This is a genomic window from Bradyrhizobium sp. CCBAU 53421 (assembly GCF_015291625.1).
In the GTDB taxonomy this organism is placed as follows: domain Bacteria; phylum Pseudomonadota; class Alphaproteobacteria; order Rhizobiales; family Xanthobacteraceae; genus Bradyrhizobium.
On record NZ_CP030047.1, the window covers coordinates 6345602 to 6402527 of the forward strand.

At 63.8% G+C, this 56926-nt stretch carries 54 protein-coding genes (2 of these 54 cut by a window edge); 17 read left to right on the forward strand and 37 right to left on the reverse strand.

The features are described 5' to 3' along the window. Window positions 1-335, forward strand: partial view of a hypothetical protein gene (locus XH92_RS30055; RefSeq protein ID WP_246787736.1) — the 3' portion only. 232 nt of this gene lie to the left of the window's left edge; 335 of the gene's 567 nt are visible here — the last part of the coding sequence; its start codon lies off the left edge, out of view; its stop codon occupies window positions 333-335. Between the two features lie 103 nt (window positions 336-438). Here the strand turns inward: XH92_RS30055 and XH92_RS30060 are convergent, their stop codons facing one another. Next, window positions 439-1668 carry a glycosyltransferase family 92 protein gene (locus tag XH92_RS30060; RefSeq protein WP_246787738.1) on the reverse strand — a complete coding sequence of 410 codons (1230 nt, stop codon included), beginning with the start codon at window positions 1666-1668 and terminating at the stop codon, window positions 439-441. A 123-nt stretch (window positions 1669-1791) separates the two neighbouring features. Here XH92_RS30060 and XH92_RS30065 point away from each other — a divergent pair, with 123 nt between their 5' ends. Next, window positions 1792-3105: a hypothetical protein gene (locus tag XH92_RS30065; protein WP_246787739.1), complete on the forward strand. Its 1314-nt coding sequence runs from the start codon at window positions 1792-1794 to the stop codon at window positions 3103-3105. 105 nt (window positions 3106-3210) lie between these two features. Here the strand turns inward: XH92_RS30065 and XH92_RS30070 are convergent, their stop codons facing one another. From XH92_RS30070 to XH92_RS30125, 13 genes are all read right to left on the reverse strand, one after another. After that, window positions 3211-4134, reverse strand: coding sequence for a glycosyltransferase family 2 protein (locus XH92_RS30070; RefSeq protein WP_194455350.1), 924 nt, complete (start codon window positions 4132-4134; stop codon window positions 3211-3213). A gap of 11 nt (window positions 4135-4145) precedes the next feature. Then, window positions 4146-6353 carry a glycoside hydrolase family 99-like domain-containing protein gene (locus tag XH92_RS30075; protein WP_194455351.1) on the reverse strand — a complete coding sequence of 736 codons (2208 nt, stop codon included), beginning with the start codon at window positions 6351-6353 and terminating at the stop codon, window positions 4146-4148. Then, window positions 6350-6481 (reverse strand): hypothetical protein, encoded by a 132-nt coding sequence (locus tag XH92_RS43680; RefSeq protein WP_256437486.1) that lies wholly within the window; start codon window positions 6479-6481, stop codon window positions 6350-6352. Before XH92_RS43680 ends, XH92_RS30075 begins: the two co-directional genes overlap by 4 nt. Window positions 6482-6686: 205 nt before the next feature. Next, window positions 6687-8723, reverse strand: a complete 2037-nt coding sequence (locus XH92_RS30080) for an SEL1-like repeat protein (RefSeq protein ID WP_194455352.1) — start codon at window positions 8721-8723, stop codon at window positions 6687-6689. Next, window positions 8720-10066, reverse strand: a complete 1347-nt coding sequence (locus tag XH92_RS30085; RefSeq protein WP_194455353.1) for an HlyD family type I secretion periplasmic adaptor subunit — start codon at window positions 10064-10066, stop codon at window positions 8720-8722. The genes XH92_RS30080 and XH92_RS30085 overlap by 4 nt, the downstream gene beginning before the upstream one ends. Continuing rightward, window positions 10056-12290 carry a peptidase domain-containing ABC transporter gene (locus tag XH92_RS30090; RefSeq protein WP_194455354.1) on the reverse strand — a complete coding sequence of 745 codons (2235 nt, stop codon included), beginning with the start codon at window positions 12288-12290 and terminating at the stop codon, window positions 10056-10058. The genes XH92_RS30085 and XH92_RS30090 overlap by 11 nt, the downstream gene beginning before the upstream one ends. Before the next feature lie 194 nt (window positions 12291-12484). Then, on the reverse strand, window positions 12485-13099 hold the full coding sequence (locus XH92_RS30095; RefSeq protein WP_194461494.1) for a methyltransferase domain-containing protein: 615 nt from the start codon (window positions 13097-13099) through the stop codon (window positions 12485-12487). Between the two features lie 342 nt (window positions 13100-13441). After that, complete coding sequence (locus tag XH92_RS43760) at window positions 13442-15328, reverse strand: calcium-binding protein (RefSeq protein WP_194455355.1); 1887 nt, start codon at window positions 15326-15328, stop codon at window positions 13442-13444. A 206-nt stretch (window positions 15329-15534) separates the two neighbouring features. After that, entirely contained in the window at window positions 15535-16806 is a 1272-nt protein-coding gene (locus XH92_RS30105) for a calcium-binding protein (protein ID WP_194455356.1), read from the reverse strand. A gap of 684 nt (window positions 16807-17490) precedes the next feature. Further along, window positions 17491-18645 (reverse strand): glycosyltransferase, encoded by a 1155-nt coding sequence (locus tag XH92_RS30110; protein ID WP_194455357.1) that lies wholly within the window; start codon window positions 18643-18645, stop codon window positions 17491-17493. Next, window positions 18642-20633, reverse strand: a complete 1992-nt coding sequence (locus XH92_RS30115; protein ID WP_194455358.1) for an alginate lyase family protein — start codon at window positions 20631-20633, stop codon at window positions 18642-18644. Before XH92_RS30115 ends, XH92_RS30110 begins: the two co-directional genes overlap by 4 nt. Beyond that, on the reverse strand, window positions 20630-22816 hold the full coding sequence (locus XH92_RS30120; protein ID WP_194455359.1) for a bi-domain-containing oxidoreductase: 2187 nt from the start codon (window positions 22814-22816) through the stop codon (window positions 20630-20632). The genes XH92_RS30115 and XH92_RS30120 overlap by 4 nt, the downstream gene beginning before the upstream one ends. 101 nt (window positions 22817-22917) lie before the next feature. After that, a complete protein-coding gene (locus XH92_RS30125) occupies window positions 22918-24156 on the reverse strand; it encodes a glycosyl hydrolase (protein ID WP_194455360.1) in 1239 nt (412 codons plus the stop codon). Between the two features lie 117 nt (window positions 24157-24273). Here XH92_RS30125 and XH92_RS30130 point away from each other — a divergent pair, with 117 nt between their 5' ends. From XH92_RS30130 to XH92_RS30140, 3 genes are all read left to right on the forward strand, one after another. Continuing rightward, window positions 24274-25587: a glycosyltransferase family 4 protein gene (locus XH92_RS30130; protein WP_194455361.1), complete on the forward strand. Its 1314-nt coding sequence runs from the start codon at window positions 24274-24276 to the stop codon at window positions 25585-25587. 73 nt (window positions 25588-25660) lie between these two features. Next, entirely contained in the window at window positions 25661-26971 is a 1311-nt protein-coding gene (locus XH92_RS30135; RefSeq protein ID WP_194455362.1) for a nucleotide sugar dehydrogenase, read from the forward strand. A 17-nt stretch (window positions 26972-26988) separates the two neighbouring features. After that, window positions 26989-27693, forward strand: coding sequence for a class I SAM-dependent methyltransferase (locus XH92_RS30140; protein ID WP_246787741.1), 705 nt, complete (start codon window positions 26989-26991; stop codon window positions 27691-27693). Window positions 27694-27696: 3 nt separating this feature from the next. On the opposite strand, the gene XH92_RS30145 is transcribed toward XH92_RS30140, so the two are convergent. The 11 genes from XH92_RS30145 to XH92_RS30195 form a co-directional block, all read right to left on the reverse strand. Continuing rightward, window positions 27697-28368: a class I SAM-dependent methyltransferase gene (locus tag XH92_RS30145; protein WP_194455364.1), complete on the reverse strand. Its 672-nt coding sequence runs from the start codon at window positions 28366-28368 to the stop codon at window positions 27697-27699. Window positions 28369-28381: 13 nt separating this feature from the next. After that, on the reverse strand, window positions 28382-29008 hold the full coding sequence (locus XH92_RS30150) for a methyltransferase domain-containing protein (RefSeq protein ID WP_194455365.1): 627 nt from the start codon (window positions 29006-29008) through the stop codon (window positions 28382-28384). Continuing rightward, a complete protein-coding gene (locus tag XH92_RS30155; protein ID WP_194455366.1) occupies window positions 29005-30324 on the reverse strand; it encodes a polysaccharide transporter in 1320 nt (439 codons plus the stop codon). The genes XH92_RS30150 and XH92_RS30155 overlap by 4 nt, the downstream gene beginning before the upstream one ends. After that, window positions 30321-31613, reverse strand: a complete 1293-nt coding sequence (locus XH92_RS30160; protein ID WP_194455367.1) for an O-antigen ligase — start codon at window positions 31611-31613, stop codon at window positions 30321-30323. Before XH92_RS30160 ends, XH92_RS30155 begins: the two co-directional genes overlap by 4 nt. After that, on the reverse strand, window positions 31610-32725 hold the full coding sequence (locus tag XH92_RS30165; RefSeq protein ID WP_194455368.1) for a glycosyltransferase family 4 protein: 1116 nt from the start codon (window positions 32723-32725) through the stop codon (window positions 31610-31612). Before XH92_RS30165 ends, XH92_RS30160 begins: the two co-directional genes overlap by 4 nt. Before the next feature lie 3 nt (window positions 32726-32728). Then, window positions 32729-33481: a bifunctional 2-polyprenyl-6-hydroxyphenol methylase/3-demethylubiquinol 3-O-methyltransferase UbiG gene (locus XH92_RS30170; protein ID WP_194455369.1), complete on the reverse strand. Its 753-nt coding sequence runs from the start codon at window positions 33479-33481 to the stop codon at window positions 32729-32731. Continuing rightward, the gene (locus XH92_RS30175) at window positions 33478-34290 is read right to left on the reverse strand and encodes a hypothetical protein (RefSeq protein ID WP_194455370.1); all 813 of its coding nucleotides are present in this window, start codon (window positions 34288-34290) and stop codon (window positions 33478-33480) included. The genes XH92_RS30170 and XH92_RS30175 overlap by 4 nt, the downstream gene beginning before the upstream one ends. A gap of 13 nt (window positions 34291-34303) precedes the next feature. Beyond that, a complete protein-coding gene (locus XH92_RS30180; RefSeq protein ID WP_194455371.1) occupies window positions 34304-36577 on the reverse strand; it encodes a polysaccharide biosynthesis tyrosine autokinase in 2274 nt (757 codons plus the stop codon). A gap of 129 nt (window positions 36578-36706) precedes the next feature. Further along, window positions 36707-37372, reverse strand: coding sequence for a hypothetical protein (locus tag XH92_RS30185; RefSeq protein WP_246787744.1), 666 nt, complete (start codon window positions 37370-37372; stop codon window positions 36707-36709). Window positions 37373-37479: 107 nt separating this feature from the next. Further along, window positions 37480-38892, reverse strand: a complete 1413-nt coding sequence (locus XH92_RS30190; RefSeq protein ID WP_194455372.1) for an O-antigen ligase — start codon at window positions 38890-38892, stop codon at window positions 37480-37482. Window positions 38893-38968: 76 nt separating this feature from the next. Then, complete coding sequence (locus XH92_RS30195) at window positions 38969-40153, reverse strand: polysaccharide biosynthesis/export family protein (RefSeq protein WP_194455373.1); 1185 nt, start codon at window positions 40151-40153, stop codon at window positions 38969-38971. Between the two features lie 225 nt (window positions 40154-40378). Here XH92_RS30195 and XH92_RS30200 point away from each other — a divergent pair, with 225 nt between their 5' ends. From XH92_RS30200 to XH92_RS30220, 5 genes are all read left to right on the forward strand, one after another. Continuing rightward, complete coding sequence (locus XH92_RS30200; RefSeq protein ID WP_194455374.1) at window positions 40379-40675, forward strand: hypothetical protein; 297 nt, start codon at window positions 40379-40381, stop codon at window positions 40673-40675. Window positions 40676-40795: 120 nt separating this feature from the next. Then, window positions 40796-41050 carry a hypothetical protein gene (locus tag XH92_RS30205; RefSeq protein WP_194455375.1) on the forward strand — a complete coding sequence of 85 codons (255 nt, stop codon included), beginning with the start codon at window positions 40796-40798 and terminating at the stop codon, window positions 41048-41050. Window positions 41051-41160: 110 nt separating this feature from the next. Continuing rightward, complete coding sequence (locus XH92_RS30210) at window positions 41161-42441, forward strand: hypothetical protein (protein ID WP_194455376.1); 1281 nt, start codon at window positions 41161-41163, stop codon at window positions 42439-42441. Window positions 42442-42448: 7 nt separating this feature from the next. Continuing rightward, on the forward strand, window positions 42449-43228 hold the full coding sequence (locus tag XH92_RS30215) for a metallophosphoesterase family protein (RefSeq protein WP_246787745.1): 780 nt from the start codon (window positions 42449-42451) through the stop codon (window positions 43226-43228). Then, entirely contained in the window at window positions 43221-43817 is a 597-nt protein-coding gene (locus XH92_RS30220) for a hypothetical protein (protein ID WP_194455377.1), read from the forward strand. The genes XH92_RS30215 and XH92_RS30220 overlap by 8 nt, the downstream gene beginning before the upstream one ends. A gap of 6 nt (window positions 43818-43823) precedes the next feature. Here the strand turns inward: XH92_RS30220 and XH92_RS30225 are convergent, their stop codons facing one another. After that, on the reverse strand, window positions 43824-45266 hold the full coding sequence (locus XH92_RS30225; protein ID WP_246787747.1) for an undecaprenyl-phosphate glucose phosphotransferase: 1443 nt from the start codon (window positions 45264-45266) through the stop codon (window positions 43824-43826). Window positions 45267-45367: 101 nt separating this feature from the next. Here XH92_RS30225 and XH92_RS30230 point away from each other — a divergent pair, with 101 nt between their 5' ends. Next, the gene (locus tag XH92_RS30230) at window positions 45368-45673 is read left to right on the forward strand and encodes a hypothetical protein (protein WP_194455378.1); all 306 of its coding nucleotides are present in this window, start codon (window positions 45368-45370) and stop codon (window positions 45671-45673) included. 14 nt (window positions 45674-45687) lie between these two features. Here XH92_RS30230 and XH92_RS30235 read toward each other — a convergent pair whose 3' ends face one another. Further along, window positions 45688-46062, reverse strand: a complete 375-nt coding sequence (locus XH92_RS30235) for a helix-turn-helix domain-containing protein (RefSeq protein WP_194455379.1) — start codon at window positions 46060-46062, stop codon at window positions 45688-45690. Window positions 46063-46731: 669 nt separating this feature from the next. On the opposite strand from XH92_RS30235, the gene XH92_RS30240 reads away from it, so the two are divergent. Beyond that, the gene (locus XH92_RS30240; RefSeq protein WP_194455380.1) at window positions 46732-46920 is read left to right on the forward strand and encodes a hypothetical protein; all 189 of its coding nucleotides are present in this window, start codon (window positions 46732-46734) and stop codon (window positions 46918-46920) included. 198 nt (window positions 46921-47118) lie between these two features. On the opposite strand, the gene XH92_RS30245 is transcribed toward XH92_RS30240, so the two are convergent. After that, window positions 47119-47328, reverse strand: coding sequence for a hypothetical protein (locus XH92_RS30245; protein ID WP_194455381.1), 210 nt, complete (start codon window positions 47326-47328; stop codon window positions 47119-47121). 284 nt (window positions 47329-47612) lie between these two features. On the opposite strand from XH92_RS30245, the gene XH92_RS30250 reads away from it, so the two are divergent. Continuing rightward, complete coding sequence (locus XH92_RS30250) at window positions 47613-47813, forward strand: hypothetical protein (RefSeq protein ID WP_210345485.1); 201 nt, start codon at window positions 47613-47615, stop codon at window positions 47811-47813. 279 nt (window positions 47814-48092) lie between these two features. Here XH92_RS30250 and XH92_RS30255 read toward each other — a convergent pair whose 3' ends face one another. From XH92_RS30255 to XH92_RS30285, 7 genes are all read right to left on the reverse strand, one after another. After that, window positions 48093-48350: a hypothetical protein gene (locus XH92_RS30255; protein ID WP_246787749.1), complete on the reverse strand. Its 258-nt coding sequence runs from the start codon at window positions 48348-48350 to the stop codon at window positions 48093-48095. Between the two features lie 61 nt (window positions 48351-48411). Further along, window positions 48412-49482, reverse strand: coding sequence for an NAD-dependent epimerase (locus tag XH92_RS30260; RefSeq protein WP_194455383.1), 1071 nt, complete (start codon window positions 49480-49482; stop codon window positions 48412-48414). A gap of 55 nt (window positions 49483-49537) precedes the next feature. Further along, entirely contained in the window at window positions 49538-49954 is a 417-nt protein-coding gene (locus XH92_RS30265; protein WP_194455384.1) for a hypothetical protein, read from the reverse strand. Between the two features lie 56 nt (window positions 49955-50010). Continuing rightward, entirely contained in the window at window positions 50011-50286 is a 276-nt protein-coding gene (locus tag XH92_RS30270; protein ID WP_194455385.1) for a hypothetical protein, read from the reverse strand. A gap of 175 nt (window positions 50287-50461) precedes the next feature. Beyond that, window positions 50462-50659, reverse strand: a complete 198-nt coding sequence (locus tag XH92_RS30275; protein WP_194455386.1) for a hypothetical protein — start codon at window positions 50657-50659, stop codon at window positions 50462-50464. A gap of 162 nt (window positions 50660-50821) precedes the next feature. Further along, complete coding sequence (locus XH92_RS30280) at window positions 50822-50980, reverse strand: hypothetical protein (protein WP_194455387.1); 159 nt, start codon at window positions 50978-50980, stop codon at window positions 50822-50824. 442 nt (window positions 50981-51422) lie between these two features. Next, a complete protein-coding gene (locus XH92_RS30285; protein ID WP_194455388.1) occupies window positions 51423-51575 on the reverse strand; it encodes a hypothetical protein in 153 nt (50 codons plus the stop codon). Window positions 51576-51818: 243 nt separating this feature from the next. On the opposite strand from XH92_RS30285, the gene XH92_RS30290 reads away from it, so the two are divergent. Then, on the forward strand, window positions 51819-52796 hold the full coding sequence (locus XH92_RS30290; protein ID WP_194455389.1) for a Ku protein: 978 nt from the start codon (window positions 51819-51821) through the stop codon (window positions 52794-52796). A gap of 49 nt (window positions 52797-52845) precedes the next feature. Continuing rightward, window positions 52846-53082 carry a hypothetical protein gene (locus XH92_RS30295; RefSeq protein ID WP_194455390.1) on the forward strand — a complete coding sequence of 79 codons (237 nt, stop codon included), beginning with the start codon at window positions 52846-52848 and terminating at the stop codon, window positions 53080-53082. A gap of 31 nt (window positions 53083-53113) precedes the next feature. On the opposite strand, the gene XH92_RS30300 is transcribed toward XH92_RS30295, so the two are convergent. Beyond that, on the reverse strand, window positions 53114-53278 hold the full coding sequence (locus tag XH92_RS30300; RefSeq protein WP_194455391.1) for a Flp family type IVb pilin: 165 nt from the start codon (window positions 53276-53278) through the stop codon (window positions 53114-53116). Between the two features lie 323 nt (window positions 53279-53601). Between XH92_RS30300 and XH92_RS30305 the strand changes: the two genes are divergently transcribed. Further along, window positions 53602-55236 (forward strand): thiamine pyrophosphate-requiring protein, encoded by a 1635-nt coding sequence (locus XH92_RS30305; protein ID WP_194455392.1) that lies wholly within the window; start codon window positions 53602-53604, stop codon window positions 55234-55236. Between the two features lie 82 nt (window positions 55237-55318). Beyond that, window positions 55319-56533: an NAD(P)/FAD-dependent oxidoreductase gene (locus XH92_RS30310; RefSeq protein ID WP_194455393.1), complete on the forward strand. Its 1215-nt coding sequence runs from the start codon at window positions 55319-55321 to the stop codon at window positions 56531-56533. A gap of 133 nt (window positions 56534-56666) precedes the next feature. Here the strand turns inward: XH92_RS30310 and XH92_RS30315 are convergent, their stop codons facing one another. Then, on the reverse strand, window positions 56667-56926 hold the final stretch of the coding sequence (locus XH92_RS30315) for an ABC transporter substrate-binding protein (protein ID WP_194455394.1). Its footprint extends 985 nt past the window's final position; 260 of the gene's 1245 nt are visible here — the last part of the coding sequence; the start codon falls outside the window, past its right edge — the gene reads right to left on this strand; the stop codon is at window positions 56667-56669.

The window sequence follows — 56926 nt, forward strand, 5'->3', positions numbered from 1 at the left end:
GCGAATGGGGCTATCCGATCGAGAAGGAGAAGGAGAGCACCTGGCCCGACTATCACGAACGTGTCTGGGAGCGTCCGGAAAGCAAGACCGCCGACCTGTATTTCGTTGACGGCCGGTTTCGCGTGGCGTGCTTCGTGCAGTGCGTGCTGCACGGCGCACCGGGCGCGTTCATCGCAATCCACGACTTCGAGAACCGTCCCCACTACCATTCGGTGCGGACGGTCGCGCGCGAGATCGCGCGGGCCAACAACATGTCGGTGTTCCAAAGGCCGGCAAGGATCGACGTCGATGCCGCGCAAGCCCTGCTGGCGAAATACCGGCTGGAGCCGCTGTAGCTGACCAGAGCCTCTGTAGCCGGTCGCTACGATCAACGATCACGTCAATGCACGAAATAAGAAGGGCGCGCCGATCGGCGCGCCCTTCTTGTGTTTCCCGGATTCAACCCTGGACCAGTTTCTTCAGCTCCGGAAGAAACCGCTGGATCGTCGCGTCTTCCAGATCGTTGCGATCGCGCAGCGTGAAGAACTCCATCGCGCGGATCTTCTCGGGATCTCCATCGGCGAGCGGCCTGCCGCGCTCACGCTTCTTCAGCAATTGCTGCCGCGACTTGGTGTAGTAGTGATTGATGACGAGCTTGTCCCGCTTGGGAGCGGTACAGCGGCCGCCGATCGGGAAAATCGGCGTGCCGTCTTCCGCGACGTAGCAGCCCAGCACCAGCGATTGATGGGGATGCAGGTAGGACACGATGGTATCCGGCCGCACGATCGACTTCATGATGAAGTGGTCCGGGAAGTCGTCCGGAGCGCGACGGGTGAAGGACTCGATGCACAGGCCGGCCGGCTTCGCGTCGTGACCGTTCGACCCGAAGTTCAACCAGTGCACCGCCACCGCCGGCGCCGATCCGACCTCGGCCAGGACGTCCTTGATGTTGCCGGCCCGCGTCGGAAACAGGTACTCATCGGCATCGATGAAAGCGCACCATTCCGAGCAATTGCGATAGCTGTCGATCGCATGAGAGAACGCGCGCATCTGGCCGAATTCGCCCTCCACGAAATGATAGGTGATCATTTCGGGCCACGGGAACGACTCGATGACGGCGCGCGTATTGTCGGTGCTGCCGTTGTCGTAGAGGTAGAAGTGATCGACCCCGACCAGCCTGTGAAAGTGCAGCCATTCCAAGAGGTCGTCGCCCTCGTTCTTGATGGCGCACACGACCGACAGGCCGTGCTTCTTGCGGTCGACCCCGACATAGAGCTTCTTCGCCTCCATCACGCGCAGGAGGCCGGCAAACTCTCGTCGCAGGTTTTCGCTTTTCGGGGCCGCAGCGAGCGCGGACAGATAGACGTCCTGCGCTTCGTGCGCCGATCCCATGTTGAGATCCGCGATCGCAAGGCGATGCAACACCCGCGAGTCGGATGGCATCTGCTTGACGAGGTCGAGAAGGATGGCGCGCGCTCCGGCGAAATCACATGCCTGCACAAGCGCTGCCGCCTTTGCAAACTGGAATTCCTTGTAGTGGCCGTATTGCTGCTCCAACTGCTCGACCGACTGGATGAGCTCGTCGGGCTTCGGATTTGCGATCCGCCCGGAAAAGAAATCTCGAAGCCTTGTCTCGATCTCACTTGCTGGAAGCGTATCGAGATTCACGCCTGAGCTGAAACTAGACAATGCAGGAATTTCCATGTCCAACCTGAGCCGCTCCCCACGAGATCAACAAGCAATTACCATTGGTTCGCACCACGAATTCCCTATTAGCGCACTTATCCTACAAGAATAAGGCTATAACACGCAGTGCTCACATTTAACTGTTGTAAGGTTATTTCGAGGAAAATCAATACAATAGAGCAGAGGGCACGCTGTCACTTGCACGAAACCGTCACACGCGACGGGAACGATCGGAGATCGCCAATGGACAATGGGAACGAAGCACTCCGTAAGCCGTTCGCGCTTACAAGACGCATGTTTTTGGCATCGTTATCCGCAAGCCTGCTGCCCGGCTCGCTCAGCGTCCTCGGTTCCGGCCATCCTGCTGCGGCCGCGGCGACTTCCCGGCCCCTCGTCGGAGCCATCCGATGGGACGCATGGTACGCGCCGGGCTCGCAGCCGACGGAAGCCATGAAGCAATCGCTCGGTCCGCAGAAATATCGTTGGCGGGCGCCGTTCTTCGGAACACAAATGAACCGCGATCCCAACGCGCTGGATTTTTCGGCCTCGATCCAGACCGAGATGGACAAGGAGATCGACCAGGCCATCTTTGCCGGACTGGACTATTGGGCATTTGCCGGATACGGCGCAAACCACCCGATGTCGAAAGCCCTGTACGTGTTCAGGACCCGTCCGAAGGCAGCCGAACTCAAATACTGCATGTTCACCGAGCTCGGCCGATGGGGATCGGCAGCCAAGCTGTCCCCGCTCCCGCAGGAGCACATCGGTCTGATGGCGGACAAGAACTATCTGAGGGTCGAGGGCGATCGGCCGCTCTACTTCCTGGGCTTCATCAAGGGGGCGGACGTGCAGCGAAGCTGGGGCGGTGTGCAGGGCCTGCGCGCCCAACTCAGCAAGTTCAGATCCGATGCCAACGCAGCCGGGCTCGCGGAGCCCTATATCGTGCTGGCAGGAGACACGAAATTCCTGAGCCAGGAGGCCGCCAATCTGAGCGCCGACGCGGTCGGGTCATATGCGATCACAACCGGCAACGGCCGCGGCAGCTTTGCCGACCTCGCGCAATATGCCGAAAAGGGCTGGAATGCGCTGGCCGCCAGCCAGGTCCCTGTTGTGCCCACGGTGATGACAGGATGGGACAGACGTCCGCGCATCGAACATCCCGTGCCCTGGGAAAAGTCGCAGCGTCCCGGCGATGGCATCACCAATTTCTATACGGCTCCGACGAAGCAGGAGTTGGCCAACCATCTGGCGCAATCGATCAGCTGGGTGAACAGCCGTGCCCCCGATCGCCGGTCCCCCGTGGTGCTGATCTATGCCTGGAACGAGAACGACGAAGGCGGCTGGCTGGTCCCGACCCTGCCCTGTCAAACCGATCGCCTGGAAGCGCTGCGCGAGGTTCTCAAGGCGACCGCGCGGGCGGCGTCGAAGAACCTCTGCTAGGCCGCTTTCGCGTGAAGCGTGTCGCGGCTTGCGTGAAGCCGCGACACAACCTCGATGAGGGCTCCGTTCCGATTGCATCGGAACGGATCATGCCGGCTCCCCCGATCAGCGCCAGCGCAGCGGCCTGGTCCGATCGTTCGACTCCACCGTCCGATGCTCCAGATGATAGGGCGCGTAAATCTGCTTGACCCAGTAGTTGAAGTTCGGGTGCAGCTTCACGAAGTCATAGAACGAATCGCCGAAATTGGACGGGCTGAGACAGGTCTTGTTTTGCGGCCGCGACGAGATTGCATTGAGGCAATACGACTCCATGCATGCCTTGGTCTCGCTCTCCGCCACCTTGCTCAGGCTTCGGAAGCTGTTGGTTGAGTGCAGCCGATACAGATAGCGGTCGGTCTCGAGATAGGTCGGCTCGACCTTGGTGACGGCGCGCAGGGCGAAGTCCCAGTCGTGACAGTATTTGAGGTCGGCGAGCCAGCCCACCTGCCGCAGCAGTTCACGGCTGAAGACGAAGTTTCCGGTCGATGCGGCAATCTGGGAATCCAGAAACGTCCATGACAGCGGTGCGCCGGCAATCTGGGCCCGATCGATGGCATAGCGCAGGCGTGTCGGAAACTGGTAGTTGCTGATCGACTTGCCGTTTTCGTCGATCGGCTCGACGGCCGAGAAGCCGAAGAACAGCCGCTCATTGGCAAATTGATCGGCGAACAGCCGCACGCGCTCCTTCGAAAAGGCGTCGTCCGAGTTCAAGAGGAAGATCATGTCGCCGCTGGTCAGCGACAACGCTCTGTTCCAGGTGTAATGGGCGCCGAGGTTTTGAGGGTTCTTCAGCAGCTTGCAGGAAACGAAGCGCTTGCCGAACGACCGCTTCTTGATGACCTTCTGCGCGACCTCGAAACTCCTGTCCGGCGAATTGTCGTCGACGATGACGAGCTCGATATCGGCAAAAGTCTGCTGGTAGACAGTCTCGAGGCATTCCTCGAGATACTGCTCGTGCTTGTAGCACGCGATGACGACACTTGCGAGCATCGGCGGTGACCTCAACGTCTCACGATGATCGAATGGCGTGACCTCACGAGGGCGCTGGCGCCGTCGCCGACCTCCAGCACCGCGAGCTGATACTCGCCATCCGGCAAATCCCGAATCGAGAACGACAGCTGGAAGCCGAAATAGCAGTCCTTGCTTTCGGCCTTCATGTATTCCTTCACGTCGACGCGCTCGTGCCAGTCGACGATCAGACCGTAGCCGCTGTTGACCGCGCTATCCGGTCCGAGCGCGGACAGCATCAGGAATCCGGTTCTTTGCCGGCTCGCCTCGAACGCATTGCCTGCGCAGATCCATCCCCGCACCAGGATCTCGAAGCGCGGATCGACGATCACCCGCTCGCCGGTTTGCGAGTTGATGTTCTCGATGACCAGCAACGAACCTGCCGGATTGTCGGACGCGCCTTCCGCCTCGACCGGCGTGCCGCTTCTGACGCGCTGCACGCCCGAATGAGTGAGACCCGACCGGTGCAGGCTTGCGAGCACCTCGACGTGGGTCGACGCCTCTTTCACCGCCCACTCGAGCTCCTGCCTGCTCAGGCAATCCAGCAGATCCGGGCTGTTGCGGATCTGGGCCGAGATCGGCTCGGCCGAGGCCACCCGTCGCACGACCTCGAGGAATGCGCGTCCGTGGCGCGAATCCGGCTCGAGATGCGCGCCCTCCGCCCACTCGTTCCAGGAATTGATGAACACCAGCGACTCCGAGAAGCTGTTGCCCTTGGCCCGCAGCGTCGCGTCGCGAAGCCAGACCTCAAACGCCTCCGGACTGGACCTGGTGAAGACGTGACCGCGCGCGCCCTTGCGCGGCGTATTGTCCCAGCGCGGCATCACCGCCGGAAAGAACGGGAAATCGTAGGTCTTGCCGATCGACGATCGCATGGCATCGACATAATCGTACACCTTCCCGGCGAAGGTCGGCGGCGCATCGACTTCGGCCGGCGGCACCTCCCGCGTCGAGACCGTGTGCGGCGGAAACTCGATCGCCGCATCGCAATTGACGTCACGCGGATCGAACTCTCCGAACGTCATCGCATTGCAGATCAGCAGCTCGCCGATACCGAGCTCCCTGGCCCGCTCGCGCCAAATCTCGAACAGGCGCTGCTTGTCCGGCAGCAATGACGGCCGGTAGATGACGATGACCTTCCGACCGTCGACGGTGATGTAGCGCTCATCGAGCAGCAGGTCGGCCATGTCGTCGATGAAGCGGACATCGTCGTCCAGCGAGTGGTTCTGTCCCAGCAGGAGCTCGGCATCCGAGCCGTCCCAGCGGCGGGACCAGTTCTCGTTCGCCCAGCAGATGCAGAACGGCAGGTTCGGCTCGCCGTCCTCGAGCAGCAGCTGAAGCGGCTTTTCCAGCAGCCGTCGGCCCTGAAACCAGTAGACGTAGTAGCAAAATCCATCGATGCCGTACTTGCGCGCGAGGTCGCCTTGCTGACGGCGCGTTTCCGGCAACCGCACATCGTAGAATCCAAGATCGGCCGGCAACCACGGAGATTCGTGCGCCGGAAATTGCGCACGCATGCGCGCGACGTTGGTCCACTCGGTGAATCCCGGTCCCCACCACCTGTCATTCTCTTCAAATGAATGGAATTGCGGCAGGTAGAAGCAGATGTAGCGCACCTCCTTGGTGGCGGCGTCCGCCAGTCCGGCAACTGTCCTGTTGTCGTTGTTCGGAAACAGCAGATCGTCGTAGTCGTCGATCGAGAATCCGAGCGCAACGACCACCTCGCTCGGCGTGAAGTTCTCGAACAGCGGTATCTCGTAGTATTCGCCGTCGCTCAGGCTGATGCGCAGATAGATTTGCGCGTGCTTGGGCTCCACCAGCGAGTTTCGCAGGGCACGCGCCAGCCGGCGCCGCACGCCCGGCGTGGACAGATCGATACGGAATCCGGGACGGCCGATCACGCTCCGCGGACCGATGCGGGCCGGCATGGATCGGCCGGTGCGTCCCTCCTCGACACAGTGCGAAGCGACGAAGAGCGCTATCGAAACGGTCGAAGCAGGCGACTGGGCATCGACGATCCAGCCCGAGATTCCTCGCCCCGAATATTCGAGGATCGCGCCACGCAACCGCGATCCCGACTGGAGATCGCTGATATCGGGATCCAGGAACAGGCTCTGCGGATGGTCGTCCTGCTGAACCGGACTGGCAACGGGCAACATATCCTTCGTATCCCTGACGCTCCGTTCGACCATCTTGTTCATTGCCACTCGATCTCCTGCCAACGCTTAACGCCGGCTCCAGTTTCTTTCCCGGTCACGCGGACGTTCGATCCCGAGATCACGTTGCCTGATACGCTCCAGATCGCGACCTCTTGGTTCTTATCGATCATCTTCACACAACCAGAGGTGCAATGAGCATTTATTCCGCGAACCCACATTAACGCAATCTCTCTATCGTCGATATGAAAGCCATTGTTAGTTCTGCCTAGATTGTCACGCGGACATGCACGCTTCCGTGCCTTCGCGCCCAAAAACAAAGCCGTTCGCGGTCTCTGCCATTGCCTGCGCGCGACGTGATGTCCGCATCCAACGATCTCAGCCGACGCTCTCGCCCATCGCCTGCAGACGACGCAGCGCACCTTCGTTGTTCTGCTGCGCCGCCTGTCGATACCAGCGCAGCGCCTGATCGCGATCCAGCGCGACGCCGTTGCCGGCACGCAGTGCATCGCCGATCGCGAGCTGGGCTTCGGCCATGCCCTGCTCCGCGGCTGCCGCAAACCACTCGGCCGCCTTCGCCGGATCGGCGTCGCGGCCCTGTCCTCGCCCGAGCATCACCGCAAGGTTGTATTGCGCGGTCGTATGGCCCTGCCGCGCCGCGGCCTCGTACCATTTCACGCCCTGGGCGAGATCCTGCTCGACGCCCTGCCCGGTGCAATACATAACGGCCAGCTTGAATTGCGCTGCGGCGCTGCCGCCATCGGCAGCCTTGACGATCCAGCTGGCGGCCGCCTGCGGATCCTTGAGGCCGCTCTTGGGATCGGAGTACAGCAACGCCAACGTGTGCTGGGCCTCGACATGGCCGGCACTCGCCGCACGCTTGAACCATTGCGCGGCGGCCGGAAGATCGACGGTGCCGCCGGACCTTCCCATGTGAAGCCCGCCCAACTGGAATGCCGCGGCGGAATGACCGACCTCGGCGGCATCGGTGAGCAGCGTGCGTGCCTGCGCAAGACGCGTTTCGGATGGCTCCTGCTGGATGAGAAATACGGCATAGGCCGTCTTTGCATCGGCATCGCCGCCCTTGGCCGCCTTGCTCAGCCATTCGGCAGCGCGCACCTGATCGCGCGGCACGCCGTTGCCCGCCGAGTAGAGCCGGCCGAGCTGCACGCCTGCGGCGCTGATGCCGCCCTCCGACGCGCGCTCGAACCACTTGATCGCGGTCGCGACATCACGCGTCACGCCGTTGCCGTTGAGATAGAACACCGCGATGTTGTGGGCCGCCGTGGCATGGCCGCTTTCGGCCGCGCGCTCGAACCATTTCGCCGCCTGGCGGATGCTGGGCGGAACGCCGGTGCCGGTGGCGTAGAAGCGCCCGGTGAAGAACTGCGCCTGCGCGTCGCCGCGCTCGGCCGCCTTCTCGTACCAGTACGCCGCCTCGCGCAGGTCCGGCTCGGCGGCGGTGCCGAGCGCATAGAACTCGGCCAGCGCTTGGACCGCCGGCAGGTAATCCTTCCGCGCCGCCTTGCGCAACGCAGTCTCGGCCTTGTCGAGGTCCTTGGCCACGCCTTTGCCGCTCAGCCGCAACAGCGCGATGTTGTAGAGCGCGATGGTATCGTCATGAGCGGCGGCGCTCTGGAATAGCCGCGCGGCCTCTTCGACATTCTCGGGAAGCCCGGTGCCCTTGAGGCACATGAAGGCGAGCGCCACCTGGGCGCGGACATGCCCCTGCTCCGCGGCCTTGTGATACCAGATCGCGGCCTGCGCGAAATCGACGGGAACGCCGCGCCCCTGATAATGCACGTCGCCGAGCGCGAATTCCCCGGCCGGCGCCTTCTGCTCGGCTGCGGCCTCGTACCAGCGCAGGGCAACGGCGTGATCCTTGGTGCAGCCTTGCCCGTTGGCGTACATGTCGCCCAGCAGCGCTTGCGCGTCCGCCTTGCCGGCCTCCGCCGCCACCGACATCCACAGGAAGGCGGCGTCGAGATCCCTCGGCACGCCGATCCCGTTCGGGAACACCAGATCGTGGAGGTTGGTCGCCTTGTCGCCCAGTCGCGCCGCAGTGGACTGCCGCCACATCTCGGGCCGGTTCGGTCCGAGCGTGGCCTGAAATCCGTGGAAGTAGATCAAGCCGAGCTGGAATTGCGCATCGACATGGCCGTGCAGGGCGGCGCGTTCGTACCACGCGACCGCGTCCGGAATGTTGCCGATAACGCCCTCGTTCCGCGCATAGAGCAGCCCGATCCGGTAATCCGCCTCCGGGTTGCCGGCTCGCGACGCGAGCCGCCACAGGCGCAGCGCCTCGAGATATTGCCGGTTCTCGTAAGCCTCCAGCCCCCGTTCAAACTGCGTTGAGTCTGAACGGGACGAACCGGGGCGAAGCAGGTCGAGCAGGGATCGCGTCGATACCGTCATGGCTCGCGCATTGCTTCTTTTGCGCTGCGCAGCATGCCGCCGAGCAGATACATCGCCACCGAACGGGTGCCGACATTGACATCACCCTGCAGCGTCATGCCGGGGATGAGGCGGAAATTCTTCGGCACATCCTTGAAGTTGGTCTCGTCGACCGAGCATCGCGCCTTGTAGTAGGCGTCGACCGCCTTTCCGTCGTCATCGGTCGTGAACGCGCCTTCGCTGATCCAGCGGATCTTGCCCTGCGCCGTACCGTGCTCCGCCGCATTGAAGGCATCGACCTTCATCGTGCAGGGGTCGTTCGGCCGGACGAAGCCGACGTCGCGCGACAGGATCTGGATCTCGGCCTCGAGCCGGGTCTTGAGCGGCATCAGCGTGATGAAGGGATCGCCCGGCTTCAGCACCGATCCGACCGAGAGCTTGGCGAGGGTCAGGACCACCGAGGGCTCGGCAGCCGTCCACCGGACGAGATCCTGATGCTTGATGGCCTTGTCATAGTTCGAACGGGCGGTATCCAGGCTGTTGCGCGTCGTGACCAGGTCCTGGCTGAGCTGCGCATTCCATTGCTCGGTGAAGGCCTTGCGATCGGCCTTCAACGATTCCAGCTGGTGTTGCGCTTCCAGCAGCGTGTTGTGCGTGTTGTCGATCTGGCGCAACAACTCCAGGCGATTGTCCTGAGACAGATACAGGTTCAGCTTGGAGCCGCTGCCGCTTTCGGCAAGCGTCGAGCGCATGTCCTCGATCTTGCCGGCGATGTCGGCGCGTTGGCTGTACCGCTCGTCGTCCTTCTTCGACTTCTGGATCGTCGCTTCGGTCTGGCTGATCTTGGAGTCGTAGCTGTTGACCTGCGCGCTGTACTGGGCAACGCGCTGGTCGTAGAGCGCCTTTTGCAAGGCGTTGTATCGGGTGACTTCCGGATCGTTGGACTGGCCGAAAGCCAACGGCTTTCCGGACAATTCGGCCTCGTCGCGGGCAACCTGCGCATCAAGGCTCGCGATCTGCAGCTTGTACTGGGTGACATCGGCCGCGGTGAAGGTCGAATCGAGGGTCGCGAGCAGCTGCCCCGTCTCGACCTGCTCACCTTCCCGAACATCGATCGTCTTGATGATCGATGCGTCCAGGGCCTGCAGCACGTTGATCTGGTCGACGGGAACGATCCGGCCGCCGACGCTGGTGATGACCCGATCGACGCGCGTGAAGCACATGATCGCGACGACGGCTACCATGAACGCCGACAGCACGAACAGCGTCGCGCGGGCCAGCAACGGCTCGGCCGCCTCGCGGATGGCGTCGGTTTCGGACTGGAACTGGCGAACGGTGGCGAGCGAAGCTTGATTAGGAGACAAGGGTCGGACTCCTGAAGTTCTTCTCGTTGCGGCCGGTCGGCACCAGATGCGTATTCTGCTGGTACCAGAGCGAGCTGTAGATGTCGTTTCGTTCCAGAAGCTCGTCGTGGCGGCCGATATCGTTGACCACGCCGCGATTGAGCACGAGGATCGCATCGGCCTTCGTCAGCGACGACAGCCGGTGCGAGATGATGATCAGCGTGCGGCCGTGCGCGATCCGCGAGATGTTCGCGTTCACGATCGTCTCGCTTTCGGCGTCGAGCGCGCTGGTCGCCTCGTCCAGGATCAGGATCGGCGGATTGACGATCAGCGCACGCGCGATCGCGAGGCGCTGACGCTGCCCGCCGGAGAGATTGGTGGATCCCTCGTAGATATAGGTCTCGTAGCCGCGCGGCAGCTTGTCGATGAACTCCTCGGCCCCCGCCAATCGCGCCGCCCTGACGATGTCGTCGAAGGTCGCATCGGGCTTGGCGGCCGAAATGTTCTCGCGGATCGTGCCGCTGAACAGGAAGTTCTCCTGCAGCACGACGCCGACATTGCGCCGGAGATGGTCGACGTCGTATTCGCGCACATCGATACCGTCGACCTTGATCAGCCCGCCGTAATCGGAGTGCAGGCGCTGCAACAGCCGCGTGATCGTGGTCTTGCCCGAGCCGCTCTTGCCCATCACGCCGAGCGTGGTGCCGAGCGGAATCTCGAAGGAGATGTTGTTCAGCGCCGGCGACACCGCGCCCTTGTACTTGAACGTGACGCCGGAGAATTCGATGTGCCCCTTCAGCGGGACCCGCACGCCGTGACCGGAACGCCCCTCCTCGGGCGGCTGGTTGACCAGCCTGCCGACGATGGTGACGGCCGTGCGCGCCTCGTCATACTGGTTGATCAGCTGAGCCATCTGCATCAGCGGGCCGGCGACGCGCTGTGACAGCATCAGGAAGGCAAACAGCGCGCCGACATAGACCGGATCGCCGCTCGACACCGCGAGGTAGACGCCGAGCGCATAAGGTGCGCTCACCGCCAACCGTTCCAACGGACGGACCGCCGTCTGGATCGCGGTTCCAGTCAAGCCTTCGGCGAGGCGCGCCTTGGCGACGCGCGCCACGAGCACGTCCCACATGTGCCGTTGCCGGGTATCGAGCGCCAGCGATTTGATGGTCCGCATGCCGTTCAGGCTCTGGATCAGGAACGCGCCCTGCGCGCCTTCGGCCGCCAGGGTTGCCGAGGACTTCTTCCGATAGGCCGGCAGCATCAGGATCAGCCAGGTCACGATAACGCCGGCAAAGCCGAGAACCATCAGCGTCATGATCGGGCTGAAGAAGAACATGACGGGCAGGAAGAAGAACAGCGTCGTCGAATCGAGAATGGTTCCGAACAACTGCCCGGTCAGGAAGCCGCGAATGCGAAACACCTCGCGGATGTCCCGGGAAATCAGGCCGACCGGGTTCTGCTCGAAGTAGTCGATCGGCAGGTTGAGCACCTTCTCGAACACGTAGGTCGACAGCTTGACGTCAAGGCGGGCTGTCAGACGCTGCACCAGGTACTGCCGCAGGAACGTGAATGCCGCCTCGAACATGATGACCACGAACATGGCGATACACAGCACGTAGAACGTGTTGTAGGCCTTGTAGAAAATGACCTTGTCCGAGAGCAGCCGCCAGAACATGATCGGCGCCAGGCCCATGAAGCCGAGGATCAGCGCCGCGATCGCGACGTCGCGCAGGATCCGCCGCTCGCGGAACAGCAATGCGGTGACAAAGCCGAAGCTGAACGGCTGGGTCTCGTCGGAGATCTCGTAATCGCGCTTGGCCATGACGACGTCGCCCGACCAGATGTCCTCAAAGCGCGGTTGATCGATCACGAGCAGCGCATCCTCGCTCGCGTTCGGATCCTGCAAGACCACCCGGGTGCTGTTTTCATCGCCTTCGAGGCGCAGCAGCACCATGTGGCTGCCGTCGCGCAGGCGGACGATGGCCGGCAGCGCCCGCTTGAGATGGCTCAATCCCTGCCAGTCCAGCGTGACGGCCTTTGCCGTCATGCCCGAGGAATTCGCGCACTTCAGAAGCTCGGCAAGCGTAACTTCCTGGTCGCCCAGCAGATTGTCATGGATGAGCTGGGACGGGGTCAGATGCAAACCATGCTGCCTTGCCACGATGACGAGACAGGCGAGACCCGAGGGTGGCAGCGCCTCCACCGAAGGTGCACCGACGAGCGAGAGGTGTTTGGTCATGGAGGCCTCGAGGTTTCGACTGCGCCGGATCCGGTCTCTAGCGAGATATAACTTTATCACTGTTAGTTCGCTAACGCAGCATTTTCAGCGCATGGTTCCGAAAAGATATGTGTCGGACGGGCAAAGAAGCCAATTCCGGCATTGCTACCGTTGGTTTAACCACGGAACCTTATAACATTATTTAACATCGACAATCACGGGACGGCGTTCACCGTCTCCCGGAAGTCGAAGCCGCAGGCCTCGAGCTGCGGCCGGATCCGCCTTTCCTCGGCCTGCGGCATGAGCGCCAGCGCGCAGACCTCGAAATTCCCGCTGCGAACGGAGACGGTGGGAAACCCGGCGCTGAGCAGCAGGTTTCCCATCCGGTCGCACGAAAACCCGGTCTTGTGCGCCATGTGGTGGCGCCCCTGCTCGATCGCGCCGGAATGCCCGTAGATCATGTCCAGCGGCCGTATCGGACCGGCCGGCGAGACATAGGCAACCGCGCCGAGACCCTGGGTCAGCATGTGCTGAGCCACCGCCTCGAGGTCGGGCGACATGATGAGCGCGAATCCGTCGGGCCTCAGAACCTCGCGGAACTGGACGAATGTCGGATGTATCTCATGGGCGTAGAGATGCTCCATCAGATGAGAGCACCAGATCGCGTCGAATGTGGCCGGCCGGCACAATTTGGCGAGATCGGTAACCGAGCCGACGATGTCCGGATTCACGCTGCCGTCGACGTCGAGCCGAATCTCCTCCCACTCATGTGATGTCAGCAGCGGCTGAATCCGCTTGGCAACCGTCGATCCAGCGCCGGCATTCAGCATTTTCTTCTTGGCCAATTCGAGAGCTCCGCGGTTCGCGCATTAAGCGGCTGATTTCTGCAGCGATCGCCCGTCTTGACCAAAGTTTGCCGGCGCCGCGGGAAACCATCGGCACGGCATCACTCGGTCGAGCGAGCCACACGCCTTTACAAAAGCTACGTGGTCCGAATGTGACGAACTAACGTTCTAACATCCGTTGGCGGAAATGCCAGAAGTGGAACTTGTGATTGAGCGAGCGGATTCGACGCGGATCGGTCGACAAAGTTCCAACTATCACATTTGCATGTAAGCCAAGCACCGCCTCGACGGGCCGAGACGGCGCCTTTCCTGGTGCGACCTGGGATCCTACAGCCTGGTCCAGTGACCATCGTTGAAGATCAGGTATTCGACGTTGCTGATCTGGGTCACCTGGCCATTGCTGAAGTTGACGTCCAAAGAACCACCCTTGCCCGCGGTGATGTCGGTCACGTCGGTCGAGGCGTGATCCAGGAAGGTCAGGGAGTCCTTGCTGCCGGCGCCGCCGTCGATGGTGTCCTTGCTGGTCGCGTTGGACAGGTAGAAGTAGTCCTGACCATTGCCGCCAACCATCGACGCCGTACCCGTGGCCGAGCCGACGAACGACGAACCTCCGCTGCCGCCGATCAGCGTCTGCGTGCCCGAACCGGCGATCAGCGTGTCGCTGCCGGAGCCGCCATGCAGCGTGTCGTTGCCGGCACCGCCGTAGAGCGAATCATTGCCGTCACCGGCGTAGAGCGAGGTCGCGTGCGAGGCATCGCTGCCCGAGTAGAGGATGTCGTTGCCGCTGCCGCCGTGCTCGGCAACGGTTCCGGTGCCGCCTACCAGCAGGTCGTTGCCGGCGCCACCGTCCAGCGTGTCGGCACCCGCCCCGCCATACAGCGAGTCGTTGCCGGCGCCGCCGTCAAGGATCGTCGCGTGCGACGTATCCGAGTACGAGTAGAGCGTGTCGTTGCCGCCGCCACCGTGTTCCGCAACTGTCCCGGTACCGCCGACCAAAAGGTCGTTGCCGGCGCCACCATCCATCGTGTCGGCACCGGCACTGCCGTACAGCGAGTCGTTGCCCGTGCCGCCGTCCAGGATCGTGGCGTGCGATGCATCCGAGTGCGAGTAGATCGCATCGTTGCCGCTGCCGCCATACTCCGCAACGGTCCCGGGCGCGCCGATCAGCAGGTCGTTGCCGGTACCGCCATCCAGCGTGTCGGCCCCGATATCGGCAGGATTATACCCTGCACCGGCAACCAGCGTGTCGTCGCCTGCACCGCCATCGAGTAACGTCCCGAACGTATAACCGGCGCCTGACTTGAGAACGTCGTTACCGCTGCCACCGTACTCCGCAGCAGTGCGGATGCCGCCCTGCATCAGGTCGTCGCCGGCGCCGCCATCCAGCGTGTCGGCTTCGCCACTGGCTCCGCCCTCCAGCGTGTCGTTGCCGTCACCACCCGACAGGAACGAGGCGTACCACGCAAACAGATTCGCGTAGAGCAAATCGTCGCCGGCGCCGCCGTAGATCTGATCGCTGTATGTGCCGGCCACCAGCGTGTCATTGCCCGCGCCACCGTCGAGAATCTGGTTGCCGAAACCCGCGCTCAACCAGTCGTCGCCGTCGCCGCCATACAGGCTATCATCGCCCCAGCCACCGAGCAGCTCGTCGTTGCCGCTACCGCCGTAAAGCGCACTGGAAACGCTCGTATCGAACACCGGGCCGCCGGACAGCAGCGTGTCGTCGCCGCTGCCGCCAAACAGCTGCGCTGTGGTCCCGCCCCAAAGCCAGTCGTTGCCGGCGCCGCCGTCCATCGTTTCGTGACCCACGCCGCCACCGTACACCGTGTCGTTGCCGGCGCCGGCAAGAACCATCGTTCCGCGGTTGTTGTTGAAGGTGATTTCGTCGTTACCGTCGCTGGTCGCGATCAGCACCGGGGCGGCGCCGTTCACGGTCAGCGTCACGTCGCTCTTGGTGGCTTCGATGATCGCCTTCAGCTTGGGATCGAGCTTGATCGTATTGTTGGCATTGGTTTCGATCAGAACATTGGCGTTCGGATCCGGGTTGCTGATCCCGGCCCCCACCTCGACCGGGATCGTCGCGCCGTCATCCGGGCTGGTGTAACCGATCCCCGCGCTGATCAGATAGTCGAGAATCTGTTGCCGGGTTGCGTGATCGATCGTGGAGCCGATCGCTGCCTTGAGCTGCGTCTGGTTCAGGCTTTGCGTCACCATCGATGGAGCCCCTGCTTCGACGCGCTACATCATCGCAAAGCAAATACTCAAATGATCTCGATGATTCACAATTGGAGCAGGCTGCAACACTGCAAGATTATCAGACAACATTTCATAACACCACCTGCAATCGCAAAAAAGCGCCGCCTCAACCAGAGTTGGGGCGGCGCCTTCGTTTAGTGAAGATCTAGTTCAGACCTGGGATCTTACAGCTTGGTCGAGTGACCATCGTTGAAGATCAGATATTCGATATTGCTGATCTGGGTCACCTGGCCATTGCTGAAGTTGACGTCCAGGGAACCATCCTTGCCCGCGCTGATACCTGTCACATCGGTCGAGGCGTGATCCAGGAAGGTCAGCGAGTCCTTGTTGCCGGCACCACCGTCAATGGTGTCGCTGCTGTTGGCGTTGGACAGGTAGAAGTAGTCCTGACCATTGCCGCCAACCATCGACGCCGTACCGGTGGCCGAGCCAACGAACGAGTCGTTGCCGCCGCCGCCAATCAGCGTCTGGTTGCCCGAGCCGGCGACCAGCGTGTCGCTGCCGGAGCCGCCATACAGCGTGTCGTTGCCGGCGCCGCCATAGAGCGAGTCGTTGCCGTCGCCACCGTAGAGCGAGGTCGCGTGCGACGCATCGCTGCCCGAGTAGAGCACGTCCTTGCCGGCGCCGCCGTACTCGGCAACGGTACCGGTGCCGCCGACCAGCAGGTCGTTGCCGGCGCCGCCATTCAGCGTATCGGCGCCCGCACCGCCATACAGCGAGTCGTTGCCGGCACCACCGTTCAGGACCGAGCCGTGCGACGCATCCGAGTTCGAGTAGAGCGCGTCGTTGCCGGTGCCGCCGCTGAGCAGATTGTTGCCCGTACCGCCAACCAGCACATCGTTGCCGCGACCGCCGACCAGGTCGGACGAGGTACCGCCGTAGAGTGTGTCGTCGCCGGAGCCGCCGAGCAGCGTATCGGCGCCAGTGCCGACGAGCAGATCGTTGCCAGAGCCGCCGTCCAGCGTGCTGTGACCGGAAGCGTTGTCGATCAGCACGTCGTTGCCGGCACCACCGCTGAGCGAGTCGTGACCCGCGCCACCGAAGATCGTGTCATTGCCGGCGCCGGCGAGAACCGTCGTATCACCGGTGTTGTTGATGAAGATCTGATCGTTGCCGGAGCCGGTCGCGACCAGCACCGGGGTGCTGCCGTTGACCGACAGCGTCACGTCGCTCTTGGTGGCTTCGATGATCGCCTTCAGGTTGGCGTCAGTGTTAACGGTGTTATTGGCGTTGGTTTCGATGAGAACATTGGCAGACGGATCCGGGTTGGAAATGCCCGCACCCACCTGGACCGGAATCTCCGTTCCGTCATCCGGGCTGGTGTATCCGACCCCTGCGTTGATCAGATAGTCAAGGATCTGTTGCTGGGTCGCGTGATCGATCGTTCCGTTGATCGCATGTTTCAGGTCGGTTTGGTCTAGATTGTAAGTCGCCATCGATGTAGCCCCTGCTTGGGATACGAGGATTCAAGCCGCTCGCCCGCACCTAAGCTGTTGAATCACAACTGGTTTGTTGCGACGCAGCTCAAATGTGGACACACGTTACGAACTTGTTAAGTCCATTGTTAAGTCCGCAATACCGGAGTGTCAATCGACAATGCGCTGTTAACGCCTGGTTCCATGAGGCTTTTGTGAGACTTAGCACCACTTCGGAGGTGAGCTAACATTCAGCGTGAGCGGCTCACAAATGTTAGCCGCGGCGCAAAAAAGGATAGTGATTATACGGGGTTTCGTCGTGGCCTCAGCGGGCGCCGGAGCCCCGAATTTCGCAGCCGTTGCCCGCGCTTCGATCCGATTTTCCGATCTGAAAAAATATTTCTGCGCCGCGTGAGAGCTTTTCCAAAAAAGCGTCAAACTTCACAACCGGCCGGCAAGCGGAGCGGCGTCATGCCGGGTTCTGGTTGCAGGGCACGCGCACGAAGCGGGCGAAAACCGCGGAATCGATCCCAGAATCGGGGCAATTGAGCTGCCCGGCCAAGACCGGAGGAGAGCCAGATCGAGCGTCCGATATAACAAATTAACATCAGATTCGCCGCGATCCATTAGGGACGGGAGTGCGAAACGGCAAGGAAACGGCACCACGGAGCCCCGATTCACCGGCGACGCAACCGCTTGTCGCGATCACCCGGCGGCGGCGCGCGCGTAGATCGCCTCGAGCAGCCGGAGATTCTCATCCGGCGCGTAGCGCGCGAGATAGGCGGCCCGCGCGGCCTGCCCCCATGCCGAGGCGCGATCGGGCGCGCCCAGAAGATCAGCAACGCGGTGTCCGAGCGCAGCCGCATCGCCCGGCGGCACCAATGCGCCGGTTTCGCCGGCGCTCACCACCTCCGCAAGTCCGCCGATCTCGGATGCGATCACCGGCGTACCCCGCGCGAAGGCCTCGACCACGACCATCGGAAATCCCTCGTACCACAGCGACGGTACGACCAACGCCCGGGCACTCGCCATTTCCCGCAGCACGTCTGCGCGTGACAGCGCACCGAGAAACCTGACATTGCCTGGCGCCCGGGCTTCAAGCGCGGCCCGCTCCGGCCCCTCGCCCACGATCCGCAACGGCACGTCCGTCCCCGCAACCGCGTCGAGCAAGACACCCACGCCCTTCTCGCGGCTCAGCCGTCCGACATAGAGCAACCCGGCGCGCGGCGACGCCGGATCGGGCGCGCCCGGATCGGCCATGAAATTCGGCTTCACGTCGATCCGGCCTGCATCGAAACCTGCCTGCGTGAACAACGTCCGCGCAAACCGCGTCAGCGCGATCAGGCGCAGACCGGGACGCGTCCAGGTGCCGCGGCGCTGGTGCTGCGCGATCATGTAGGCCGAAGCCAGCGAGCCCGGCAGCGACCCGCGGTAGCAGCGATGGGCAACGCCCCAGAGATGGCCGCGATCCAGGCACTTGTGGCAGATGCGGCCGTCGCGCAGCAGCATGCCGCCGGTGCAGAGGGCGCGATAATTGTGCAGGGTCACCACCGCAGGCACGCGCTTTTGCCGGCAGACATCGAACACGGCGGGCGAGAGCAGCGGGAAGAAATTGTGGACGTGGACGATGTCGGGGCGAAAGCGGTCGATCGCCGACGCGACGACCCGTTTTCCCTCCGCGTTATCGGCGATCGACAGCGTGGTCGCGATCCGCGCGGCAAGCGAATTGATCGCCTCGTTGCTGACCGTGAGCGTTTCGACACTGTGTCCAGCGTCGCGCAACAGGTCGACTTCCGCTTCGAACACGACGTCCTCGCCGCCGCGTCCCTGATACCTGTTGTGAGCGATCAGGATCTTCATGATCGGCGTGCCGGGCCTGAAAACCAGCGCAGCTCCGTCACGAGGCTTTGGCCGGCGGCCAGCGTCCCGGAGCCGATCAGCGTCGTTGCCGGCACCTTGAGATCGAAGGACGGCGAGTACCAGCCGGCCGGCATGATCTCGTCGCCGCGATACGACGTCCAGCTGAGCGCTGCCGGCAGCTCGAGCTCGCCGCGTCCGCCCGGCCATGTGAGCTGCGCGTTGCGTCCTTCGAGCTTGCATTCAACGTCGGGACCGAGATGCCAGCTGAGGCTCGCCGGCACCGCAAGCCCTTCATCGGCAAGCACGATATCGGTGACGACGAGCCGCGCCGCCTGCCGCTGCAATTGCACCGAACGGCGGTGCACGAGAGCTGCTGCCTCCTGATATCCCGAATGCTCCGCGACCCAGCTGGCGTCGGCATCGCGATCGTCCAGGCCGCCTGCTGCGATCAGCCGGCTCCGTGCATGCCGCGTCCAGAGGAACGGGCCGCCCGACACCGACTGGTCGCGCCCGAACAGGCAGAGCGTGTTGTGTGCCAGCGTAGAACGGAAATAGGCCCGCCATCGCGGATCGCCGTGATAGCAATAGGTGCCGGGGTCGGCGAGGATATCGACGCCTCCGATCCGGCATTCGAGCGACAGCGCATCCGCATGCGCATGCGCCGCAATGCGGCCGAAGCCGTGCGGGCCGTGATCGCAGCGGCACCACACCGCGTTGGCGGAATCCACGAGAAAGGTCTGTCCCGCCTCATCGAGCAAATGCGGGCGTCGCGCGGGCCGCGCGGCGATCGCACGTGGCTTGATGCCGTCGGTCAGGAAGAACGTGCGCAGATCGGGCTCCGGCAGCCTGGGCCACCACGGCAGATCGCCGAACAGGCGCGCGCCGCCAGCGAGCAAGCCGAGCCAGCGATTGCCGGCGTGATCGTCGAGCAACAGGCCGATGCCGTCATCGCCATCACCCTGACGGGAAGGACGCGCGCGGTCGTCGAGCATCGCGGCGATGACGTCGCTCATGCGGCACATCGTGGTCCAGACCGCACCGTCAAGCTGATGTCCCGACGACTCGCCCTGCACCGCCGCGACGAGCAGGAGTTCGAGGACAAAGCCGTGGTAATCGGTTGCGAGCTCGCTGTTGCTGCCGCAAGCAAGCGTTTGCGCGACGGCTTCGTGCGCCAATGTGGCGGCGGAGTGCTGGCGCCATCGCGCGCTGTCGCGAAAGAACGGAAACACGCAGGCTGCCACGAACTGTCCGGCGGTCTCCGCGATGATATGGTTGTTGGCCGAGGAGCCGCGGCTCGGGAATTGCGACAACCAGTATTGATGCGCGTAAAGCTGGGTCTGGAACAGGTCGTTATGCTCGAACAACGAGGGGGCGCCGGGCCAGTTCTGCAGCAGCTGGCGTACCCAGGCCCACGAGATCAGCCGCACGCCAAGCTCGATGCCGCTGATCCAGTGCGGACCACGCGGGAATGGATTGTCGCGCCACCAGCTTGTGAGATGCTCGGCCACGCGCCTGGCGTAGCGCTCGTCCGAGGTCAGGTAATACGCGGCCGCGAGCACCGTGAGATGATGGTGACGCGACGGCTCCCAGATGTATTTGATATTTCCGACCGTGGCTTCGTCACGATAAGGCATAGCAAAGGCGTACATATCGGCAGGTGCGCGCCTGCCACTACGGACATCGACGAACCAGTCCGGCCGCTCGCCCAGGGCCGCATGATCTCTGGCGAAAACCCGCCAATGTCCGGCGAGAATTCGGTCGGCGCTCCGGATCAGCCGCTCTGCAGCCTGCGGCGGCGCGTGCGCCGGCAAGGGCAACGGCTTCAGCCGCAGCTGGCGCGGGCCAGGCGCGAGGCTGGCGCGGGCATGTCGCGCGATGTCGGGTGGAGTGATACGCCAGAGCAGCCGCAGCAGCTGGTCGTTCACCCGTCCCGCAAGCTCGGACGGCTCCATGCGCCGCAGCCTGCGCAGATACCAGGTCGGATTCATCTCGCGGCGGTCGCGGCGTGTGCGACGCCCGGCTCTGCTGTGCCGAGCGTCAGATCGACCGGCATCCCGGCGGCCGCGCTCTCCTGCACCGCGAGGGTTGCGCGGGTGGTCGCAAGCAGCGATTCGAGTGCGATCGGCATCGCGGCTCCCGATGCGACCGACGCAACGAAGGCATCCAGCATCGGCCGCTGCCCCTTGTCGAGCCGCGCCTTCTTCACTGTCCGCTGTCCGGCATGCCAGATCTCGAAGCCCGAGAAATTGTCGAAGGCGGCAAAGCCGGTGCTCGCCGATATTTCGAGCGCCTCCTTCGGCACCCGCGGATCGCCGCCAGTGAGATAGCTGAGGCTCGCAACCGAGCCGTCGGCAAAGTCGAACGTGGCGAGGAGATTATCGACATCCTTGCCCGCGGAACTCGCCGAAACGCGCACCGGCTCGGCGCCGAGCCACCATGACAGCACGTCGATGAAATGGCCACCCTCGCCAGCGAAGCGGCTGCCCTCGCTCTCGGCCTGCAGATACCAGGATGATTTCTCCAGCGGGCCGGCGATGACGCGATATTGCAGGGTCTGCGGCCCCGTCGGTGCGAATGCCGCCCGCATGCCCTGCAGCAGCGGCGAGAAGCGGCGGTTGAAGCCGACCATCAGCCGGTTGTTGCCGGTATCGCGGATCACCTGCTCCAATTGATCGAGCGAGTCTGCATCGATCGCCAGCGGCTTCTCGACGAACACCGCCTTGCCGGCCCGCAGCGCTCGGCTCGCGAGATCGGCGTGGGAGGCGTGGCGCGTTGCGATCAGCACGGCATCGATGTCGCCGGCCTCGAGCACCGAGGCCGCATCCGTCGAGGCGCGCGCGAAGCCGAACTTGCGTACCGCGGTGGCGCCGCTCAAGCCGGTATTGGTGGCGACCTCGACAAGATCAACGCGCTGATTGTTCGCAAGCTGCGGCAACAGCATGCTGGAGGCATAATTGCCGGCGCCGATGACGCCGAGCCGCACCCGGCCACTGCGCAGCGCAACCGCCGGACGATAGACCATCTGCATCGCGCGCGAAGCGGCGTCCGGATAGGCGAACACCATGCCGAGGCCGACTTCGCCCCGGCTCATGCGCTCGAACGCCGACGTCGCCTGCTCCAGCGGCACCACGTCGGAAATCAGCGACGAAAAGTCGAGCCGCCCGTCGGCGAGCAGGGCGACGATCGCCTCCATGTTGCGTTTCTCGGTCCAGCGCACATGGCCGATCGGATAGTCGATACCGCCCTCCTCGTAGAGCGGATCGTAGCGGCCGGGGCCGTAGGAGCGCGAGAATCGAACGTCGAGCTCCTTGTCGTAGAATTCGTTCCAAGGCAGGTTCAGCGTGCATTTGCCGATATCGACGATACGGCCGCGGTCGCGCAGCAATGCGGCCGAGCGCGAGGCGAGCTCCGGATCGTCGCTGCCTGCCGTGATGAACACGCAATCCGCGCCACTGCCCGCGGTCAGCTGGTCGATCCGGGCGCGAAAGGAGGCCGCAGCATCATCCGACGCGACCGCACAGATCGCGGCGCCTGCCGCTTCCGCCTGACGACAGCGCGCTTCCAATCTGTCGAGTCCTGTGACCACGACACCGGCGCTGCGCAGCAGGCGCACCATGATCTGCCCGATCAGGCCGAGGCCGATCACGCAGGCGGTTTCGCCGAAGCGGATCTCGGACTGGCGCATCGCCTGCAGCGCGATCGAGGCGATCGTCGTGAAAGCTGACTGGTCGAGCGCAGCACCGTCCGGCAACGGCACGCAGAGGTTAACCGGCACCCAATTGTATTCAGCATGGGTTGCATATTGATTGCCGCCGCAGCAGACCCGCTGTCCGACCGCGAAGCCGCTGACGCCCTCACCCACCTCCACGACGGTGCCCGACAGCGAGTAACCGAGCGGCGTGTAGGAATCGAGGCGGCTCATCACCTTCTGATATGTCGCTAGCACTCCCTGCTGGCGGACCGAGCGCATCACCTTGGCCACCTGGTCAGGGCGCGCACGCGCCTTGCCGAGCAGCGACAGCCGGCCCTCGGTGAATTTCATCATCTCGGTGCCGGTCGACACCGCCGAGAACGCGGTACGCACCAGGACCCCGCCGGGGCGGCAGCGCGGCGCCGGCACGTCGATCAGCTTGAGCTCGCCGCTCTTATAGTTCTGCGCGATCTGCTTCACAGTCGGTCAATGCCTCAAGTTAACAGCACTGCTTGTATCGCGCCTGCCGCCCGCAATGAAGCCGGGAACACGATCTCATTTCCCGCGATTTAACATTGTTATCATTCCAGCAACAGGACCGGTTTGGGCGAGATCTCGACCTCACCGTTCGCGACGGCGCCCTCGCCGCCGTCGAGCCCCTGGTAACGGCTAAAGCGCGGATCGACCCGCTCAACGGACCGCCCCTTGGTGGTCCAGAGGATCAGGCCGTTGCGGCCATCCGGCATGCGGAGCTCGACGCGCCAACTTGACGGCGATGTCCTGCCCGCGGCCACGACGGTTGCGCCGACCAGCCAGGACTGGACCGTGCGATAGGCAATTCCGCTCGGCAGCAGCCCACGCGTCCGGTCCCATAATTTGCCGAAGTCGCTGCCCCCGCCGGCGAACTCGTACCAATAGAACCGGTCGACACCGCTGATCCATTTCAGGATGTAGGCGCGAGCCAGACAGCCATCCGGGTTGTCCTCGTCGGACGACCAGCCGGCCTCGGTGTCCCAGATCGGCCGTGCCGACAAATCGTGCGCGGCAAGGATCTGCTTGAAGCGCGCAATGATTCCAAGCACCGCCTCGGGTTCGCTGGTGTAGCCGTGGAAGGCGAACACATCGGCATATTGTCCGCCGCCTTGCGCCATGAAGGCGGTTTGCCAGCGATAGCCGTCCGGCGTGCCGTTGGATGATGGCGTCAGCACGGTCAGGCTGGGATCGCTGGCCTTGATGATTTCGTAGGCCCGCTTCTGCATCTGGACCATGGTCGCGATATCGCCCGAGTAATATTTGGGATCTTCGGGCTCGTTCCAGATTTCCCAGTATTTGATGCGGCCGGCGGCGCGCGCAACCGCCGCGCGCACCCATTCATCCCATGACGCCAGATCGGCCGGCGGCGAGCTTGCCCCGGGCGTGAATGCCGGCGGCGCATCCTTCACCGAGGCGGCCCAGCGCGGCGTGTAGGCGAGATTGAGGACGATATCGACATGCTCCCGCTCCGCCGCCGCAAGGATGGCGTCGAAACGCGCCCAATTGTAGATGCCGGGCGCCGGGTTGATCTGCGCCCAGTAGATCGCGCCCCACAGCCGAACGCCGTCGAACTTGAGCTCGGGCCAGGGTTGCGACTGTCCGATCGCATTGATCGTCATGCCGAAAAGCGTCGGCGGGATCACTACGTTCAGATGGCTCGCATTGAGCGCATCGTTTGCCGCCGCACCGGCCCACTGCAGCGGCCATTTATGAGCCAGCGGCACCAGCGCGCTCAAAACCAGTGCAATCGACGCCCTTTGTGCCCAATCCCTCACTTTGCCTGCCATGTTCGTGTCTCGTCGCCGTCACATCCGCGCCGGGATTGCATAATGGAAGTCGCGCATGTTAATGCCGATGTTAGTCTGATTGTGATGTTGTTAGGTCAATGGTATAGATCATCGCAGATGTCGAGAGCTGAACCATCATCACCGCGGCGGATCCTGATCATCGTCGAGAACCTTCCGGTTCCTTTCGATCGCAGGGTGTGGTGCGAGGCAACGTCGCTGCGCAAGGCCGGCTACGAAGTTTCGGTGATCTGCCCGAAGGGGCGCGGCCATAACGAATCCTACGAGTGCCTCGACGGCATTCACATCTACCGCCATCCGATGCCCGTGGAAGCGCGCGGGATCGCCGCCTATCTCATCGAGTATCCGGTCGCGCTGTTCTGGGAAACCTGGCTTGCGATCAAGGTGGCGTGGAAGCACGGCTTCGACGTGATCCAGGGCTGCAATCCGCCCGATCTGATCTTCCTGATCGGCCTGTTGTTCAAGCTCGGCGGCAAGCGCTTCGTGTTCGATCACCACGACGTCAATCCCGAGCTCTATGAGGCAAAATTCGGCCGCAGGGGCTTTTTCTGGCAGCTGCTCCGACTGGTCGAATATCTCACCTTCAAGACCGCAAGCATCTCGATCGCGACCAATGAATCCTATCGCGAGATCGCGATCACCCGTGGCCGCATGCCGGCCAATCGGGTCTTCGTGGTGCGCTCCGGCCCCAATCTCGACCGGGTGCGCTCGCGGCCGGCCGATCCGGCGTGGCGCCGCGGCCGGCGCTACAGCGTCGGCTATGTCGGCGTGATCGGCCAGTCGGAAGGCATCGATCTCTTGCTGCAGTCGATCGGCCACATCGTGCACGATCTCGGCCGCACCGACATCCAGTTCAACATCGCCGGAACCGGGCCGGAGTGGAATGCGGTGGTCAAGCTCTGCGAGGAGATGCAGCTCTCCGACTACGTGAATTTCACCGGTGCGATCGCCGACGAGGCGCTGTTCACGATGCTCTCGACCGCCGACGTCTGCGTCAATCCGGATCGCGTCACGCCGATGAACGACATCTCCACCATGAACAAGATCATGGAGTACATGGCGCTCGGACGGCCGATCGTCCAGTTCGACGTCCGCGAAGGCCGCCGCTCGGCGCTCGACGCCTCGCTCTATGCGGCGAAGAACGACCCGCAGGATTTCGCCGGCAAGATCCTCACGCTGATCGACGATTCCTCGCTGCGGCAGACGATGGGCGCATTTGGCCGCAGCCGCGTCGAGCGCGAATTGTCCTGGACGCATGAGGAGCCGAAGCTGCTCGCCGCCTATGAGGCGCTGTTCGCCAGGAAGCTCCCCTGGCAGCGCCGCGCGCCACGCGCGAGCGCGACCGCGGAGCGGCCGACCTCGCAGGCGTCGCGCGTCAACGCCAATGCAGCCGCCGGGCGGGCATCGCGTTGAACGCCATGCCGCCTTACTCACGTCGAACGCGACGCGGCCATGCGTACGTCGCCAGATTGTTGAAGGTCGAAGCATGAACGTCAGCATTTTCGGCCTCGGCTATGTCGGTACGGTCTGCGCCGCCTGCTTCACCGAGCTCGGCCACCAGATCATCGGCGTCGACAAGAGCGTCGCCAAAGTCGATTTGATCCGCCAGGGCCGATCGCCGGTTATCGAGCCCGGCATCTCGGACAAGGTGGCGCACGCGGTCGCGACCGGTCAGTTGACCGCGACTACCGACGCCACCGAGGCGATCGTCAACAGCGACATCTCGATGGTCTGCGTCGGCACGCCGTCGTCAGGCAATGGCAATCTCGACCTGACCGCGATCCGGCAGGTCGCAATCGAGATCGGCCGCGGATTGCGGGCGAAGAATGCACCGCATACCGTGACGATCCGCTCCACCGTGCTGCCCGGCACCACCCGCAGCACCGTCGGACCGCTGATCGAGGAAGCCTCCGGCAACAAGATCGGGCGGGATTTCGACCTCGCCTTCAATCCGGAGTTCCTGCGCGAAGGCAGCGCCATTGCGGACTTCAATGCGCCGTCCAAGACCGTGGTCGGTGCCTTCAACCAGGAAACCGCCGACCGCGTCATGGCGCTCTACAAGGATCTGCCCGGCGCCAAGATCACCCCGCCGGTCGAGACCGCCGAGCTGGTGAAATATGTCGACAACAGCTGGCACGCGCTGAAGGTCAGCTTCGCCAACGAGATCGGCACGATCGCAAAGACGCTCGGCATCGACGGCCGCGACGTCATGAACATCTTCCTGCAGGACACCAGGCTCAACATCTCGCCGGCTTACTTGCGGCCGGGCTTTGCCTTCGGCGGCTCCTGCCTGCCCAAGGATGTCAAGGCGCTGAAGCACCTCGCGCACAGCCGTGGCCTGTCGACGCCGGTGCTCGAAAGCATCCTGCCGAGCAACGACATGATCATGTCGCGCGGCGCCGACTGGATCCTGTCGCATGACGGCCGCCGCATCGCCTTCCTCGGCATCAGCTTCAAGGCCGGCACCGACGACGTCCGCGACAGCCCGTTCGTCGAGCTGGTGAAAACCCTGCGCGGGGAGCGGCGCGACATCCGGATCTACGACCCCAACGTTCAGCTGTCGCAACTGATCGGCGCCAACCGCGACTTTCTGATGCGAAACCCGGAGCTGGTCGGCTTGCTGCATGACGACGCGACGGCGACAATCGAGTGGGCCGACATCATCGTGCTGACCACGGCCGATCCGCGCTTCGTGGCGGCGCTGAAGACAACCCGGCCTGACCAGGTCGTGCTCGAACTGTCGGAGATCGGCCTGCCCCGCGAGGTGCGCGCCCAAGTGAGCGGCTTCCACTGGTAGGGATGACCATGGCCGGCATGGCCCAGGACCGACCCGAAATCCGCTTTCACGACGAGATTTCGTCGGAATGGGAGGCGCTGCATCGCAGCCGCACCTTCAAGGCACGCACGGCGGCGATGTTCGAGCTGCTCGGGAATGCGGACCTCAACGACCAGCGCTGGCTGGATGCAGGTTGCGGCACCGGAACGCTTTCCCGCCTGCTCGCCGCGCGCGGCTGCGACGTCACCGGTGTCGATGCCTCGCCGGAGATGATTGCGGCGGCACATGGCCGTCCCGCCGACGGCAAGCTCGCCGAACTGCTGACATTCCGGCAGATCCCGACTATCGCAAACCTGCCGTTCGCGGATCGATCGTTCGACGGCGTGCTCTGCGCGAGCGTGCTGGAATATGTCCCGGACGTGGCGCAGTGCCTTGCCCAGATCCATCGCGTGCTCAGGCCCGGCGGACTGCTGCTGGTCTCGGTTCCCAACCGCGGATCGCTGCTGCGCCAGAGCTACAAGTTCGCGCACGCGGCCTCTTCGCGCATATCAGTGCGGCCGCTGTTCCGCTACCTCGCCTTCTCCAGATTCGACACCTCGCACGCAGCGATGCAGAGCCTGCTGCGACAACACGGTCTGACGATGCTCGCGACCGGCTTTGCCGGCTCTCCGCTCCCGCCGGCGCTGGATCGCCGGCCGGCCGTCGGCACGCTGATCAACATCCTCGCCCGGCGCGACGATTGATCGTCATGCCTTGATCGCCATCAGCGACTTGGTCATGCCGAGATAGCGCTCGCGATAGATCTTCGCGTCCGGAAACGTTTCGGCCATCTCGCGCCAGTCGAACAGGTGCCAGTCGGGTGCGGTCCGCTTGAACCAGAAACGGTTGAACAGTTCGATCAGCGCGATTTGCGCCCGCCTCGGCAGCAGGACGATGATTCCGGGCAGCCAGGTATGGCTCTCGATCGGAAAGTACCGGTACGGCGTCTGCACGTAGAACGACTTCGCGACCCGCGAGATCTCGCCCGCGAAGCGGTTCTGGTGCTCGCGCGCGATGTTGCGGAATGCCGCGTCGTTCTCGATCGTCACGACGTCCTGCTTCGGCCCGGTGACGTGTTCGATTACCGACGAGCAGAAGCAGAAGTCGAACGCCCGATCCTTGAACGGCAGGCGCTCGGTCTCCTGCAGCAGCACCGTCTTGAAGCCGAAGCGCTCGCGCGCGGCTTTCAGATCGTCGGCCGAGATGTCGCAAACCGTGATGTCGGTATGAAAGGGCAGGATCGCGCGAATGTGCCGGCCGGTGCCGCCGCCGAGATCGAGGATCTTGGCATCGAGCGGCAGGTCCACGGTGCGGACGAGGAACTCGCCCCGCCGCTTGCGCGCTGCACCGGAAAATCGGGCTTGAATTGCGCCCAGCACTATCAGTCTCCTGCTACTTGATCGCCTCGAAGAAGATCGACTCGTCCGGCCGGTTGTCGAGCCGGTCGATGTCGGGACAGACGCCCTCGCGATAGGCCCGGGTGTGGGTCTCGGAACAGCCGGCGTCGCGGAACAGCGTCGCAAGCGAGGCGCGGGTATAGCCCCAGTGATGCGCGAAGGCGGCCTCCCTGCGGCGATCGATCTCGAACACGCCCTTAAGGAAGGCCTGCGGCGCCGCCGGGTCGTAGAGGGCCACGATCCTTTCCATGTCGGGCACGACGATGCGGCACACCCCGCCCGGCGCCAGCACCCGCGCGATCTCGCGCGCCAGCCGCGCAACCTCATCGGGAAACAGATGCTCGAAGACATGCGCGCTGAACACCGCAGCGAGGCTGCTATCCGCGAACGGCAGCGGCTTGGTCAGGTCCATGTAGCGGAGCCCGGCAAACTTCCCCTCGCGATGCTCGGCATAGCGGGCATCGCTCAGCAGGCCGGCGAGATGCAGCGCTTTAGCCGCGAGCGGCACCCGGGCGATCCACAGATGCATCGTGATGTCGGTATTGATCCAGCCGTCGATGCCGCAATTGAAGGCGCCGATATGCAGTCGCTGCAGCGTGCGGCCGGGTGCATCGTCAGTCATGTTGGCTCCCGCGCCGAATTGGTCAGCACAACCGTGATCACCGACGCCGCGCTGGAGGCGACCATCGCCGCGACCGCGCCCATCACCTGCCACGTCGCCGCCGCGAACGGCAGCACGCAGCACAGCGCAACGAGGCCCGCGATCCGGCTCAGCATGAACCGCTGCGGCTTGCCGGTCGCAAACAGCGGCAGCGCGAGGCCGAGCCACACCGCATCGAGCGCCATCGCGGCTGCCATCAAGGCGAGGCTGCCGGTGCCGATCTCATAACTCTGCCCGTGGATGACGAGGGCGAGAATGCGCTGGCCGAGCAGCACGACCACCGCGCCATAGACGGCCGCGATCGAACCGAGCAGCAGGGCATTTTCGCGCGCGGCCGCAACGACCGCGCTGCGCCGACCGGCGCGCAGCTCGGCCGCGATCTCCGGCAGACGGACCGAGAACATCGTCGCGCAGACCTGGCTGAGCGGTGCGAACACCAGCAGCAGGATCCGCAGCGACGCGCTCGCCTCCAGCCCGATCAGGAAGCCGCAAACCGGGATCAGCCCGATGCTGCCGATCCAGTAGGTGAGCGAGGTCGCGACGAACCAGCGGCCGTTCCGGAACAGCCGCCGCAGCGAACCGCGGAAGATTCTCGCCCGCGGCCAGGCCAGCTCGCTGGTATGAGCCAGCAGCAGGCTGGTGGCAAGCGCCGCCGAGATCGCGATGCACGCCATCGCAGCGGCCGCGCCGGTCAGCTTGAGCGCGATCATCAACCCGGCCGAGACGACCAGCGCCAGGCAATAGGTCAGCGAGGACGTCACCGCCCGCGGCAGCCGTCCGTCGAGATAGCAGATGCGGCGGAACATGCTCTGCAACCGAACCGCGGGAATCGCGAGCCCGGTTGCGATCACGAGCTCGCCTGCTGCCCCGCCGGCCGCAACGATCACCAGGCCCGCAATAGCCAGCAGCAGGCCAAGTGCCACCGAGACGAGCAGCGACGACAGATAGAGGCCGAGCCGCAACTGCGGCCACAGCGATTGCGGGATGCGATGCGCGGTCGCCGGTAGCCCGTCGTCGAACAGGCCGCGCAGAAACACCGCCTCGATCAGGATCGAGAACGACCAGGCGATGCTGAACCGGCCGAATGAGTTGATATCGAGCACATTGGCCAGCACGATCGTCAGCGCGAAGGCCGAGCCGCTGAGCAACGCCTGATCGATCAGGCCGAGCGCGACGTTGCCCCCGGCGCGCCGCAGCCGGCGGAGCGCTCCGCTCACGGCTCCGGTAACCCCGGTCTGGGCCGCCACGCGATCCAACCTGTCGGTCAACGCACTCACGCCTCACTCACACGCAGTCTGGAGAATGCCCGCCGCGGCGCCATCTGCAGCCTGGCTTCCGGGCCGAAATAGCACCAGAACACCAGCACGCAGCCGAAATAATTGTGCAGCAGCTGACTCGAGTCATTGGCCGACGCGATCACGACGAACAGCAGCATCGCGAACGGCGCCAGCCAATACGTTCCTTTGCGCTCGAACGTGAAGACGATGACGTTCCACAACGCCCGCGCCAGCAGCAGTATATAGAGCACGCCGCCAAACAGGCCGAACTGGAGGAAGGCGTCGAGATAGGAATTCTCGAACGAGCCGAACTCGGTATTCCAGGGCGCCATGCTGGTCAGCTCGTTGGCGGGCGAGTTCGGCAGTTCGTTGAAGAACCCGGAGAAGCCGTAGCCGAGCCAGGGGTGTTGCCAGAAGAAGTAGGGCCAAACCGACCAGAGGAACGAGCGGCCGGTGAGGTTTCCGCTGCGGCCGACCAGCCCGTAGAGCTCGTCGCTCGGCACGGCGAACACGACCAGCGCAACAAAGGCGAGGCAAAGCCAGTAGATCGAGGCCGCGCCTCTGTGCCCGAGCACCACCAGTAGCAGCCCGAAAGTCACGGCGAGCGCGGTCAACATGCTGATCAGCGGTCCGGCGGCGCCGGCCGCGGCGAGCGCAAACAGGTGACATCCCATCAGCAGCAGCGACCAGCCGAATCGCCGCCGCGGTCCCGCCAGCATGCGCACGAAGCAGATCAGCACCATCAGGCCGAAGAAGGCGCCCGCGAGATTCTTGTGGCCGAACACGCCGGCATAGGCCTGGGTGCCGAGCACCGTCGGACGATGCAGCGGATCGTAATCCCATTGCGAGCCGATCACCGGAAACAGCAGGACGTGAACGATCAGCACCACGATCCCGACCCGGAACAACGTACCGACCAGGCGATCTACGGGGCAGCTGATCACGACCCACGCCGAGAACAGCGTGGTCAGCAGATACATCGCGAACTTGATCGACGAGCCCGCGGGGTCGGCGCTCAGCACCAGCGACAGCAGCGCGAAGGCAATGAACGTCAGATAGAGATGCGATTGCAGCAGCAGCAGGCCAAAGCGCTTCCGGTCAACCGCAATGTGCAACATCAGCAGGATGTAGAGCAGCAGCCATGCGACGCGGAACAGCGTGGACTCCCCGGCCCGTTCCGCGAACGAAATGCCCTCGACGAAATTGAACAGGAAATAGATGCAGCCGAGCACCATCACCAGATAGGCGTGCAGGAAGACGTCGGTTCGAAACCACCATCGGCCGATCATTGAACGGCCTCCTGGCGGGCCGGCGCCCTCGAGAGATGATCGATCGCGGCCATGAAGCGTGCCGCGGCGTCGGCAAGCGCGTCGCTTCGCACGCTCTGCCGGGCCCGCTGCGACATCGCCGCCCAGCGCGCGGGATGTTCGAGCAAGCCGCGCGCTGCGTCGACCCAGGCCTGTTCGTCGAGCGCGCAAACATAGCCGTTGACCTGGTCGCGCACCAATTCGCCGCCTGCCCCGACATGGGGCGACACCAGGCAGGGAACTCCGCACTGCAGGGCTTCGTTGCAGACCAGGCCCCACGGTTCCAGCAGCGACGGCAGCAGCAGCAGCCGCGATTGCAGATAGACCTCCGATATCGCCTGCCACGGCACATAGCTGTCGTGGCTGACCTCGATGCCGGCGCTGCCGAGACGCGCAAGCATGCGCTGCTCGGCAACGCCGGACCCGACCACGCGAACCCTTAAGCCGGGCAAGACCCGGCCGAGCGCGATGGCGATCGTCTCGAAGAAGATCGCGTTCTTGGCGTCGTCGTTGATGCGGGCGCACCACAGCAGGTGAAATGCACGGTCGTGGAAGCCCGGGACGGTCTCCGGTGGATCCCATGCCGGCACCAGCGGCACCGTGAACAGATCGTCGTCGTCGACACCCTCGCCGCGGAAATACGCCCTGCCCTTGTCGCTGCAACACACGACCGCCTCGCACTGGCGCAGCAGCCATGGCCGCGCCAGGCGATGGTAGGCGGTGTTGGGCATGGTCTCGCGCCAGCCGTCGATGGTCAGCGCGAGCGCCTTGCCGTTGGCGCGCGCCCATGCCGCGCCGGCCAGCATTGAAGGATAGAGGCCGTTGACGAACAACAAGTCGGGCGCGAGCGCGTTCAAAGCGCGCCCGATCCCGATATTGAGATGGGTGTGACGCGACCGCGACAGCGGGATCGAGACACCCGGCACCATCCGCGTCGTGTAGCGCGGCGCGAACGAACCCGCCCAGGCACGATCGGCTTCCTGCGCAGTACAGGACAGCACCGCGAGATCGAGCCCGCGGTCAACCAGCTCGTTGTAGAGCCGGTTGGTGTAAGGTGTGATCATGTTGTTGAAGACGACCACGCGTGGCGCCATGGCTCATGGGTCCCGTGGTGGCGCCGCATCGTGCCGGCAGATCGCCCCGCAATGATAAGTCGCAAGCCGGGTCGCGAACCCTGGGCTGACCGACAGCAGCGACTTCCGCACGATGCTCTTCGCGAGCCCCTTCATCCGAGACGAATGAAAAGCATGCACCGGCAGGCTGTGGTCCCAGGTGCCGAAGTCCTTGACCTTGAGCCCCACGGTCTCCAGCAGCAGCCGAAACGTATCGGGCGTGTAGAAATTGATATGGCCTATGTCGAGCGTCGATTGCAGCGCCCCGCGACTGGTCCGCGCGTGCAATTCGCAGGGCACCTCGACATAGATGAAGTCTCGAGAGACGCGGGCGAGCTCGTAAAGCAATGCCCGCGGTTCGGGCACGTGTTCCAGCACGTGGCTGGCATAGACGAGATCGAACGCTCCATCGGCGAACGGGATCGTCGCACCGTCATAGCTCGACCAGCGGAACGGTGCATGGGCAGCGCCGTCGGTCTCCAGATTGGTCGAAGGATCGATGACGTCGATGCCGGTGAAATCGCGGCCGACGCCGATCGCCGACAGCCGCGCCAGCACCGCACCGGTGCCGCAACCGACCTCGAGCACGCTGCCGATTTTGGCGGCGCAGGCGCCGAGCAAGCCGGCGATATGATCCGCCTTGTCGACCGCGCAAACGCGGCGCCAGTCGCGCTCCTGCGCCGAATAGACGCCCTCATAATGCGCGTTGTGTCGTCCGACGCTGAATTCCATCGTCATGGCCTGGCCCTCGCTTCGGGTGGCATCCGGGGAAGTTCGTCGAGGCGGTCGTTCGACTTACGCTCCGGATTACGTCGCTCCGCCGGCGAACGGCGGTCGAGATCATATCCAATGTCGGCCATGGTGCGGGTCAGGATGTCGACGTTCCGTTGCGGGACAGACGCAAGGCCGGCCATCAGCCGGTCCCGGTGCACCCAACCGGGCCCCTTCAGGAGATCGATCGCCTCGGTATACAGCTCCGCCTTCACGAGGCGCGCGAACTCGGCAACGACCGCGTCCGACAGGTCTGGCGGCAGCGCATCGAGCAGGGCGAGCGCCATGGCGCTGCGCTTGACGACGATCCAGCCTTCGTTGGGGCCGAGCCGGTACGACATCCGCAGCAGGTCGAAATTGGCGTCGCTCAATCCTTGCCTGATGTTGCGAAGCCAGAACAGCACGACCCATAGATAGGGATCGGCCGGCGCGCAGCCGAGCGACTTGCGAGCAGCCGCGTCGAGTTCGCCCATCCGGGCATCCACCCGATCGCCGGATGCGAATGCATTCTCGGCGAGCCGCAGCCGGATCACCGCCGCGCTGCGATCGATCGCCGGCATGCAATCCGTTTCCGCCGCGGCGCGCGACAGCAGCGGAGCGAGGTAGCCCAGCTCGGCGTCGCTGACCGGCACGTTGCGCAGGATCAAGTCCCTGGCGCCGTCCAGCCGGCTCTGGTCGACGAACACCGGCAAGGTGGTCGCGCCCCACGCAACCGACGTGCACGCGACCGCGGCCAGGAAGCCGCGCGCAAGCCAGGCTGCGGCGCGCCCGGGCATCCCACCGTGCGTCTCACTCGGTGTAGCCATATCGCCCATAGTGCGAGTTGTAATAGTAGTTCTTGCCGCCATAGCCGCTATAGCGGCTCATCGCCGCGATATCGGCCTTGTTGAGCACGACGCCGAGCAGGTTCTCATTGACCGCGCGCGCGCTGCGCAGCGCCCGCTCGACCACCTGCACCTGGGTCTTGCCCCATTCGACGATGAAGACGAAGGAATCGACGAAGTGCGCGGTGATGCGGACATCGACCACCGGCGTGAGCGGCGGGAAGTCGACGATCACATAGTCATAATGGCTGCGGACCGCATCGATGAAATCCTTCATCTGGTCGGAGGCCAGTACCTCGTGCGAATGCGCGATGCGCGACCGCGTGGCGCCGGGCAGGAAGACAAGCCCGGTCTCGGGATCGCGCCACAGCGCGTCCTGCAGTGTCGCATTGTTCGACAGGACATCGAGAATGCCGCGCTCGGCGTTGGCGGCAACCTTGCGGCTCAGCGAGGGATTGCGCAGGTCGCAATCGACGAGCAGCACGCGCGCCCCGCTCTGGGCGACCAGTTGCGCGAACACGAAGGCGAGCGTCGACTTGCCCTCGTTGGGCAGCGCCGAGGTCAGGCCGAGGATCTTCGACGGCTTGGTGACGTTGAGGTCCGCATTGACCTTGATCGAGCGGATCGCCTCCGAGAACCGCGAGAATGGCGAATCGATCGCGGCCCACAGTACCGGCTCATCGCCGCGCTGGATCATGCGCACACCGGCCGGCAGGTTGGGACGACCGACCACCGGCGCCTTGAGCTGGCTTAGCGAGACGCGGGGGACGATCGCGACGCAATCGGCATCGAGGATGGTCTCGACCATTTCAGCGGTGCGGAACACCCGGTCATAGAGGTCGCGCAACACGCCGAGCCCAAGCCCGGCGATCAGGCCGCCGAGCGCCGAGAGCGCCAGCACGACCAGGGTCTGCGGGTGGCTCTTGCCGAGCGGGCGCGAGGCCCGGGTGATCACCCGCGCCTCGCTGACCGGAAACGACTGCTGCTGCACGTTTTCCATGTAGCGTTGCAGGAAATTGTCATAGAGCGAGCGATAGGTCTGCGCCGAGCTCTCCAGCTCGCGCAGCGTGACCTGCGCCTGGTTGGTGGACTGCGACTGCGACACCGAATCGTTCACGGCGCGTTCGATCTCGTTCTGCCGCTGCAGGGCGATCGCATAGTCGCTCTTGTAGCTTTCGGCGAGCCGCTTCAATTCGTCGATGATCGACGACTGGAGCTCGCGCATCTGGTTGCGCAGATTGACGGCAGCCAGGTGATTGTAGCCGTAGCGCGACGACCAGTCGGCCTCGCGGTTGGCAAGCTCGAGATATTGCGAGCGCAGCTTGGTGATAACCTGGTTGTTCAGGGTGTCGGCAACCGTCGCATCGGGCACGCCGCCCTTCACCACCGCCTCGATGCGGTCGAGCTTGGCCTTGGCGTCGGTGACCTGCGACTTCACATGGACCAGCTGGGTGTTGAGCTCGCCGAGCTGCTGCTCGTTGAGCAGCTTGCCGCTCGAGGTGACGATGTTGTTGGTCTTCTTGTAGTCGAGCACCGCGCGCTCGGCATTGGATGCCTGGGTGCGCAGCTCCTGGATGCGGTCCTGCAGCCAGACGCTGGCGCGGCGCGTCGCCTGATACTTGGAATCGAGCTGGTCGACGATATAGGCGTCGGCCACGGCATTGGCGATCTGCGCCGCGCGCTCCGGATCGAGCGAACGGAAGCTGACCTCGATCACATAGGTCATGCCGCGGCGGCGGACGTCGAGCTGCTTCTGGAAGACGCGAACCGCGCGCCGGGTCCGGTCGAACTCGTTGGGCGGCGCGCTGCCGGCGAACAGGCCGGTCACGAAATCCAGCACGGCTCCCGCCGCGCCGGCCTTGGAGCCGATGAATTCCGGGTCCTCGTTGAGCTTGAGGTCGCGGATCACCGCGAGCGCCACGTTCTCCGACTTGAGGATCTCGACCTGGCTTTCGACCGCGGAGGAATCGACCGGGACGTCATTCACCGGCGACTGCTGCTGGAACGCCTGGAATTTGCGCGTGTCGATGATCATCGTGGCAAGCGCGGTATAGCTCGGCGCCGCCGTCATCAGGTAGCAGATGCCGCCAAACAGGCAGAGGCCGGCGGTTCCGAGGATCACCCAGTACTGCCGGAGCAGATAGGTGACGAAGGCATCGAAGGTCTCCGCCAGCGACGGCAGCTCGGCCGGACGATTTCTTAAGTCGACAGACGGCGAAATCTGGTTGCGCTGAAGCATCTCGTCCTATCGCTGCGCCGGCAGGATACATCCTGCCCTCGCGCCCTCCAATGATCCCGGGAAGCGTCCCGCCGCCGACACCAAAGCGCGTTGCTGCAGAGAGTTCTCCATTGGCGATCGGACGCCCGCTCAGGGAGTAACGGTTGAAATGAGCGTGGTGCCGGTGCCCGTGGTCGTTCCCGTCGTGGTGTTGCCGGAACTGCTGACCGACGAGGTGAAGCTGAAGATGCCGGTGTTCACGCTGTTGCCGTTGATGGCCTCGAGCGTGCCGCCGCCTGCGCCGGTGGCGCCGAGCGCGCTGGTCTGGCCGCCGGATGCACCGGCGCTGCCCGTGCCGCCGGCGCCGGTCGCAGCCGTGCCGCTATCGCCCGATGCCGCGGCAAACGCCATCACGGTGTCGACATCCTTGGTGTCGGCGATCGCCTGCTGGATCCGCGTCGCGTAGGGCTGATTGCTGCGCACGACGATGCGTGCGGCCTGGGCGAGACCGGCCGCGATCGCCGTCTTCTGGTCCTTGCTGGCCTTGGCGAGCAGCGCAATCAGCAGATCGAGCGACGTCGGATCGTTGAGGGCGAAATCGCGCGCCCGCGAGGTCAATTCCACGCCGGCGTTCGGAAACTGGGTCAGCAACTGCTCCGGATTGGCTTTGAAATTGGTGACCGCCTGGGAGAGCTGGATCAGCCCGCCAGGCGTCTCCGCCAATGCGGCGCCACCGGGCGCCGCCAGCGCCAACATCGCCAATAGCGCCGCCAGGCGCAGCGCGGAAAAACCGCCGGATCGCTCAAATGTGAACACTGCTATCTCCCTAACGAATACTAACAGTTCGTTAGCATAGTCAGGGTTATCGCGCCAATTAAATACCCTCGACCGGGCATGGCCTGGCCCGACGCGGGAAATCAACGTTAACCGGCCGTCCCGATCGTAACACCGGCGTCACGCCCGGTGCCGGCGCCGCCGCCGGAACGGAAGGATTGCGACAGGCCGGCCCCGAGCATCGCGGCGATAACAACGGCATAGCCGGTGATCTGGAGCGAGAAATCGATCATCGAATGGAGCGCGCCGGCAGCCGACGCGCAGAGCGCCGCCAGCGGCACGATCACGTCGCGACGGCGGGTCCGCACGCCATACGCGAGCACGGCGAATGCCGCGAGCAGCGCGATCACGACGACGCCGACCATTAACATTCCGCCGTCGGATGCCAGTTCGAGCCAGCTGTTGTGGGCCCGGTTCCAGATCCCGCGCAACGAGATGTCGTCGGTGCGATAGGCCGGATAGACCCATTCGAAGGACCCAAGACCATCGCCGAGCCAGGGATGATCCCAGATCATCCGCAACGTCGCGCGATAGGTCGAGAACCGGCCCTCATCGGACAGGCCGATCGTGCTGAAGCGTGCGCCGACGCCGCCGCCGAGCAGTTGCAGCAGCGCCAGCGCGACCAGGCCGCCGATGCAGAGCGCCGTGATCAGGCCGTAGCGGCGCGGCATCCGCCTGCGAAAGAAGATCGCGCCGGCCACGACCGCAGCGAGCAGCGAGATCCCGACGCCGCCGCGCGATCCGGTAAGAAACATCGCCAGCAGGCAAGCGAGCCAACCCAACGCGTGGCCGGCAAGCCGGCGCCGCGCCGGCATATCGATGCGCGCCAACAAACGATGCAGGCTAATCCGGTGCGACGGCCAATGCCGCTCGACCGACTCGCAGCCGAACAACAGCCAGATCAACGCACAGCAGCCATAATAGATGGCCGCCGTGTTGCGGTTGACGAAGGGAGACGTCAGCCACTCCAGATGGGCCTGCTTGTCATGAAGCAGGAAGATCCGGGTGGGATCGATCGCAAACGTGATGATGCCGAGGATCGCATAGGCCAGGCCGGACACGGCCACCGCCCGCAACAAGCCGCGCGCCGAGGTACGGTTGGCACCGAGCACGACCCCGACTGCAAAGCTAAGCAGGCAGACGATCCCGACACCGGCGGAATAGAACGGCTGATTGCGCGCGATCGTCACGGCGGGCGGAAGCTCGGCGGGCAACAATTTGCCGGCCTCTGCCCATAGCGCGTTCGGCGCCACGCCAAACCAGGGCCGCAGCGCCGACTGCTCGTGCAGCACCAGCACGGCGAGCGCCGTCAGCAGCGCCGCTACTGCGAGGATTGCGAGCTGGCTGCCGCGCAAGCGCATCGGCAACACCCCGAGCAAGGCGATCCCGAGCAGGATCGACCAGATCGCGGACGCTGCGCCGCCGACCGAGCCGAGCGGCAACGGCGCCAAGGCGACGACGGCGCAGAACAGCCACGACGACCAGCGGACCGGCCACGGCAATGCCGTCGCCTCGCTTGAGCCGGAAGGTGATCGTAAGCGTGTCATGAAGCCGGCCGGGCCGGCTCACGCCCCAATATCAGGGCGCAAGCTTGATCGAATTACGAAGTAAGGTTGCGTTGTAGGCAGCCACGATCGGATCGTTCACCGTTGCGGTCACGAGGCGGATCTGCTGCATCAGCTTGGCATCCTCGACGGATGCCGCATTCGACGCATAAAGCACGTCCTTGTTGCGCAACTGGAAACGCGTGGCCAGGAAATAGCCGGCCGGATCGCGGAAATTGATGTTGTAGACGACCGGAATGATCGGCCCAGAATATTTGCTGACGTCGACGCCGAGCTTGGCCGCGACTTCCGGCAGCTCGCCGCGATAGACGAACACCGAGGCCGGGTCGGCCGAGGAGTCGTTCAGGCCGCCCGCCTTGGCGACCGCTTCGGCGAGCGAGATGCGCCAGGCCTCGAAATTGAACTGGCCCTGCGCGCCCGACGCGCCGAAGGCGACGAAGGTTTGCGGCTCGCGGTAGACATAGATGGTGTCGCCGGGATGCGCGTAGATGTTGCTCTTGGGCTCGTAGACCAGCTGGCCGAACGGCACGGTTGTGCGCTTGCCGTCGCGCTCCAGCATGACCCATGTGTCAAAACCCTGCCCTTTCGGGCCGCCGGCGCGCGTGATCGAGTCGAGCACGCGCTCGCCCGCGGCGTTGGCGGGGAAGCGGTTCGGCGTGTTGACCTCGCCAAGCACGGAGATCAGCGAGGTGCGCTGCTCGATCAGCGCGACCACGGCCTGCGGCTCGATCGCGCGGTTCTTCAGCGCATCGACGATCGAGCGCTGCACCTCGGTCGGGGTGCGGTTCTTGGCACGGATCGCACCAGCATAGGGCACCGAGATGTTGCCGTCGGTATCGACGTTCTGGTTCGGCAGCGTGATGTAATTGCCGGGGCGCACGCCGGCCTCGACCGGAATGAACAGACCGCCGGCGGCGGCCTCGAAGATCGTGACGCTGACGACGTCGCCGATGCCGAAATGGATGTCCTTCGGCGGCGGGCCCTGAATGCCGCCGGCGAGTTGCGGCGCGAAGGACGCCAGCACGTTCTCGACCTGCGGCGTGATCTTGACCATCGCATAGGGCAGGCTTTCCGGATCGCGCTGCCCGGCGACGACGTCGGAGCTCGTCGGACCGTTGGTCGGCATGTAATGGCAACCGCCGACCCAGCAGGCGGCCGCAAGCAATAACATTGCTCGAATGAAATTCGCACGCGACATTCAAATACTCCGGCCGTGCCGTAACACGCCGACTATCACAATCACAAGGTTCCGCGATATATTGCACCACAATTGATAAGGAATGTTAGCAAGGTGAGGCAAATGCGCGACACCGGCGCGTCGCCATGAGGCAGCGGTCAGCGCGACGTCACTTCGGCTTTGCCTTCGTGTGATGTTCCGATTATCTGTGAATGAGACGGTTTGAGTTAATCGGTTGGGGGTTCAATGGCCCGCATGAAGCCACTGGCGACCGCATTGGCAGCGGTCGCCTTCTTGCTTGGAAGTTCAGGCGTTTTCGCCGCTGAATTGGGCATCTATAAAGCCCCGCGCGCCGTCGAGCGCGTCGGCGGCAACTGCCAGCGGCTGCAATATTGTCATGGCGATGTCTGCCAGTGGAAGCGGGTCTGCTGGCACGGTTGCCCGGATCGCTATTCCTGCGCGCCGCTCTACGGCGCTTACGGGCCGTATGGCGGCCGCGACTACTGGGCGGCCTATAGCTACGGCGACCTGCGCCCGTTCTGAATGTTAATTGATTAACATAACCATCGACCGCCGGCCGGCACCGCGCCGGCGGATTTGCGACGACCGGCTTAACCCCGGCTTAGGACCCGGCCCGATAATATGCGGGCGCAGGGTTTGGTTATGTTATTTGTATTGCTTGGCAATTTGATCGGCGGCACCGTGCTCGGGCTGCGCCAGCATTGTCTGGTGCTGGTGCCGGTCGCGCTTGCGGAACTCACGCTGCTGGCCGCCATCGGAGGCGCGTGGTCGGAGACCGCGTTGCTCATGATCACCGCCATGGTGTCGCTGCAGGGCGGATATCTCGCGAGCACCTTCGCGCCGCGGCTCCGGTCCCGCACCTCGCCGCCGCTCATCGCACTGCGTCGTCCTCATTAACGCGGCATAACGCAGCTTTACCTGGCACGCCCGATTTCCATTGACCTCGCGGCGAGCGCAGGGCATCCCGCTGCCTTGCGTTCTCATCTTCCGCAGGACCTGCCCCTCTCGTGTGGAACGTCACGGCTTTTGTCTGCATCTTGATCGGGGCATCGATTCCGGTGGGTCTCGTCGACGCATCGCTGGCGACCGGTCTCGTCGGCGCCGCAACCTCGCTCGCCCTGCTGGCCAGTCTCTCGGCGATCCGTCCAGGTGAACTGTCTTTCCTGAAGAGGGTCGCCGGCCCCGCCTTTGCGGCGGCGCTGGTCCCGATGCTCTGGATCATCCTGCAAATGCTGCCGCTGACATTCCGGGCGCATCCGGTGTGGAAGTTCGCCGGCGAGACGCTGGGCGCGCCGCTCAGCGGCAGCATCACGATCGATACCGGTGCTAGCCTCGGCGCGCTGCTGCTCTGGCTGTCACTGCTCTCAGTGATGATCGCCGCCGCCGCGATTGCGATCGAAGCCCGCCGCGCCGACATGGTGGCCCGCACCATTGCCGCAACGGCCGCAGTTGCCGCGGTGATCCTGCTGCTCAGCGATCCCCTCAAAGCCTGGCTCGGCGCTGCGCGCGACGAGACGGCAAGCGGATTCCTCATCGTCGTTCTGATTGGCGTTCCGTTCAGCCTTGCGCGTGCGCTCGACACCGGTGGACACGCCGACGGCCGCACCGCGGCCCAGCTGACGCGATTGCGCTGGCTGCTCGCCGGCGGCGCACTGTTCTGCGCCGCCAGCGCCTGCTGGTACGGACGGCGCGGCGCCGCAATCGCAATCGCCGCCGGAGCAGCGCTCGTCCTGATGACCTTCGCCGCGCGAAAGCTGCATCTGCATCGCTGGAGCAGCGCCGCCGCGGCCGTTGCGATCGCGCTGATCGCGCTGGCGACGGCGATCGCCAACCGTCACCCTGATGTCGCGCTCGCCATCGCCTTCGTCCGCGCGCCGGCCGAACTCGTGCAATCGACCCACAATCTGCTCGCCGACCTGCCCGCGCTCGGCAGCGGCGCCGGCACCACGGCAACGCTGGCATCGACCTATATGGACTGGCAGGGGGCCACCACGCGGCCCGTGGTGGCGACCAGTGCCGCAGCCTTGATCGCGCAATTCGGTTCCGCCATGTTCTGGACTCTACTCGCGGTTACGGTCGCGGGCATCGCCGCGTTCACGGCCGGTGCACGCAATCGCGGCCGTGACTGGTCCTATCCCGCGGCGGCGGCAGCCGTGTTGCTGACGCTGCTGCTTGCCGTCTTCACCTTGCCGGAGCTGCCGGCGCTGCCCGGAGTGGTCGTGTTGGGAGCCGTGATCGGAACAGGACTGGCGCAGCGGATCAGCCGTTCACGGTTGCAGGCGGGCTAGTCGCCAGATGCGCAAGCTCCTCCGGCGGATGGTCGGCCAGCCCGGCGACCTCGAACATGACAAGGGCGACGAGACCTGCATCTACGCCGTCGGCGATATCCACGGACACGCCGACCTGCTGCACGAGATCTGCGCCCACATCGATGCCGACATCCGCGAGTTCCGGCCGGCGCGGCCGATCCAGGTGTTCCTCGGCGACTACATCGATCGCGGACCGGATTCGCGCGATGTGATCGCGATGCTCGAGCAGCGCCGCCGGAGCCGCAGCATGGTCTGCCTGCTCGGCAATCACGAGGCCTGCCTGCTGGAGTTTCTCGTCAATCCCGACATGCTTGCACAATGGCGGCAGTTCGGCGGCCTGCAGACGCTGATGTCCTACGGACTGACGCCCTCGCCCAATCCCGACGCCGCGGAACGGCGGGCGCTCGCGCGAGCATTGATGCGCCAGATGCCGCCGGCCCATCTCGCCTTCCTGCGCTCGCTGCCGATCTGTTATGTGCACAGCCGCTATTTCTTCGTGCATGCCGGCGTCAGGCCCGGTGTCCCGCTCAACCAGCAGCGCAAGGAAGACCTGCTCTGGATCCGCGACGACTTCCTGGTCTCGGAAGATGATTTCGGCAAGGTCGTGGTCCACGGCCATACGCCGGTGCACGAGGCCGAACTGCTGCACAACCGCATCAATGTCGACACCGGCGCCTATGCGACGGGCCGGCTCACCTGCGTCAAGCTGGAGGGCGCGCGGCGCACCTTGCTGATGACCGGCAACCGGGCCGTGCGCCATGGCTAGCGCGAACGCTGATGCGATCGGACGGTACGCGCGGCAGCTGTCGCCGGCTTTCGTGCCGGCCGTCGTCCTGATCGGCGCCGCGACGCTGGCGTTGTCGGCCTGGTGGCTCGCCGCCGATGCAATGCGCGGCAAGCCTTCGCTCGCCGCCGGTCTCGGCGTCGTCAGAAGCGAGCTGTGGCTCGCCGACGGCTGGAGCGAATTGCAGACCTCGCCCGAGATAGCCGAAGCCGCCTTCACGCGCGCGCTGCGGCTCTCTCCGATGGATGCCGGCGCCTGGTTCGGCCTCGCCTCGGCGACCGGGCGGTTCGACTGGCTGAACCCGACTGCGTCGAAAGCGCTGAAGATGTCCTACTACACCGGCTTCAACCGCCGCGACCTGATCGCGCCGCGCCTGATCCTGCTGGCGCAGGTCGACACCACGCGCGATGTCGAGCTGGTCGATCTGCTGCAGCGGCAGATTCGCTTGATCCTCACCCGCGCCCCGGAGCTGAAGCCTGCGCTCGGCCAGGCCTATCGTGTGGCGACCGATGCCAACCGGCATGTCATCGAGGCGGAATTCAAGGACGCCAACCAGAGCCTTCCGGAGTAAGGCGCGTCAGACGCCCTTGTGGCGCAGCACTGCGCCGACCGTGCGCAGCAGGATGCGCAGGTCGAGCACGAAGCTCCAGCTCTTGATGTAGATGAGGTCGTGCGCGACGCGCAGCTGCATGTCCTCGATCGCGGGCGTCGCGCCGCGCAGTCCTTGAACCTGCGCGAGACCGGTGATGCCCGGCTTGACGTGCTGGCGCTGCGCATAGCTCGCAATCAGCTTCGAATATTTGTCGTCATGCGCCAGCGCGTGCGGCCGCGGTCCGACCAGCGACATGTCGCCGCGCAGCACGTTCACCAGCTGCGGCAGCTCGTCGATGCTGCGGCGGCGCAGCGTCGCGCCGATCCCGGTCAGCCGCGGATCGTTGGCGCGCGCCTGCGTGATGACGTCGCCGTCCTCGAGCACATGCATGGAGCGGAATTTGAGGATGGTGAATTGCTTGCCGTCGAACCCGTTGCGGCGCTGCCGGAACAGGACCGGCCCCCTGGAGTCGAGCTTGATCGCAATCGCGGTCCCGATCAGAAGCGGCGCGAACAGCACCAGCAGGCCGCTCGATGCCACGATGTCGAACAGCCGCTTGCCGGCGCGCTCGACCGAGGTGAGCGGCGAGCGCTGCATTTCCAGCGTCGGGATCGGGCCGGACGTCACCATCCGCAGCGCCAGGAACCGCTCCGCCGTCCGATCCGGCAGCAGCCGCACCGGCAGCGGTGACGCCCGCAACTGATCGCACACGAACTGGATGCGCGGTTCCTGCTGCCAGGGGATCGCCAGGACGATCTCGTCGGCGCCGCACTCCCGCGCCGCGTGAATCGCTGAGGCGACGGCGGCGCGATCGTCCGCGTCATCGGACAGGCCGGACAACTGCACCCGTCGTACCTCGCTGAGGCCGAAATCGCGCAGCAGGCTCGATTGCCGCACCCGGGACAATTCGTCCGCCATCCCGACCACGACCGCGCGGCGCGTCGCCAGCATGCCGCGGTCGATCGCGCGTTGCAGCGGTGCCTGCAGCAGCATCCGTCCAGTCACCAGCCCGAGGCCGCCGATCAGGCCAAACGACATCACCGATCCGCGCGAGACGCCGGAGCCGACCTTCAGCAGGAAGATGATCAGGGTCATCAGCAGGACGACCAGCAGCCAGCCGCCGAGCAGGCTGCTCCAGCGCCGGTCGAGGCCGGCCAGCACTTGCGCATTATAGAGGCCCTGCGACTTCGCCACGAACATGTGAAGGATGGCGGCGAGGACCCCGATCCCTAGAAAACCCTCGAAGCTGTTGCTATAAACCGTGTGGTAGTAAAACAGGTGATAGGCCGCACCGCCAATGATGCTGGACAGCACGACGATGATCATCTCGAAGGCGACAGCAAACGCTTCGAGCGAGGCAAAAGCGAACGAGAAGGCGCCGAAGTTAACCGGTACCTTCGCTATTCGAGCGTCCGAAAGGTCGGTCATCGGGAATTAACATTCGTGTTAACAATTCATATGCGCATTATCACTATCAGGCAGGTCGTGAGCTCGCAAGACCTGCCGGCAATGTCAGGCAGAGAGCATCCATGAGTTCATCGGCAGGCGAAACCGAGGCCGCGCTGTTGGCCCTCCTCCATCTCATCCGTCTGATGGGTGCCGAGCTGGTCGCCGGCCAGCACCGCGACGACGTCGAGTTGCTGGTCAAAGCGGTCGAAACAAAGCTGCGCTCGGCCCGCTTTCCGGCCGAAATGCCGAACCAGGATATCGTCAAAGGCTTGGACCTCGCTCAGGCGAGGTTACGTCCAATCCTCGAGGAGCTGCGTGCAAGATCCGAGAAGGCGCATCTGAGCGACCAGCTGCTGCTGGCGCCCAGGCCCTCGCGTATCCATTAACGGATCAGCTTACGTCAGCTCTGGACTTCACCACGGCGGGGCAAACTGTTGCCGCCGCTGGACCTGAGCGCAAGCTTCTCCTCGATCTTCATTTTCTCGAGCAGTAGGTCGGTCACGATCCGGCGCAGCCGTTCATTTTCCAGCCGCAATTCGTCAATACGGTTGTGGACGTGGGGAATACCATCTCGATCATCAGTGCGAGCGGCAAGCTCGGTCACCGTACCGTTCGGCTGGTGGCCGCGCGCGGCCTCCTGCTTGCGCCAGCGGTGAAATGTCATCACGCTAACGCCCAGCACCTTGCACGCTTGGGCCTGTGACTGCCCCCGCGCCATGAGTTCCTCGGCTTGTTTGACCTTGGAACTGATCTCGTCAGTTGAATGACGCCTCATTGGTCATCTCATTGCCCCCTAGATTAGCAATAATCGCATGGCCTATAAGCTATGTAAATGCAACAGGAAATTCAAATTGAGGATTTCCCGGGGGTCCTTCGGGAGCCTCGAACTTGCCGTCGGCAGCGCCGCATTGTGCGAAGAAACGCCGAAGCTGCAAGGTATTTACCGGAATATATGAGCGATATTCCTGCCGAAAGGCCACCTCACAGAAAAAGTTATACGACTTTTTGCCCATGACAATTTGATCTGGATAACTGGCGCACCGTTTGCATTCCCAAACGAGAAGCAAATGAGAACATCCAATCGGTCCTGCGACAGATTGTGAGTGCACCATGCCTCTCCGTGTTAGCTACGCCGCCGGTCAAGCAAAAGTTTCACAAAATTATAACAAATTAATCCCGCGACCTTCGCGTCCGATTGCTTGCCGGCGCGCACGCGCAGCGGTAGTTACTACGACGTTAGGCGTCATGGGGGTTTCAACGTATTTGAGGATTATTTTCAGGAGACCTAACACTCATAACTCGATCCGCGAATTATCAATTAGGCGCTTTCCCACCCGAAGCCATCTGGCGGAGCCACGACCGCCCGACAATCCCTGAACCTGTTCTGCGCTGACGCTTGTCAGAGCCTGCCTCTGATCAACATTTTATTGCGAGGATCGACACTATGGCGCGTCTCAAGGTCTTCGAGGGGAAGCAATCCGCGTGCAGCGAGGCGACCGAGGCCCTGGAACGCCTCGTCGCCGAGAATTCCGAGCTCCGCCATACCGCCGTCGAGCTGGTGTTGCAGACCTGGATCCTGCGCGAGCGCCTGTCCGATGTCGTGGTGCACAAGCCGGTGCGGCAAGAGCACTGACTGTCCCTGCCCTCACCACCACAAATTGTCCGCGGCAAACATTCGCCTGACCGAGCCGGCTCGCCTGAACGAGGACCGGGCGGCGCATCATACAATTCAAAATTGAACTGTTCGCAGCAGCAAGCGGCCGCCATCCGCGCCGGACCGGCTTGGATGTGGCCGCAAATTCTGCTCAGTGAGAAAACAGGCTGACGGACTTCAGCTGTGAATTCGGCGCAAAGCCACGCGCGGCGTGTTCTGCTCGCGCGACATGCCAAACGAACGTGACGAGGCCGGACGCTCGTGGATTTCACGCAACGCTGCGATATCAAGCATCAGCGCAACGACTTCGTTGCGCAACGATTGATTGGTCGCGAGCAACGCCTCTTCGATTGGCTGATGCGAATGTTGAACTTTGTGCTGCTTCATGGCGCGCCCTCGCTCTGCGGTTAAGGGTATGAGCGATGTGATTGAAGTTTCGATGACAGGGTTAGATCACGCACATGGAATGCGGTTAATGGGGCAGGTTTGCGACCAACATGGCTCCGCGTTAAATTTTCTCAATCAGGTTCCACAACCTGATCGCGAAGCGTTTGATCGCTGGCCTTATATGTGTCGCACAGGTGAGACGGCAGCGGCAGCGATAAGGCGCGCGGCCAAGCAACGCAGCTCAGCGTAGATCTGAAGCGCGACCAAGCGCATGAAATTGCTTGGTGATCATTGATGGAGCGATGGCTTGTGCTGCCGAACGCGCGTTGATCGGCTATCACATTGTCGCCGCGTTACAGCGATGGCACGTCCAGGGCGCGCTCGGACACGCACAAGATATTCCACCAAAGCTGCCGGATAGACGCAAAATCTGCTGCCTCATCGATCGAGGATCGCAAAGTGTTTCGACCGGTCGCGAATATTGAAGCGGATTGCGAGCGTCCTGATCCGCACGAGCAATGCGACGAAATGTTTCAATGCTCGGGATCCGACGACAGCGATATTTGCCTCCGCCGGACTTCGAGCACGATAACGCTATTCTAATTCAAAATGAGCGCTGTCTTGGATCCAGTCTCGGCAGACAGATGCGAACGCGCTTTGCGCGTTCGCCGCATATCTACTTGCGCGATTTGCAGGGCGGGTGCGGCAGATTCGACCAACCGCCATAAGCATCGCTAATCCGCAACGCACGTCGCGATCGCGCGCTATTTCGATTTCGGAGGCGTGTCGTCGTCCATCTTGCCGCCATTGGCGACGCACTTGTTGAAATAGTCGCGCTGGTCCTTGGCGCCGCCCCTCGCGCTGCCGGAAGCGGGATTGCCCGGCTGTCGCGGTGGAAACGCCCGCGCGACCAGGGCATCGCAGGCGCGCGCGACCTGGACGTCGATTGCGTGCGCCGGAACCATTGCGCTGGACGAGATGATCACGGCTGACGCGAACGCAAAACCATTGATAACCCTCATTGCCGCACTCCGTTCCACGCCGAGCCGGTTTCTCGCGAGCCGGAATTCGCGAGGGAGCGCACTACGTCCGATCGACGTTGTGATAGGCCCGATACCAGTCGACGAATTTGGCAATACCGTCCTCGATCCGCGTCTGCGGCCGAAAGCCGATCTCACGCTCCAGATCGGAGACATCGGCTGACGTCTCCAGGACATCCCCTGGTTGCATTGGCAGCAACTGCTTTTCGGCTTGCCGGCCGAAGCCCTGCTCGAGCAGCGCCACCACATGCATCAATTCTTCCGGCCTGGAGTTGCCGATATTGTAGACGCGCCACGGCGCCTTGCTCGAACCCGGATCGGGATGCGCTCCCGACCAGTTCGCGTCACCCTCGGGCGGGCGATGGATCAGCCGCGCCATCGCCTCGACCACGTCATCGACATAGGTGAAGTCGCGCCGCATGTTGCCGTTGTTGAACAGCTGGATCGGCTTTCGTCCGGTGATCGCGTCCGCGAAGGCATAGAGCGCCATGTCCGGCCGATACCACGTCCCATATACGGTGAAGAACCGCAGCCCCGTCGTCGGTATGCGATAGAGGTGGCTGTAGGAATGGGCCAGCAGTTCGTTGGCCTTCTTGGTGGCGGCGTACAGGCTGACCGGATGATCGACATTGTCGTGGATCGAGAACGGCAGCTTGGTGTTGGCGCCGTAGACCGACGATGACGACGCAAACATCAGATGCCGGCACGCAGTATGCCGGCAGCCCTCGAGCACGTTGACGAAGCCTTCCAGATTGGAATCCACGTACGCACGCGGGTTCTGCAGAGAATAGCGCACGCCGGCCTGGGCCGCGAGGTGCACCACGACCTCGAAGCGATAGCGCTCGAACAGCGCATTCATCCCGGCGCGGTCGGCGAGGTCGAGCTCCTGGAAGGTGAAGCCGCGGTGCTGCTTGAGCAGATCGAGCCGCGCGCGCTTGAGTGCCGGATCATAATACTGGTTCAGATTGTCGATGCCGATCACCGGCTGCCCGGCCCGCAGCAGATGCTCCGCCAGATGGAAGCCGATGAAGCCGGCGCAGCCCGTGACGAGTAGATTGCCTGCGATCACCACGTTTCGCCTGTGCCTTTCGCCTTGCGCCGGACCAGGCCGCATACGCCGTCAGGCGCGGGCCGCAGCATCTACCTTCGCGTTGCGGCCGCGGGGCGCGTCAGTTGCCGGCGGCCGGAGGTTTGTAGTCCGGAAATCGGCTCAGGACCGCGGCCTTCATGAACTTGAAGTGCGCAATCTCGGCCGCCAATTCCTTCAGCCGACGCTGGCCGTTGGAGATCTCGGCGTCAAACAGGTCTTGATGATAATTGTCAAGCGCCTCGCGTTCCAGATACTCGTCGGTGCCGTTGCCCAGCGTCACCGCCGCACGGGCCAGAACATCCTCGACACGGCGGCGAAGGCCGGATTGCTCGCTTTCGGCCGCCTGCAACGCGGCCTCGATCGCGGCCATGATCGATCCGATCCGGGCGCGATCAGTCTCGGCATCGCGCTCCGCCGAGCGTGCCTTGAAACCTTCCTCGCCGCGCCGCGACCTGATCAGGTCATGCGCGCGAGCCCGCAAAAACAGCTGAAACATCTGTCAGTATCCGGTTCGGGCCCATTCACGCAGTATCGCTCAAAAATCGCCCGGTCTTAGTTAAAAAAGGGTGAATTGCCCTCTTGCCCGGCCCTGACGTCGGCCTTCCACCTGATCCAGGCCTTGTCGTGCTTGTCATAGAGCTCAAGCCACCGCCCCTCGACGGTCGATGGCATCGGCTCCGTAGCCTGGGCTTCCCCGCCCAGCACCGGCAGGGAAGTGTCCAGTTCCTCGAATTCCGACGTCTCCTCGAGCGTGAGACCGACCAGCACGCGCCGGCCACTCACGTCGACGACATACCGCCGCGGCGAATGTCCCCTGAGATCACTCATGTGTGCAAGTTCCCTCGCGATCCGCGGTGGGCCGCAAAATCAGGCCGGCGCTGAAACACGCGCTCAGCCCGGCAGCAGCAACGGACGAAGACAAGACGATCGATTGCATATTGCCCACCAACCCAACTCACCCTGCCGACACTTCACCCCGCTCGAACCTGCGTTCAGTCCTGCTTTAGAAGGCGCGGCGCATGTGGCCGAAAGCGGAGACCGGCTGTTCCCGCCTCGACGATTTGGCGGCCGACGGCGCCACATACGGCGCATAGATCCGGTATTGCGCGCGGCGCTTGTGCGACCGCCATGAGCGCGCGGCGAAACCGGAGAGGAAGCCGGCGACGAACGCCGCCGCAAGGATGAGAGCAGGAGAAAGCATCACATTCGTCCACGTTAATCCCGATGTTATTAACATTCGGAGTTGTGACGACATCATGATTGAGCGCGCCGAAAGAATGCTCAACTGCCGGAATTTTTGTGCAATCGAACGCCGCAACAATCACCAGGCACCGACGTCAGTCGTTCCCGAGCGCGATGCGCCTCAGGAGAACCACCACAGCATGAATTTCAGGAACATCGAGCTGAGAAGATAGATCCAACCCGCCATCGCGAGCAGCGTCAGTCCGACGAACGCGCCTGAAACGCTTTTCTCCTTGAAGCGCGCCAGCAGCGAGTTTTTTTCTTCTTGCGGATAGAACATCTCAAGCTCAAGACGCATCTGATTCAAATCAGCTAGCAGTCAATTTCGATGATCTCGTGACGCGTCACGGCAGCTACTCGCCCCATGCGTCACAGGTCTCCGCTGCAAAATCTCGTGAAGGCAGAGGCGATCGAAGAAATTCCTGGTCCAAGTCTCGCTCACAAAGTCTTGGCTCAGGAAATTCTGCTCGACAGGGTCAGCGATCAAGCCCCACGACCGAGGACTCCATGCGCCGGAATTTTCGTTTGCATGAAATTCGATTTGCGCCGCGGATGCGCGTCGCGCGTCGAGCCCGAGACTGCCATGCGAACGCAGGTACGGCGGCCGTGGCGAGACGCAGCCGTCACCGCCCCCATGTCACGCAGGCTCGTGCCCGCCGCCCTGCTTGCATCTCAGTCTAACAATAAAGGCCTCGCATGCGGGGAGACCCGCGCTCGCAGCGTTACACCCGGAAGAAGGCAAACCAGACAATTCCGAGGATCAAGACTGCAAGCCCGGTGGAGGCCGTGAGCAGCGCGAGAACCGAAGGTCCGGGTTCGGCCTGGCGCGCCTCGGTCGGGGTTTCGATGATCTGACCGTGTCGTTCCGTTGCCATGGCGACCTCATTGCTTTAAGTGCCTGAAACTCCGGCGATTGCCGCTCCCCTTCGCAAGGCCAACGCGTGATCCGAAGTGATGTTCCGAGCGGTCCGACGGCCTTCCCGCCGCCGCGTCAAGCGGGCGCAGCCCGAAGCTACGGTTAACGCCGTTACGAGATTCACCGGGCCATGTTGTTTCAAACTGGGGTTCCCGGTGTTATCCTTGACCGTTCCGTCGGTTGCGTAATCGGAGTTTTGCCTATGGCCCCCCGCGCCAACTGGAAGGGCTTTTTGCGCCTTTCGCTCGTGACGTGCCCGGTTGCCCTGTACCCGGCGACGTCGGATACCGAGAAGGTCTCCTTCAACCAGATCAACCGCAAGACCGGCCACCGGATCAAATACGCCAAGGTCGATGCGGAGACCGGGGAGGAAGTCTCCACTGACGACATCATGAAGGGCTACAAGGTCGACACCGACACCTACATCGAGGTCACCAAGGAAGAGCTCGACGACATCGCGCTGGATTCGACCCGCACCATCGAGATTGACGAATTCGTGCCGCGCAGCGAGATCGACAGCCGCTATCTGATCCGCCCCTATTATCTCGTTCCCGACGGCAAGGTCGGCCACGACGCCTTCGCGGTGATCCGCGAGACCATCCGCAGCATGGACAAGGTCGCGATCGGCCGCGTGGTGCTGACCAACCGCGAGCACATCATCGCGCTCGAGCCGCTCGACAACGGGCTGATGGGCACGCTGCTCCGCTATCCCTACGAGGTGCGCAGCGAGAAGGAATATTTCGACGACATCCAGGACGTGAAGATCACCAAGGACATGCTCGATCTCGCCAAGCATATCGTCGAGCAGAAGTCCGCCGAATTCGATCCGGAGGAGTTCGAGGATCGCTACGAGCAGGCGCTGATCGACCTGATCAACCAGAAGCGCAACGGCATCAAGATCGCCAAGCCCGCGGCAAAGGCCAGCGGCAATGTCATCAACCTGATGGACGCGCTGAAGAAGAGCCTCGCCAACGAGAAGCAGGCCGCACCCGCCAAGGCCGAGGCAAAGGCGGCGAAGGGCAAGAAGCCGAAGAAGCGCATAGAAGGCCAGCGCGAGATGCTGCTGCCGATCTCGGGCAGCGGCAAGCGCGAGCCCAAGGAGGCCGTCAAGCCCGAGCCGAAGAAGGCCGAGAAGGCAACACGCGCGCAAGGCACCGCGGCGCGGAAGAAGGCGGGCTGACCGGCGCGGCGCGGTGATCGCCAGATGATCCAGATGCGCCGCGCGTGAAATGCCCTGGTCGACGCCGTCTGACGAACCGATCGCACTGCATCGCGGCGGCACGCTGGTGACGCTGCAGCAGGCGGCCGACTACATCATGAAGCTATCGGAAGACGTTCAGCAGGACCCACGCTGGCAGATCGCGGTCGAGCATCTGATCAACGCGGCGGAAACCGGCGGCGGCTGGCTGATGTTCGCGCGCATCGCGATGCTGCGCGCGCTGAATGGAGACGGCGAAGGCGGCTGAATCGGAAAGTGCGAAGCGTGTCCGGCAGCGCCTACTTGAACGCCGCACCGACGGCACTGAACTGGCCGCTCACACTGGTGCCGATGCCTTTGACGCCGGCGACGATCACGATGCTGATGCCGCCGGCAATGATGGCGTATTCGATCGCCGTAGCGCCGGCATCATCACGCAGAAATCTTGCAAGCAACGCGCGCATGAAAAGCTCCTGTCCGACGCTCGCGGCTTTTGTCTCCCGCGCCGTAGTAATATTCCAGCAAAACTAGGCCACATTGGTTGACGGCCCATTGATGGACAGGATGAACGATCGCTTAAGGGTTGCAGAGAAACTCCCTGCTAGTTCTGCCTGCATCCCACCTCGCCCCGCGGGGCGCCCCGCCGCGATTGGGCGTAAACGCATATCAGGACTACGCGATCCGGCCTCGGCGGCGCTTTACCCTCGCGGCGGAATCCTGTTCCTTTATCGGACAGGACGACAACGAGGCCGGACCGAACTGGCCGCATCCAAAGGGAGTGACCGTCATGAAGCTCGGCACCGCGATCGCGGAAATCATGAAGCGCGAGGGGATCGAGATCCTCACGGGTTACCCGGTCAACCACCTGATCGAGTACGCCGCCCGTGCGGACATCCGCCCCGTGATGGTGCGCCAGGAGCGCATCGGCGTGCACATGGCGGACGCGATCTCCCGCGTCACTTCCGGCGACAAGATCGGTGCGTTCTGCATGCAGCACGGACCGGGCGCCGAGAACGCGATGGGCGGCGTCGCGCAATGCTACGGCGAATCCGTCCCCGTGCTCGTGCTGCCGATGGGTTACGCGCGCCGGCTGGCGAATATCGACCCGAACTTCAATTCCAGCCAGGCGATGAAGGCGTTTTCCAAATCATCGGAGCCGATCAACATCGCAGCCGAGGTCTGCAACATCTTTCGGCGGGCGTTTACAAAGTTGAAGAACGGCCGCGGCGGGCCTGTGATCGTCGAGATCCCGGCCGACATGTGGAACGAGGAGGTGCCGGAGCCGCTGAATTACACGCCGGTGCTGCGCACCCGCTACGGCGCCGATCCCGTTCATGTGAAGGAAGCGGCTGCCTTGCTCGTTGGCGCCAAGCGCCCGGTGATCTATGCCGGCCAGGGCGTGCACTACGCGAAGGCCTGGCCGCAGCTGAAGCGGCTCGCCGAACGGCTCGCGATACCGGTTACCAGCAGCCTCGGCGGCAAGTCATCCTTCCCCGAGACGCATCCGCTGTCGCTCGGCTCCGGCGGCCTTGCCGTGCCGCGCGCGGTGCCGAAATTTCTCGGCGAGGCCGACGTGATCTTCGGCATCGGCTGCTCCTTCACCGAAACCTCGTTCGGCATCGCGATGCCGAAGGGCAAGACCATCATCCATTCGACGCTCGATCCGAACCACATCAACAAGGATGTCGAGGCCAGGATCGGCCTCGTCGGCGATGCGGGCCTCGTGCTCGACGCGCTGCTGGAGGAGATCGGCAAGACCGTGACCTCCGACCGCAATGCGAGCGCGGTCGCGGAGGAGATCGCGGCTTCCCACAAGGAGTGGCTCGCCAAGTGGATGCCGAAGCTGACGCATAACGATGCGCCGCTCAATCCCTACCGGGTGCTGTGGGACCTGCAGCACACCGTCGACATCCACAACACCATCATCACCCACGACGCCGGCAGCCCGCGCGACCAGCTATCGCCGTTCTGGAAATCGGTCGAGCCGCTGTCCTATATCGGCTGGGGCAAGACCACGCAGCTCGGCTACGGTCTCGGCCTTGCGATGGGCGCCAAGCTGGCGAGGCCGGACAAGCTCTGCATCAACGTCTGGGGCGATGCCGCGATCGGCTTCACGGGAATGGACTTCGAGACCGCGGTGCGCGAGCGGATTCCGATCATGTCGATCCTGCTCAACAATTTCTCGATGGCGATCGAACTGAAGGTGATGCCGATCTCGACCGAGAAATACCGCTCGACCGACATCTCCGGCGATTACGCCGCGATGGCCCGCGCCTTCGGCGGCTATGGCGAACGGGTGACCAAGCCCGAGGACATCATCCCCGCGATCAAGCGCGGCATCCAGAAGACCAAGGAAGGCGTGCCGGTGCTGCTGGAGTTCATCACCAGCAAGGAGACCGAGGTGTCGCGGCCGGGGACGTGAGGGCACCTCACACGGCGCCGCACACTTGATTTGACCTCGCCTGCGCAGGCAAGCTCCTTCCGGCAATAGATCGGAGGGAGAGATGGCGCGCATCCTGTTGCTGGGGGCCGGCTTTGCCGGGCTGTGGGCGGCGCTCGGTGCCGCCCGCAAGCGCGACGAGATCGGCGCGCGGGCGGTGGACACCGAGATCCTGGTCGTCGATCGCAACGCCTATCACAACATAAGGGTACGCAACTACGAGGTCGATCTCGGCGATGTCGCGCTGCCGCTCAAGGACCTGCTCGATCCGGTCGGCGTCAGGCACCTGGTGGCCGAGGTCGCGGCGATCGATCCGGCAAAGCGCGAGGTCGTCGTCAAGACAGGCTCCGGCGCTGATACGCTGACTTACGACCGGCTGGTGCTGACCACCGGCAGCGAGCTGGTCCGCCCCGCGATATCAGGTCTGGCCGCGCATGGCTTCGACGTCGACACCTTCGAGGCGGCGATGCGGCTCGACGCGCATCTGGCGGCGCTCGGCGCACAATCACCATCGCAGGCGCGTTCGACGGTCGCAGTCGTCGGCGCAGGGTTCACCGGGATCGAGGTCGCGGCCGAGATGCCGGCCAAGCTCGCACATGCCGGCATCACCGGCGACCACCGCGTCATCCTGATCGATCCCAATCCGGTGGTCGGCGCGACGTTCGGCGCGCATGGCCGTCTCGTCATCAACGAGGCGCTGGCCGCGCTCGGCGTCGAGACGCGGCTGAATGCCAGGGTCAGCGCGGTCGATGCGACGAGCATCACGCTGAACTCTGGCGAGATCATTCCGGCCGCGACCGTGGTGTGGTGCGGCGGCATGCACGCGAGCCCGCTCACCGCCGCGCTTCCGGTGAAGCGCGACGCGCTCGGCCGCCTCCCGGTCGACCATTGCATGCGCGTCGAGGGCCTCGATGGCGTATTCGCCGCCGGCGACGTCGCTGCCTGCGTGATCGACGGCGAGCATCCGACCGTGATGTCCTGCCAGTTCGCACGGCCGATGGGCCGGTTTGCCGGGCACAATGTGATGGCGGACCTGTTCGGCGGAAAGCTGCTGCCGCTGAATATCGATTGGTACGTGACGGTGCTCGATCTCGGTGCCTGGGGCGCACTCTACACCACCGGCTGGGATCGCGAGGTGCACACGACAGGCGCCGCGGCAAAACTCACCAAGCAGACCATCAACCGGCAGCGCATCTATCCGCCGCGCAACGGCGACCGCGCCGAATTGCTGGCCGCCGCAGCGCCGACGATCCAGACCGCACCGCCGACGCGCAAGTGACTAGCGAGTTCGAGCCGCCCTCACCGCCGTCATTGCGAGCGTAGCGAAGCAATCCATCGTTCCTCCCGAGGATAGATGGATTGCTTTGTCGCTTCGCTCCTCGCAATGACGCCGTCTAGGCCTTGCGCCGCGATTACTGCGACAGCTTAACGAAATCCGGAAACTTCAGCTTTCCTTCCGCGATCGCCTTCGGCCAGACCGCGATCTGCTTGCCGCTTTGCCACTGGAACACGAGGCCGGTAACGGCGCCCGGGCCGGACTTGATGCCGTGGGTGAACTCGTCGTTCTTGCCGTAGAACTGGATCTTGCCGATCGTGCCATCGAAATCGGTCTTCTCGAGCTCGGCGACCATCTTGTCCGGATCGGTCGAGCCGGCGCGCTGGATCGCCTCCG

Excerpts from the sequence above, each read along its gene's own strand:
- XH92_RS30070 (WP_194455350.1), bottom strand. The coding sequence starts at position 4,134 with ATGCTCGCAAGTGTCGTCATCGCGTGCTACAAGCACGAGCAGTATCTC.
- XH92_RS30075 (WP_194455351.1), bottom strand. The coding sequence starts at position 6,353 with ATGAACAAGATGGTCGAACGGAGCGTCAGGGATACGAAGGATATGTTG.
- XH92_RS43680 (WP_256437486.1), bottom strand. The coding sequence starts at position 6,481 with ATGATCGATAAGAACCAAGAGGTCGCGATCTGGAGCGTATCAGGCAAC.
- XH92_RS30080 (WP_194455352.1), bottom strand. The coding sequence starts at position 8,723 with ATGACGGTATCGACGCGATCCCTGCTCGACCTGCTTCGCCCCGGTTCG.
- XH92_RS30090 (WP_194455354.1), bottom strand. The coding sequence starts at position 12,290 with ATGACCAAACACCTCTCGCTCGTCGGTGCACCTTCGGTGGAGGCGCTG.
- XH92_RS30095 (WP_194461494.1), bottom strand. The coding sequence starts at position 13,099 with ATGCTGAATGCCGGCGCTGGATCGACGGTTGCCAAGCGGATTCAGCCG.
- XH92_RS43760 (WP_194455355.1), bottom strand. The coding sequence starts at position 15,328 with ATGGTGACGCAAAGCCTGAACCAGACGCAGCTCAAGGCAGCGATCGGC.
- XH92_RS30105 (WP_194455356.1), bottom strand. The coding sequence starts at position 16,806 with ATGGCGACTTACAATCTAGACCAAACCGACCTGAAACATGCGATCAAC.
- XH92_RS30110 (WP_194455357.1), bottom strand. The coding sequence starts at position 18,645 with ATGAAGATCCTGATCGCTCACAACAGGTATCAGGGACGCGGCGGCGAG.
- XH92_RS30115 (WP_194455358.1), bottom strand. The coding sequence starts at position 20,633 with ATGAATCCGACCTGGTATCTGCGCAGGCTGCGGCGCATGGAGCCGTCC.
- XH92_RS30125 (WP_194455360.1), bottom strand. The coding sequence starts at position 24,156 with ATGGCAGGCAAAGTGAGGGATTGGGCACAAAGGGCGTCGATTGCACTG.
- XH92_RS30130 (WP_194455361.1), top strand. The coding sequence starts at position 24,274 with ATGTCGAGAGCTGAACCATCATCACCGCGGCGGATCCTGATCATCGTC.
- XH92_RS30135 (WP_194455362.1), top strand. The coding sequence starts at position 25,661 with ATGAACGTCAGCATTTTCGGCCTCGGCTATGTCGGTACGGTCTGCGCC.
- XH92_RS30140 (WP_246787741.1), top strand. The coding sequence starts at position 26,989 with ATGGCCCAGGACCGACCCGAAATCCGCTTTCACGACGAGATTTCGTCG.
- XH92_RS30150 (WP_194455365.1), bottom strand. The coding sequence starts at position 29,008 with ATGACTGACGATGCACCCGGCCGCACGCTGCAGCGACTGCATATCGGC.
- XH92_RS30160 (WP_194455367.1), bottom strand. The coding sequence starts at position 31,613 with ATGATCGGCCGATGGTGGTTTCGAACCGACGTCTTCCTGCACGCCTAT.
- XH92_RS30165 (WP_194455368.1), bottom strand. The coding sequence starts at position 32,725 with ATGGCGCCACGCGTGGTCGTCTTCAACAACATGATCACACCTTACACC.
- XH92_RS30170 (WP_194455369.1), bottom strand. The coding sequence starts at position 33,481 with ATGACGATGGAATTCAGCGTCGGACGACACAACGCGCATTATGAGGGC.
- XH92_RS30175 (WP_194455370.1), bottom strand. The coding sequence starts at position 34,290 with ATGCCCGGGCGCGCCGCAGCCTGGCTTGCGCGCGGCTTCCTGGCCGCG.
- XH92_RS30180 (WP_194455371.1), bottom strand. The coding sequence starts at position 36,577 with ATGCTTCAGCGCAACCAGATTTCGCCGTCTGTCGACTTAAGAAATCGT.
- XH92_RS30195 (WP_194455373.1), bottom strand. The coding sequence starts at position 40,153 with ATGTCGCGTGCGAATTTCATTCGAGCAATGTTATTGCTTGCGGCCGCC.
- XH92_RS30200 (WP_194455374.1), top strand. The coding sequence starts at position 40,379 with ATGGCCCGCATGAAGCCACTGGCGACCGCATTGGCAGCGGTCGCCTTC.
- XH92_RS30205 (WP_194455375.1), top strand. The coding sequence starts at position 40,796 with ATGTTATTTGTATTGCTTGGCAATTTGATCGGCGGCACCGTGCTCGGG.
- XH92_RS30215 (WP_246787745.1), top strand. The coding sequence starts at position 42,449 with ATGCGCAAGCTCCTCCGGCGGATGGTCGGCCAGCCCGGCGACCTCGAA.
- XH92_RS30220 (WP_194455377.1), top strand. The coding sequence starts at position 43,221 with ATGGCTAGCGCGAACGCTGATGCGATCGGACGGTACGCGCGGCAGCTG.
- XH92_RS30225 (WP_246787747.1), bottom strand. The coding sequence starts at position 45,266 with ATGACCGACCTTTCGGACGCTCGAATAGCGAAGGTACCGGTTAACTTC.
- XH92_RS30230 (WP_194455378.1), top strand. The coding sequence starts at position 45,368 with ATGAGTTCATCGGCAGGCGAAACCGAGGCCGCGCTGTTGGCCCTCCTC.
- XH92_RS30235 (WP_194455379.1), bottom strand. The coding sequence starts at position 46,062 with ATGAGGCGTCATTCAACTGACGAGATCAGTTCCAAGGTCAAACAAGCC.
- XH92_RS30240 (WP_194455380.1), top strand. The coding sequence starts at position 46,732 with ATGGCGCGTCTCAAGGTCTTCGAGGGGAAGCAATCCGCGTGCAGCGAG.
- XH92_RS30245 (WP_194455381.1), bottom strand. The coding sequence starts at position 47,328 with ATGAAGCAGCACAAAGTTCAACATTCGCATCAGCCAATCGAAGAGGCG.
- XH92_RS30255 (WP_246787749.1), bottom strand. The coding sequence starts at position 48,350 with ATGAGGGTTATCAATGGTTTTGCGTTCGCGTCAGCCGTGATCATCTCG.
- XH92_RS30260 (WP_194455383.1), bottom strand. The coding sequence starts at position 49,482 with ATGCGGCCTGGTCCGGCGCAAGGCGAAAGGCACAGGCGAAACGTGGTG.
- XH92_RS30265 (WP_194455384.1), bottom strand. The coding sequence starts at position 49,954 with ATGTTTCAGCTGTTTTTGCGGGCTCGCGCGCATGACCTGATCAGGTCG.
- XH92_RS30270 (WP_194455385.1), bottom strand. The coding sequence starts at position 50,286 with ATGAGTGATCTCAGGGGACATTCGCCGCGGCGGTATGTCGTCGACGTG.
- XH92_RS30275 (WP_194455386.1), bottom strand. The coding sequence starts at position 50,659 with ATGCTTTCTCCTGCTCTCATCCTTGCGGCGGCGTTCGTCGCCGGCTTC.
- XH92_RS30280 (WP_194455387.1), bottom strand. The coding sequence starts at position 50,980 with ATGTTCTATCCGCAAGAAGAAAAAAACTCGCTGCTGGCGCGCTTCAAG.
- XH92_RS30285 (WP_194455388.1), bottom strand. The coding sequence starts at position 51,575 with ATGGCAACGGAACGACACGGTCAGATCATCGAAACCCCGACCGAGGCG.
- XH92_RS30290 (WP_194455389.1), top strand. The coding sequence starts at position 51,819 with ATGGCCCCCCGCGCCAACTGGAAGGGCTTTTTGCGCCTTTCGCTCGTG.
- XH92_RS30295 (WP_194455390.1), top strand. The coding sequence starts at position 52,846 with ATGCCCTGGTCGACGCCGTCTGACGAACCGATCGCACTGCATCGCGGC.
- XH92_RS30300 (WP_194455391.1), bottom strand. The coding sequence starts at position 53,278 with ATGCGCGCGTTGCTTGCAAGATTTCTGCGTGATGATGCCGGCGCTACG.
- XH92_RS30305 (WP_194455392.1), top strand. The coding sequence starts at position 53,602 with ATGAAGCTCGGCACCGCGATCGCGGAAATCATGAAGCGCGAGGGGATC.
- XH92_RS30310 (WP_194455393.1), top strand. The coding sequence starts at position 55,319 with ATGGCGCGCATCCTGTTGCTGGGGGCCGGCTTTGCCGGGCTGTGGGCG.